Origin of the sequence: Leptolyngbya boryana PCC 6306, from assembly GCF_000353285.1 — a bacterium.
Taxonomy (GTDB): domain Bacteria; phylum Cyanobacteriota; class Cyanobacteriia; order Leptolyngbyales; family Leptolyngbyaceae; genus Leptolyngbya; species Leptolyngbya boryana.
Map to the genome: position 1 here is coordinate 3,327,019 of NZ_KB731324.1, position 57,671 is coordinate 3,384,689.

At 47.3% G+C, this 57,671-nt stretch carries 50 protein-coding genes (2 of these 50 only partly in view); 26 read left to right on the forward strand and 24 right to left on the reverse strand.

All coding sequences use genetic code 11. The annotated features are described in order from the left end of the window. Positions 1–33: the end of a glutathione S-transferase family protein gene (locus tag LEPBO_RS0116805; protein WP_017288722.1), read on the forward strand. 933 nt of this gene lie to the left of the window's left edge; the window shows 33 of its 966 coding nt (coding positions 934–966); its start codon lies beyond the left edge, outside the window; its stop codon occupies positions 31–33. Positions 34–162: 129 nt separating this feature from the next. Here the strand turns inward: LEPBO_RS0116805 and LEPBO_RS0116810 are convergent, their stop codons facing one another. From LEPBO_RS0116810 to LEPBO_RS0116825, 4 genes are all read right to left on the reverse strand, one after another. Further along, positions 163–858, reverse strand: a complete 696-nt coding sequence (locus LEPBO_RS0116810; RefSeq protein WP_017288723.1) for a hypothetical protein — start codon at positions 856–858, stop codon at positions 163–165. A 99-nt stretch (positions 859–957) separates the two neighbouring features. Then, entirely contained in the window at positions 958–1,746 is a 789-nt protein-coding gene (locus LEPBO_RS0116815) for an alpha/beta fold hydrolase (RefSeq protein WP_017288724.1), read from the reverse strand. A gap of 206 nt (positions 1,747–1,952) precedes the next feature. Next, positions 1,953–3,119 (reverse strand): sensor histidine kinase, encoded by a 1,167-nt coding sequence (locus LEPBO_RS0116820; RefSeq protein WP_017288726.1) that lies wholly within the window; start codon positions 3,117–3,119, stop codon positions 1,953–1,955. Beyond that, positions 3,116–3,820 (reverse strand): response regulator transcription factor, encoded by a 705-nt coding sequence (locus LEPBO_RS0116825; protein ID WP_017288727.1) that lies wholly within the window; start codon positions 3,818–3,820, stop codon positions 3,116–3,118. Before LEPBO_RS0116825 ends, LEPBO_RS0116820 begins: the two co-directional genes overlap by 4 nt. Before the next feature lie 184 nt (positions 3,821–4,004). On the opposite strand from LEPBO_RS0116825, the gene psb30 reads away from it, so the two are divergent. Beyond that, positions 4,005–4,133, forward strand: coding sequence for a photosystem II reaction center protein Ycf12/Psb30 (psb30, locus tag LEPBO_RS0116830; protein WP_017288728.1), 129 nt, complete (start codon positions 4,005–4,007; stop codon positions 4,131–4,133). Positions 4,134–4,297: 164 nt separating this feature from the next. On the opposite strand, the gene LEPBO_RS0116835 is transcribed toward psb30, so the two are convergent. The 3 genes from LEPBO_RS0116835 to LEPBO_RS37355 form a co-directional block, all read right to left on the reverse strand. Beyond that, positions 4,298–5,608 (reverse strand): cytochrome P450, encoded by a 1,311-nt coding sequence (locus tag LEPBO_RS0116835; RefSeq protein WP_017288729.1) that lies wholly within the window; start codon positions 5,606–5,608, stop codon positions 4,298–4,300. Between the two features lie 112 nt (positions 5,609–5,720). Continuing rightward, a complete protein-coding gene (locus LEPBO_RS37350; RefSeq protein ID WP_017288730.1) occupies positions 5,721–6,614 on the reverse strand; it encodes a hypothetical protein in 894 nt (297 codons plus the stop codon). Positions 6,615–6,625: 11 nt separating this feature from the next. Further along, a complete protein-coding gene (locus LEPBO_RS37355) occupies positions 6,626–8,323 on the reverse strand; it encodes an iron uptake porin (protein ID WP_017288731.1) in 1,698 nt (565 codons plus the stop codon). Positions 8,324–8,447: 124 nt separating this feature from the next. On the opposite strand from LEPBO_RS37355, the gene LEPBO_RS0116850 reads away from it, so the two are divergent. The 3 genes from LEPBO_RS0116850 (at position 8,448) to LEPBO_RS0116860 (ending at position 13,498) form a co-directional block, all read left to right on the forward strand. Next, positions 8,448–11,294 (forward strand): glycerol-3-phosphate acyltransferase, encoded by a 2,847-nt coding sequence (locus LEPBO_RS0116850; protein ID WP_017288732.1) that lies wholly within the window; start codon positions 8,448–8,450, stop codon positions 11,292–11,294. Between the two features lie 46 nt (positions 11,295–11,340). Next, positions 11,341–13,035, forward strand: a complete 1,695-nt coding sequence (locus LEPBO_RS0116855) for a hypothetical protein (protein WP_017288733.1) — start codon at positions 11,341–11,343, stop codon at positions 13,033–13,035. A 100-nt stretch (positions 13,036–13,135) separates the two neighbouring features. Then, a complete protein-coding gene (locus LEPBO_RS0116860; protein ID WP_017288734.1) occupies positions 13,136–13,498 on the forward strand; it encodes a hypothetical protein in 363 nt (120 codons plus the stop codon). A gap of 24 nt (positions 13,499–13,522) precedes the next feature. On the opposite strand, the gene LEPBO_RS0116865 is transcribed toward LEPBO_RS0116860, so the two are convergent. Beyond that, a complete protein-coding gene (locus LEPBO_RS0116865; RefSeq protein ID WP_017288735.1) occupies positions 13,523–14,356 on the reverse strand; it encodes a class I SAM-dependent methyltransferase in 834 nt (277 codons plus the stop codon). Between the two features lie 30 nt (positions 14,357–14,386). Further along, entirely contained in the window at positions 14,387–15,151 is a 765-nt protein-coding gene (crtW, locus tag LEPBO_RS0116870) for a beta-carotene ketolase CrtW (RefSeq protein ID WP_017288736.1), read from the reverse strand. A gap of 276 nt (positions 15,152–15,427) precedes the next feature. On the opposite strand from crtW, the gene LEPBO_RS0116875 reads away from it, so the two are divergent. Continuing rightward, positions 15,428–16,249: an SDR family NAD(P)-dependent oxidoreductase gene (locus LEPBO_RS0116875; protein WP_017288737.1), complete on the forward strand. Its 822-nt coding sequence runs from the start codon at positions 15,428–15,430 to the stop codon at positions 16,247–16,249. 31 nt (positions 16,250–16,280) lie between these two features. Here LEPBO_RS0116875 and LEPBO_RS0116880 read toward each other — a convergent pair whose 3' ends face one another. After that, a complete protein-coding gene (locus tag LEPBO_RS0116880) occupies positions 16,281–16,832 on the reverse strand; it encodes a hypothetical protein (RefSeq protein WP_144056218.1) in 552 nt (183 codons plus the stop codon). After that, the gene (gene hisB, locus LEPBO_RS0116885; RefSeq protein WP_017288739.1) at positions 16,829–17,461 is read right to left on the reverse strand and encodes an imidazoleglycerol-phosphate dehydratase HisB; all 633 of its coding nucleotides are present in this window, start codon (positions 17,459–17,461) and stop codon (positions 16,829–16,831) included. The genes LEPBO_RS0116880 and hisB overlap by 4 nt, the downstream gene beginning before the upstream one ends. A 94-nt stretch (positions 17,462–17,555) precedes the next feature. Between hisB and LEPBO_RS0116890 the strand changes: the two genes are divergently transcribed. The 8 genes from LEPBO_RS0116890 to LEPBO_RS0116925 all read left to right on the forward strand — a co-directional run bounded on the left by LEPBO_RS0116890 (position 17,556) and on the right by LEPBO_RS0116925 (position 24,727). Next, a complete protein-coding gene (locus tag LEPBO_RS0116890; RefSeq protein ID WP_017288740.1) occupies positions 17,556–18,260 on the forward strand; it encodes a HEAT repeat domain-containing protein in 705 nt (234 codons plus the stop codon). Between the two features lie 192 nt (positions 18,261–18,452). Continuing rightward, complete coding sequence (locus LEPBO_RS37360; protein WP_017288741.1) at positions 18,453–20,288, forward strand: polysaccharide deacetylase family protein; 1,836 nt, start codon at positions 18,453–18,455, stop codon at positions 20,286–20,288. Between the two features lie 175 nt (positions 20,289–20,463). Further along, entirely contained in the window at positions 20,464–20,658 is a 195-nt protein-coding gene (locus tag LEPBO_RS0116900; RefSeq protein WP_017288742.1) for a heavy-metal-associated domain-containing protein, read from the forward strand. Between the two features lie 20 nt (positions 20,659–20,678). Further along, positions 20,679–22,940 (forward strand): heavy metal translocating P-type ATPase, encoded by a 2,262-nt coding sequence (locus LEPBO_RS0116905; protein ID WP_017288743.1) that lies wholly within the window; start codon positions 20,679–20,681, stop codon positions 22,938–22,940. Continuing rightward, positions 22,937–23,191: a hypothetical protein gene (locus LEPBO_RS0116910; RefSeq protein ID WP_017288744.1), complete on the forward strand. Its 255-nt coding sequence runs from the start codon at positions 22,937–22,939 to the stop codon at positions 23,189–23,191. Before LEPBO_RS0116905 ends, LEPBO_RS0116910 begins: the two co-directional genes overlap by 4 nt. Continuing rightward, complete coding sequence (locus LEPBO_RS0116915) at positions 23,191–23,601, forward strand: MerR family DNA-binding protein (protein WP_017288745.1); 411 nt, start codon at positions 23,191–23,193, stop codon at positions 23,599–23,601. Before LEPBO_RS0116910 ends, LEPBO_RS0116915 begins: the two co-directional genes overlap by 1 nt. 42 nt (positions 23,602–23,643) lie before the next feature. Continuing rightward, positions 23,644–23,994, forward strand: a complete 351-nt coding sequence (locus LEPBO_RS0116920) for a hypothetical protein (RefSeq protein ID WP_017288746.1) — start codon at positions 23,644–23,646, stop codon at positions 23,992–23,994. 82 nt (positions 23,995–24,076) lie between these two features. After that, the gene (locus tag LEPBO_RS0116925) at positions 24,077–24,727 is read left to right on the forward strand and encodes an HAD family hydrolase (RefSeq protein WP_036044666.1); all 651 of its coding nucleotides are present in this window, start codon (positions 24,077–24,079) and stop codon (positions 24,725–24,727) included. Here the strand turns inward: LEPBO_RS0116925 and LEPBO_RS0116930 are convergent. Then, entirely contained in the window at positions 24,693–24,893 is a 201-nt protein-coding gene (locus LEPBO_RS0116930; protein ID WP_017288748.1) for a hypothetical protein, read from the reverse strand. The two genes, LEPBO_RS0116925 and LEPBO_RS0116930, sit on opposite strands and share 35 nt — an antisense overlap. Positions 24,894–25,153: 260 nt before the next feature. On the opposite strand from LEPBO_RS0116930, the gene ligA reads away from it, so the two are divergent. Next, complete coding sequence (gene ligA / locus LEPBO_RS0116935; protein WP_017288749.1) at positions 25,154–27,175, forward strand: NAD-dependent DNA ligase LigA; 2,022 nt, start codon at positions 25,154–25,156, stop codon at positions 27,173–27,175. A gap of 208 nt (positions 27,176–27,383) precedes the next feature. Here the strand turns inward: ligA and LEPBO_RS0116940 are convergent, their stop codons facing one another. After that, entirely contained in the window at positions 27,384–27,746 is a 363-nt protein-coding gene (locus LEPBO_RS0116940; protein WP_239741182.1) for a hypothetical protein, read from the reverse strand. Positions 27,747–27,945: 199 nt separating this feature from the next. Here LEPBO_RS0116940 and LEPBO_RS0116945 point away from each other — a divergent pair, with 199 nt between their 5' ends. From LEPBO_RS0116945 to LEPBO_RS0116955, 3 genes are all read left to right on the forward strand, one after another. Beyond that, a complete protein-coding gene (locus tag LEPBO_RS0116945; protein WP_081614747.1) occupies positions 27,946–28,827 on the forward strand; it encodes a YwqG family protein in 882 nt (293 codons plus the stop codon). Positions 28,828–29,299: 472 nt separating this feature from the next. Beyond that, on the forward strand, positions 29,300–29,509 hold the full coding sequence (locus LEPBO_RS0116950) for a hypothetical protein (RefSeq protein ID WP_017288752.1): 210 nt from the start codon (positions 29,300–29,302) through the stop codon (positions 29,507–29,509). A gap of 152 nt (positions 29,510–29,661) precedes the next feature. Next, the gene (locus LEPBO_RS0116955) at positions 29,662–30,183 is read left to right on the forward strand and encodes a TM2 domain-containing protein (protein WP_017288753.1); all 522 of its coding nucleotides are present in this window, start codon (positions 29,662–29,664) and stop codon (positions 30,181–30,183) included. On the opposite strand, the gene recQ is transcribed toward LEPBO_RS0116955, so the two are convergent. From recQ to LEPBO_RS0116985, 6 genes are all read right to left on the reverse strand, one after another. Next, complete coding sequence (recQ, locus tag LEPBO_RS0116960; RefSeq protein WP_017288754.1) at positions 30,180–32,561, reverse strand: DNA helicase RecQ; 2,382 nt, start codon at positions 32,559–32,561, stop codon at positions 30,180–30,182. The two genes, LEPBO_RS0116955 and recQ, sit on opposite strands and share 4 nt — an antisense overlap. Before the next feature lie 148 nt (positions 32,562–32,709). Further along, positions 32,710–33,675, reverse strand: a complete 966-nt coding sequence (cysK, locus tag LEPBO_RS0116965; protein ID WP_017288755.1) for a cysteine synthase A — start codon at positions 33,673–33,675, stop codon at positions 32,710–32,712. 47 nt (positions 33,676–33,722) lie between these two features. Then, positions 33,723–34,169: an RrF2 family transcriptional regulator gene (locus tag LEPBO_RS0116970; protein ID WP_017288756.1), complete on the reverse strand. Its 447-nt coding sequence runs from the start codon at positions 34,167–34,169 to the stop codon at positions 33,723–33,725. Between the two features lie 162 nt (positions 34,170–34,331). Continuing rightward, complete coding sequence (locus tag LEPBO_RS0116975) at positions 34,332–36,074, reverse strand: iron uptake porin (RefSeq protein ID WP_017288757.1); 1,743 nt, start codon at positions 36,072–36,074, stop codon at positions 34,332–34,334. A 459-nt stretch (positions 36,075–36,533) separates the two neighbouring features. Next, positions 36,534–38,330, reverse strand: coding sequence for a translational GTPase TypA (gene typA, locus LEPBO_RS0116980; protein ID WP_026148710.1), 1,797 nt, complete (start codon positions 38,328–38,330; stop codon positions 36,534–36,536). Between the two features lie 53 nt (positions 38,331–38,383). Then, complete coding sequence (locus LEPBO_RS0116985) at positions 38,384–38,848, reverse strand: EVE domain-containing protein (protein ID WP_263970829.1); 465 nt, start codon at positions 38,846–38,848, stop codon at positions 38,384–38,386. A 185-nt stretch (positions 38,849–39,033) separates the two neighbouring features. On the opposite strand from LEPBO_RS0116985, the gene LEPBO_RS0116990 reads away from it, so the two are divergent. From LEPBO_RS0116990 to psaB, 3 genes are all read left to right on the forward strand, one after another. Beyond that, on the forward strand, positions 39,034–39,852 hold the full coding sequence (locus tag LEPBO_RS0116990; protein ID WP_017288760.1) for a squalene/phytoene synthase family protein: 819 nt from the start codon (positions 39,034–39,036) through the stop codon (positions 39,850–39,852). An 882-nt stretch (positions 39,853–40,734) separates the two neighbouring features. Then, positions 40,735–42,990 (forward strand): photosystem I core protein PsaA, encoded by a 2,256-nt coding sequence (gene psaA / locus LEPBO_RS0117000; RefSeq protein WP_017288762.1) that lies wholly within the window; start codon positions 40,735–40,737, stop codon positions 42,988–42,990. 20 nt (positions 42,991–43,010) lie between these two features. Beyond that, positions 43,011–45,224 (forward strand): photosystem I core protein PsaB, encoded by a 2,214-nt coding sequence (gene psaB / locus LEPBO_RS0117005; protein ID WP_017288763.1) that lies wholly within the window; start codon positions 43,011–43,013, stop codon positions 45,222–45,224. A gap of 138 nt (positions 45,225–45,362) precedes the next feature. On the opposite strand, the gene LEPBO_RS0117010 is transcribed toward psaB, so the two are convergent. The 3 genes from LEPBO_RS0117010 to LEPBO_RS0117020 are packed head-to-tail and all read right to left on the reverse strand — an operon-like array spanning position 45,363 to position 47,553. Next, positions 45,363–46,100, reverse strand: coding sequence for an ABC transporter ATP-binding protein (locus LEPBO_RS0117010; RefSeq protein WP_017288764.1), 738 nt, complete (start codon positions 46,098–46,100; stop codon positions 45,363–45,365). Continuing rightward, a complete protein-coding gene (locus tag LEPBO_RS0117015) occupies positions 46,100–46,639 on the reverse strand; it encodes a hypothetical protein (RefSeq protein ID WP_017288765.1) in 540 nt (179 codons plus the stop codon). Before LEPBO_RS0117015 ends, LEPBO_RS0117010 begins: the two co-directional genes overlap by 1 nt. After that, positions 46,639–47,553 (reverse strand): alpha/beta fold hydrolase, encoded by a 915-nt coding sequence (locus LEPBO_RS0117020; protein WP_017288766.1) that lies wholly within the window; start codon positions 47,551–47,553, stop codon positions 46,639–46,641. The genes LEPBO_RS0117015 and LEPBO_RS0117020 overlap by 1 nt, the downstream gene beginning before the upstream one ends. Positions 47,554–47,799: 246 nt before the next feature. On the opposite strand from LEPBO_RS0117020, the gene infC reads away from it, so the two are divergent. The 4 genes from infC (at position 47,800) to LEPBO_RS0117040 (ending at position 53,734) form a co-directional block, all read left to right on the forward strand. Continuing rightward, a complete protein-coding gene (gene infC, locus LEPBO_RS0117025) occupies positions 47,800–48,300 on the forward strand; it encodes a translation initiation factor IF-3 (RefSeq protein ID WP_017288767.1) in 501 nt (166 codons plus the stop codon). A 214-nt stretch (positions 48,301–48,514) separates the two neighbouring features. Next, complete coding sequence (locus LEPBO_RS37365; protein ID WP_017288768.1) at positions 48,515–51,541, forward strand: Npt1/Npt2 family nucleotide transporter; 3,027 nt, start codon at positions 48,515–48,517, stop codon at positions 51,539–51,541. A 35-nt stretch (positions 51,542–51,576) separates the two neighbouring features. After that, positions 51,577–52,053 carry a Crp/Fnr family transcriptional regulator gene (locus LEPBO_RS0117035; RefSeq protein ID WP_017288769.1) on the forward strand — a complete coding sequence of 159 codons (477 nt, stop codon included), beginning with the start codon at positions 51,577–51,579 and terminating at the stop codon, positions 52,051–52,053. Positions 52,054–52,255: 202 nt separating this feature from the next. Beyond that, positions 52,256–53,734: a DEAD/DEAH box helicase family protein gene (locus LEPBO_RS0117040; protein ID WP_017288770.1), complete on the forward strand. Its 1,479-nt coding sequence runs from the start codon at positions 52,256–52,258 to the stop codon at positions 53,732–53,734. A gap of 17 nt (positions 53,735–53,751) precedes the next feature. Here the strand turns inward: LEPBO_RS0117040 and LEPBO_RS37370 are convergent, their stop codons facing one another. Both LEPBO_RS37370 and LEPBO_RS0117050 read right to left on the reverse strand, forming a co-directional pair. Then, a complete protein-coding gene (locus LEPBO_RS37370) occupies positions 53,752–55,890 on the reverse strand; it encodes a PAS domain-containing sensor histidine kinase (protein ID WP_017288771.1) in 2,139 nt (712 codons plus the stop codon). A gap of 73 nt (positions 55,891–55,963) precedes the next feature. Next, positions 55,964–57,130 carry a murein hydrolase activator EnvC family protein gene (locus tag LEPBO_RS0117050; RefSeq protein ID WP_017288772.1) on the reverse strand — a complete coding sequence of 389 codons (1,167 nt, stop codon included), beginning with the start codon at positions 57,128–57,130 and terminating at the stop codon, positions 55,964–55,966. A 441-nt stretch (positions 57,131–57,571) separates the two neighbouring features. Here LEPBO_RS0117050 and LEPBO_RS42950 point away from each other — a divergent pair, with 441 nt between their 5' ends. Then, positions 57,572–57,671: the start of a cistern family PEP-CTERM protein gene (locus tag LEPBO_RS42950; protein WP_017288773.1), read on the forward strand. Its footprint extends 1,151 nt past the window's final position; only the first 100 of its 1,251 coding nucleotides appear in the window; its start codon is at positions 57,572–57,574; its stop codon lies beyond the right edge, outside the window.

Sequence of the window (57,671 nt, forward strand, 5' to 3'; positions counted from 1 at the left end):
GATGAAAAACACGATCGCGATCGGTTCAGTTAGAGAACGGTTTGGAGAATTGCTCTCTAAGCTCGCTGCATCGACTCGCTGCATTGTGCATCCGCCCCGAACTGGAATTCGGGGTGGAATAGAATCGGAGTGAGTGAACTGGAGTGGACTTATCGAAATGACTTAATCAAACCAGCCGACATCAGGATCTGAACTCTTCACGGGTGCAAAATTATTTGGGAAAACTGGATGGGCAAGCGTTACAGCTTGGCGTTTTTTCAAAATGTCCTGATGGCTTCTCAGATCTGCTTCAGCCTGAGCGGTTGCTAATGCAGATTTCTGCTCAGTGGCTTGATTTTCTTGCAAGGTTTTGTTTTCAGCAATTAGGGCTTGATTCGATTCTGCAAGCTTCAAAGCTGCTTGTTGCGCTTTTTCGAGTTCAGATTGCAGATGATCGATTTTCCCAGCACTGGTTCTCAGTTGCTTGTTCTCTTCAATCAAAGTTTGATTCGATTCTGCAAGCTTCAAAGCAGTATGTTGAGCTTCTTCGACATTTGCTTGGAGATGTTTGACGATCGCATCGTGATCTTCAACTTGCGCTTTTAATTGGGTGATCGACTCTTGTAATGATTTTTCGGTTTGCTGGGTTTGTTCTAACTGTTTGACGATCGCATCATGATCTTCGACTTGCGCTTTTAATTGGGTGATCGACTCTTGTAATGATTTTTCGGTTTGCTGGGCTTGTTCTAAAGCAGCCTTTAATTCATGAACCTCAGTCTTCTCTGAGTCTTGATTTTCGGGCTGTACAGTTTCTGCTTCAATGGTGAGGGTTTTGTGATTTGAGGTGATGTTTTTTTGCGATCGTCGTTGCGTTGCCATAGTCTCAACCCCTAAGTTCCTATCTCAACATTAAAAGAGACTCAGGCGGAGATCGATTAATCTTTGTGTCGTATTTGTTGCAGAAAGTTAGAGCTAAAGTTAGAGCCATTTGGTAATAGCATTCTGAACTACCTCTGGAGCTTCTGCCATCACCAAATGTCCAACGTTGGGAACGGTAATATGAGAGCTGTGCTCAGATTGAACATGTAAAAGATTCGCTAACCATTCATGACCCATCGCGGGCGGAAACATGGGATCATCGCCACCTGTAATCACGGTAACTGGGCAAGAAATCGGATGGTGCTGAGCGTCATAGCCCCAAAAGCCCTCGATCGCTTCAAAAGGATGAGCATCCGTCGGAATCGAATTGCGGCTGTAAAACTCTGCGAGCTGCTCATTTGAAATCGATTGCAATAAGGCTTGGACAAACTGCCAGCGATAGAGATGATGTCCGCCCAGCGCAAAAAATTTAATCACCGGAATTTCCCACCAAGGTGTAAGATTATGCGTTCCGCCGCCGATGGCGATCAGCGCTCTAGCGTGATGCCGCTTCGCCCACTCTAAACCAATGGGAACCCCATAACTATGGCAGCATAGAATCGGCTGATGAATTTTGAAGTGATGCAGCAAACGATTGAGATCCCGCTGGTGTCTCCCCACTGAGTAGCGTCGGTAGCGTCCAGACTCACCATGTCCAGCGAGATCATAAGCAAGCATTTCTTGCCCTAGCGCTTGAAAATAATCCCACTGTAAACACCAATTTGTCCGACTGCCTAAGCCTCCGTGAATAAACACGATCGCAGGAGATTTGCCAGGTGAATGAGCGACTTTCAGCGCTACTTTATTGAAGCGAATGAGAGTGCCATCTAAACTAGCAGGTGTAGCCATTAAGGTTTGCGATTCGAGTAGGAGCGATGGCTCTGAGGGAACAAGTAACGCATTGAGGCAAGCCCACCTAAGGTGATTGCTCCAATGATCAACACGACAAGAGCTACAGGAAGCATAACAAAACGATGCGGAATTGATAACCTTGTCATTGTAGTTATCCAGTTTGACAAGCTCATGTCGAAGACATGACAGCGAATTTTGAATTGTTAGAGTTTGGATTTGGGATAAGCCGATTCGGGAGATTCGCGATCGCGCAACGAAGACAAAAGTTTGGGTCGCTCCACTAAAATCGGTAACGAGAATCGGAACGTACTGCCTTGACCGACTTCGCTTTCAGCCTCGATCGTGCCTTTTTGTAATTCGACCAGTCGTCGAGAAATCGCAAGTCCAATGCCTGTTCCGCCTGAATGGCGATCGCGCGAGCGATCCGATCGCCAAAATCGCTCAAATACATGGGGCAAATCTTCCGCAGCAATGCCTTTGCCTGTATCTTCCACTGCAATCCAGACTCGCTCTTGTTCTGCCCAGGCGCGTAGCGTAATGCTGCCTTCGGGCGTGTAGCGGAGCGCATTTCCGACCAAATTGATCAGCACTTGTTCGACCCGTTCGGGATCAGCTAAAGCTTGAGGAAGCGTGTCTGGACAATCTACTTTTAACGTTGGACTCTCTTCGAGCAGTTGGTCAGAAAATTTTTGCACGATCGCCACTAAGAGCGGTCGAATTTGCACAGGTTGAAGCTGAATTGGTAAATAGCCTGCTTCTGCTTTGGACAGTTCTTGCAGATCATTGACTAATCGCCGTAATCGTACCGTTTCTTTGGCAAGACGTTGATAGATATCCGAAGAAGGCTCGATCGTGCCATCTGCCAATCCTTCTAAATAGCCTTCAATGACGGTTAAGGGTGTCCGTAATTCATGCGTCAAGTCCCCGACTAAATCTCGTCTGCGTTGTTCAACGCCTTCGAGATCGTGTGCCATCCGATTGAAGCTATCTGCCAGTCGGTTCAGCTCTGGAATTTCATTCTCTGGAACTCGTTCTTGTAAGTGTCCGGCGGCAAAGCGTTGGGTAATCTGCTCCATTTGAATCAAAGGCTGCATAATGCGCTTTGACACCCAGTAACTTAATCCGATCGCTGTCGTTCCTCCCACCACCACTGACCAAAACGCACCTCGACTCCAAGCCGACTCGAATCCATCGACCAGTTGTCGCTTGACGCGAATCACGTTAAAGCCACTGCCCTGCAATTGTTCTAAATGCAGCACAAACAATCGGGGCGTGTAAACTTTACCCACGGTTATTAAGGTGCTTAGCCCCACAACCATGACGATCATGTGCGACAAAAATAGACGGGTGCGGAGATTGGGCTTTGTCATGGGGTAGTGTCCTCAAACTTGTAGCCGACTCCGATCACCGTTTTGACAAAGGTCGGATTTGCAGGGTCCGGTTCGATTTTCTTTCTCAATCTTGCGACATGGGTATCGACGACGCGTTCATCTCCGAAGAAGTTACTGCCCCAAAGCTTGTCGATCAGTTGCGTCCGGTTCCAGACTCGACCGGGATAGCTCATAAACGTAGAGAGTAAATCAAATTCGAGCGTTGTTAGATCAAGCGGTTCGGCTTGATCATTGATCTGACGAGATGCCGATCGCTGATCCACATCTAAAACAAAATTTTGGGTGCGATAGACCTGAGATTGTCCACCTTGGCGCATGGTTCGCCGCAATAATGCCCGCACTCGCGCGACCAGTTCTTTCGGACTAAAGGGTTTGACCATGTAATCGTCTGCGCCTGTGGACAGTCCGATAATGCGATCGATTTCTTCACCCTTTGCGGTCAACATTAGGATAAAGGGATCTTTTGTACCCGGTTTCTGACGAACCCGCGCACAGACCTCCAATCCATCTAATCCAGGGATCATCAAATCTAGGATGATCAGATCAGGTTTTTGTTCTTGGAAGATTTGTAACGCGCTGAGTCCGTCGCGGCAGGTGCGACAGGAAAACCCCTCTTTTTCCAAATAAAGTTGGATCAGTTGAGCAATTTCAGCTTCGTCTTCGACAATCAGAATTTCCATATCAACCGGGCAAAAAAGGGACGAAAAGACTTGCCTTGAGTTTAGCAATGAATTTTCGTGATGCTGCCTTCGGATTTTTATTGAGTTTTGTAAAGTTCTTTAAGATTGGGGAGCGCGTACCGATAAAATAGCTCGTATTGCAGCTTTGTGACTTTCCTATATTAAAGGCTTGTTGGGGGGACAGATGGAGTTTTTGAGCTTTCTGAACGATATTAACCTTACAGGAATCGTTCAATTGGCATTGATTGCCATGATTATGCTGGCTGGGCCAGTGGTGATCTTCTTGCTAGCGCTCCGGGGTGGAGATCTGTAAGTCGATTCCTCAAGGTGACATCAAAAAGTTTTTTCAGGTTTAAGAGAGAGTAGCTCCATAGCTCGATCGTTTCGATGATCGAGCTTTTTCATGTCGTATTTGTCGATGAACAGATTAAATTCTGGCTCTCTTCAAATTGCTTCTCCTAGAGTGCAGGCAGCAAACTAGCTAGCTTTTCGTCGGAACTTCACTTGGAGTCCATCTTTCGGTTGCGGTGTTGGAATCATTTGCAAGTCAAGATTCTGTCCAGGGACTAACTCCCATTCATAATTGCGAACGAGTAGCGCTGCAAAAATTCTCATTTCTAATCGGGCAAACTCTTTCCCCAAACACTCGCGGATTCCACCACCAAAGGGCACGTGACTAAAAGGCTCAAGCTTTTGCTCTGGATTGAAGCGCTCTGGATCAAACTGTTTCGGATTCGGATAAAGGGTACTATCTTGATGGGTTTGACCAATCTCGTATAGGACTTGTGAGCCTTTAGGAATCTTATAGCCGTCAAACTCACACTCTTGAATGACTTCTCGAAATCCTCCACCTACAGGAGATACGACTCGCAGCACTTCTTTCAAGACTTGATCGAGAAAGTCCATCTGCTTTAAGTCTTCGAGTGTGAGTAAGTCGTCGTTCTTAAACTGCGATTGTTCGGCTCGAAGCCGCTCTAAGATCGCTGGATGTTGCGCCATCAACAGACAGAAAGACGCGATCGCTGAAGTCAAGGTTTCATGTCCCGCAAACAATAAGGTCAATACTTGATCTTTGAGTTCATCAATACTCAAGCGATTTCCCTCTTCGTCTTTCGCATTGAGTAAAAGACTGAGCGAATCTGATTCTATGTTTTCTTGCGATTGGCGAGCTTTGACAACGCGTTCAATCTCATCTAGCAACAACTGACGGCTTGTTAAGGCTTGACTAAACTTAGTTCCTGGCAACTTCAGAGGCACAGAAAATAACCCTTTTACCCAGATCTCAAACAATTCTCCAAACCGAGTTTGCGAACCAGATGAAATACCCACAATGAGCTGACAGGCAATGTCGAGTGTGTAATTCCGCAGTTCTGGATACCAACGGATCGTCTCTTTCTGCGCCCAACGATCGAGATAGTTTTGGGTGATGCTCGTCATTGTCGGAATATAGCTAGCTAGTGCTCTTGGCTGAAACGCTTGAACTAATAGCTTACGGCGCTGTTGATGAAGGCTCCCTTGCTGAACCGGGACTGAGGCAGATCCTAGTAATGTCTTTACGCTGGGGGGCCAACTGATAACAAAGTATTGATTCTCGTTGAGCAGCACAAAGCGAACTGCATCGACTCCTGATAGAACAATCGTCGATCGACCAAAGAGATTGGTTCTAAAAACGTTGCCAAACTGTTTGTGTCGTTTAGTAGAAAAGTCAGGATCGTTCAGAAAACCGAATGTTTCACCGATAACGGGTAATCCTGAAGAACCGGGAGGCAAAGGGAGGGAACTGGACATGCTGCTAGGGATGGTAAATGTCAACTCTTAGAGTTTAATCTCTATGTTGCCAAAAGTAAGTTCACGATCGTCCATTCCGTGGCTTAAAACACCCTCTAAAACTTACGAAAAATCAGCGAAGTAAAATCCGGCTTCTTGGACCAATCTGAACATCAGAATTTTTTGAACCTTCGAGGATAACGCGGCTAACGTCTTGCAATGGGTTATTGCTAAGCATACCTCCAAAGCTCGGGGCACTGTCGATCGTAGAGGATGCACTCGGCGTTGAAATCGGATTGCTAGTCGGATTGCTAATCGGATTGCTCGTTGGATTTGTAATTGGAGTGGGAGTTGTGCTGAGTGGAGCTAAGCCTGCGGGAATGATGACGCGCAGTTGAACTGGCATCGCAGTGATTTGGAAAGATGAAACAGTCGGACGTGGAGGAATTTGTGGATTAGCGGAAAAATTGTAGTGCGATCGAAAATCGAAAACGGTCGGGCTTGTGCCGCCATTGCGATCGCTGTAACGCGGACCTTGTCCAGTGATATCGAAGACTCCTTGATATTGCAATCCCGTATTCGGATCGGTGGCAATACCTTCGTATCTTCCTCGTACGACTAATTCGTCTTGAATTGTGCCGTGGAAGCGAGTTGGGGCGTTGTGATTACGGCGAATGGGTTGGAGTTGACCGTTTGAAAGCACCGGAGAAGTGAGTGTGCCATCGGTTGAAACGATTGGAATTCCTCGGAAGTCTACAAAGTAGCGTCCTTGACTATCGACTTGGACTAAATTTGGATCAAAGTCCTGTGCAGAATAGACCAATTGCCCATTTCGGAAATAGCGACCTTGGCTATCTGTCGTGACTCTGGTTGTGCCTTGGTTGAAATTTGGATTTTGACTCGGAGGCACGACTGTTCCAGTCACTACGCCAGTACTGCGGATGGTGATTTGAGCAGACGCAATCGTACTATGACAGCTAAGAGCCGCGATCGCAAGTGAAAAAGTAACCCAGAATTTCGAGAGCATGGTCATTGTTCCTAGAATCTAAAAGTTGCCCGAACTGCCCCGACGACAACTGGATCATTTGCTTTGTTGTGATTGGGGTTGAAAATAACAATTACGCCAGGTGTCACCTCCAAGGCTGGATTGACTCTAGCTCGGTAGAACAGTTCTAAATGTAAGGCTGTGTCTGGCTGACCGCCTTTGCTCCCTGTATCGCTAAATCGAGGAAAGTTGTACTCTTCGGGTAGATTGCTGCTCGTAATTTTAGGCGGTTGTCCGAAGAGGATGCCACCGAGATTTCCCGGCACAAACAGATCCGGCAAGGCAGAAAAGACCATCCAATTTGTCGTCTGTACTGAACCCACAACGCTGAGCGCTCTAGAAGATGTCCAACCGCCCCAACCGCCGATCGTGAATTTCCGATTCACCCGCCATGCTAAAGTCGCGCCGACGGCATGAGTCGTAAAAGCTGTGCGGGTTGGGGCAAACGGTGAAAGGAGTTGAGAATCCCCGATTCCTGTGCCCAAAAAGCCATCTGGGCTGCGAGAGAATAGGTAATGAATGCCGAGATCGATGTTGCGAGTCGGCGCGATCGTCAATTGTGCCCCTGCTGCATATCGACCGCCAATCAATCCACCGACATCCGCATTTCCAGGAAATCCAGGAATTTCCGCGCTGTAAACGCCTTGCAAACTCACGCGCCGATTAATTTGCCAATCGAAGCCGATGCCGCCTGTGCCATTGCCGATCGCTAAAATCGGATTGCGCTGTCCAAGCAGAGAAAGTGCTCCTTCTCCAGAGCCTTCGAGTGGATTGATCCCGCGAAACGTATTCGAGGGAGTTACTCCAGATGCGCCGACTAAAACACCGAAGTTTTTACTCACTGGGAAACGGTAAGAGAGATCGCTGACTACAAGTTGATTGTCTTGCTCAGACTCATAGGATAAGCGTCCCATATTCGTTAATAAATTTGGGGCAGACGATCGCAAATTTCCGGTTTGTAAGGTTGTCAGTAGTAAATCTCTACCTGTGAATGAAGTGGCGAGCGAGAGTTGAAGATTGCTAGCAAGCGTTGTTTGCAGCTTGCCTTGGCGTTCTGGAACACCATCTCTGGGAAAGAGATCAATATTGGCTCGATTGCTTGTTTGAACTGAAGCGATCGCTTGTCCGAACAATCGCGTTGTCGTGGAAAATTGCTGTTTTTCGATCGTTGTAGTTCGAGCTTCTAAGCGATCGATGCGCCCTTTGAGTGCAGCTAAGTCTGTTGCGAATTCTATTTGCAGCTTTTGAGCAATTTCTAAGTCTTGACGGGTGATGATGTTAGTCGTTTGGGAAGCAATTAGGTCTTGAATACGATCGAGACAAGCATTCAGTCCGGCTGCAAATTCAGATCGAGTCAAAGCACGATCGCCGCGAAAGGTTTGATCCGGATAGCCTGCAATACAACCGTAGCGTTCGACTAGAGTTTGAAGTGCCTGAAATGCCCAATCGGTTGGGCGAACGTCGGAGAGTTGCGAAACAGAAGTCACTTGCTCCATTCTGTCTGAGCTAGGCAGTTCACCACTGTCTGAGCTAGGCAGTTTGCTAAACTCTGGCGATCGAATTGCTTCTGGATGAGCAACTTTTGCTTTGGCTGGCAAACCAGTAGATTTCGTTTTTTGAATCGTTTTGCGCGCCACCACAAAAGACGGTGGCGTTTTCGGGGGATGAGCGATCGTATCGAGTTCAGACATCGGGGGTTGAATCTGAGTGCGGCTCCCCCCTTATACCCAATATCTTGTATAAAAACGCACTTACTTTCTCGGTGCAGAGTGAATTCGGTAGACTTTCAGAGAGAAGTTCTGGTTCGATCGCGCTATGACCTTGATGCATGTTTGGGGCGCTCTGCTGATTTTCGGACTCTGTCCGATTCTGGGCGGATTGCCATTGATTCGGTGGATAACGACCCGTCTGACCGGGAAGCGGTTGCAGCAGCTTGGAACGGGGAATGTGAGCGTCTCGGCGGCGTTTTATCACGGGGGTAAATGGGTTGGGGTGCTGGCGGTGCTCTCGGAGGCATTGAAGGGCATTGCGGCGGTTTTACTCGCGCGATCGTTCTTTCCAGATCGTCCAGAGTGGGAAATTTTTTCCCTGATTGCGCTGGTTTATGGGCGATACTTCATTGGAAAAGGAGCGGGGACGACCAATGTAGTTTGGGGATATGTCGTTCATGATCCACTCACCTCGTTTCTGGTGTTTCTGATTGGGGGAATTGGATTTACGATTTTGCGGGAGCGGCAAGCGGGAAAATTTGGGGTTTTGATTTTGTTTCCGCTGATTACCGTATTGAGACATCCACAGGAAACACCGCTGATTGTGGGGTCAGTGGGACTGGCAGCGTTTTTGTGGTGGATCTATAACCAGATTCCAGATGATTTGGATCTCAGATCTGATACGGCACAGAGAGGATCAAAAGCAATGTTTCAATTTCTTCGCGAAGATCGATCGCTGATTTCGCTCGATCAAGCGTTAAAAGCAGACAAAGTTGGACAAAAGGCAGCAACGCTCTCCGAGTTAAAGCGATCGGGTTATCCTGTGCCGGAGGGTTGGGTGCTTTTGCCAGGAGATGATCCGCAGCCGTTGATTCAGGCGATGCGGCCGAGTCGAGAGCAGCCCTTGATTGTTCGATCCTCTGCGATCGGAGAAGATTCAGAATCAGCGTCGGCAGCGGGGCAGTACGGATCGATTGCAAATGTGACCCATCGAGAGTTACTGTTGCCTGCGATTATGCGCTGTTTAGACTCGTATGAGCAAGAATCAGCAGTTCAGTATCGACGCGATCGCGCCATTCCAGATGCTTCGATGATTGTGCTCGTTCAGAATCAGATTCGAGGTGTGTTTTCGGGAGTAGCGTTTAGTCGCGATCCGATTTCGAGGCAAGGCGATGCAGTTTTGATTGAAGCTTTGCCTGGAAATGCTGATCAAGTTGTGTCAGGACAGGTGACTCCAGAGAGCTACATTGTGAATGTTCGCGAAGTGGGTCAAGATTGGGCTTTACCAAAAGAGCAGATGCTAGAAGTGTCGGGACAAGGGACAGTTCCGAACAGATTGATTCAGCAAGTTGCTTACTTAGCTCGACATTTAGAAGAATATTTTCATGGCGTGCCGCAAGATATCGAGTGGAGCTATGACGGAGAAAAGCTCTGGTTACTCCAAGCTCGATCGATTACAACATTAGCTCCAATTTGGACGAGAAAGATTGCCGCAGAAGTGATTCCAGGCGCGATTCGACCGCTAACTTGGTCAATTAATCGACCGTTGACTTGTGGAGTTTGGGGGAAGATCTTTACGATCGTACTGGGAACACGCGCTCAAGGTCTGAACTTTGAGGAAACGGCTACGCTGCATTATTCTCATGCTTATTTTAATGCGACATTACTCGGGCAGATTTTTAGACGCATGGGGCTGCCTGCTGAGAGCTTGGAATTTCTGACTAGAGGTGCGAAGTTTAGTCGTCCTCCTTTACAATCGACGATGGCAAATTCGCCTGGACTCATGCGATTACTCAAGCGAGAAATGAGATTAGAGCAGGATTTCGCGAGAGATGAGCCGCGCTTTCTAGCAGCTTTGGAGCCGAGGTATGCAGAACTGTCTGAATTGTCGATCGAGGAACTAACAGAGCAAATTCAGCAAATTCTTGAGTTACTAGAACGTGCAACTTACTACAGCATCCTCGCTCCCTTAAGTGCTGCTTTGAGAAAAGCAATGTTTCGAGTCCAAGATGACGAGGTCGATAATCAGGATACTCCAGAAGTTGCTGCGATGAGAGCCTTGTCGAATCTTGCTAGCTCTGCTCGATCGCTGTTAGAAAACTCCGAAGATGTCTTTACTCAACTTGAAAAAACGGCTCAAGGGCAAGCGATTTTGCATCAGTTTGATCAGATTCTCGATCGCTACGGCTATCTCAGCGAAGTTGGGACAGACATTGCGATTCCGACGTGGCGAGAGCAACCTGAACCGATTCGAGATTTATTTCGGCAATTCTGCTTAAATCCAACTCCCGAACCGACTTCGCCAAAGATTAAACATCAAGGCGTACAGCGTCGCATTGCTTTAAAAGGAAAAGTTACCGAAATTTATAGTCGATTCCTCGCTGAACTCCGCTGGCGCTTTCTTGCGATCGAACAACAGTGGCTTGCTTCCGGCATTCTCCATCAGCCGGGCGATATCTTTTTTCTAACGTATGCGGAGATTCGGCAGGGTAAAACCTCACAGTTTTCAGAACTTATTCAACATCGTCGCGCCCAGTTTGATCACGATCGCCAACTTTCTCCGATTCCGCAATTAGTCTACGGAGACGATCCCCCAACTCCTGCTCTTCCCACTTGGCAAGCTTCTAATCGGCTGCAAGGCATCGGAGCAAGCGCGGGACAGGTGGCGGGAACAATTCGAGTCATGCGATCGCTCAATGGATTAGGCACCGTCGATCGCGACACCATTCTCGTCGTTCCTTACACAGATTCCGGCTGGATGCCTGTTTTGGCACGAGTCGGAGGACTGATTGCAGAAGTCGGAGGACGGCTCTCTCATGGCGCGATCGTGGCACGAGAATATCGAATTCCAGCCGTCATGGACGTTCAACATGCCACTGAAATTTTGCGAGATGGGCAAAAAGTTCGGATCGACGGACAGCTCGGAATTGTTGAGATCTTAGACGAGGGCTAACAAGGTTGTGATAAAAACGCTAATCTCTAGAACACATCAATTTCTGATGGCCAAGCCAACAACAGCAAGCGATCGAACTTCAAGCAGGCTTTGGTTCGGGTTAAGTCTTGGCTTTGCTCTTTACTATGGTAGTCTCGCACTTCAGAAATCATTTCAAGCTGAATATGTGGTGCAAGACGATGCTAGAGAATATGTGTTCTGGATGCAGCGATTTCTCGACCCCACTCTTTTACCCAATGATTTGATTGCACAATATTTCAAATCGATTACTCCGCCAGGATATGCTGCTTTCTATCATGGAATGGCAATCCTCGGAGTACAGCCGCTTTGGGTCAGCAAAGTTCTGCCTGTCGGTCTAGGACTGATCACAACTTTTTACAGCTTTGCACTCTGCTTAAGGCTGTTTCCGTTTCCGATCACCGGATTTATTACAACGCTACTTCTCAATCAAAGCGTATGGTCTAGAGATGATTTAGGTTCTGCTACTCCTAGAGCTTTCGTAACGCCGTTATTTCTAGCCTTTCTATACTATCTACTTCGTCATCAGCGGCTTGGTATTCTGATCGTTCTAGTTCTACAAGCATTGATTTATCCGCCTTTAGTGTTTATCACGATCGCGCTTTTATGCTGCACGCTTTGGGATGGGAATACAAGAAGACTAAATTTCAATCAATTAAAATTTGTTGGCATCTGTGTTGGTTTTACCGCGATCGCGCTGCTTCCATATGGACTCGCTTCGAGCCAATTCGCTCCTGTGATCACGCGTGATCAAGCTTGGACAATGCCAGAACTTCATCCTGGTGGAAGACATCCCTTTTTTAATCCGAATCCCTGGGCATTCTGGCTGATTGGTGAACATAGTGGAATCATTCCACCGTTGATGCCACCCTTGATTTGGCTTGGTGTGTTGCTGCCGATTTTGATGCGATATCCGGTACGATTTCCGCTAGTCCAGCAGATCAATCACCGAATCGCAATTCTCCCGAAAATGATTTGGGTTTCTTTAGGCTTATTTGCTGCGGCTCATTTATTGTTACTAAGACTGTTCTTCCCAACGCGATATACGACTCACACGTTCCGGATTGTCTTAGCGATCGCGGCTGGAATTGTACTCACGATTCTGCTGGATACTCTACTGCGAGGCTGCAAAACTCTCGTAGCACAACGCCGCTGGATAACTTTAGGAACGAGGCTGACATTGATGACCATGACAATGCTCGTATTCTTCACTTATCCACAAGTTTCCCAGGATTTTCCCAGGATCAATGTTCGGGTGATAAAAGATCCATCCCTCTATCAATTCTTAAAAACTCAGCCGAAAGATACTTTAGTCGCAACACTATCTGATGAAGCCAATAATATTTCGACTCTTGCTCAACGCTCTGTTTTATTTAGTAAAGAACACTCGCTTCCGTTTCATTTAGGATACTATCGCCCAATTCGCCAACGTATTTTAGACGTGATGCAAGCGCAGTATAGTTCAGATCTTAGAGCCGCAAAACAAACGATCGACAAATATCAGATTAAACTTTGGTTGCTGGATCAACCCGCATTTACGCCTTTGTATCTCACGAATTCGACTTGGTTGAGCAGTTTCGAGCCTGAGTTTACGATCGCATTAACGAATCTCCAGCAAGGAAAAATTCCGGCACTCACAAAGCTTACTCATTGCTCGGTTTTTAATACACCTCAACTTATGCTTCTAGATGCAGCTTGTATCAAGACTGCTGCCGAAGGGTGATGCTTGGTACAGTTTGCTACAGTGGTTGACAGCTTGCCTTAAGGCGGGTTGTTTCGTGTGGATTGAGACAGAGAGTAGAGATTAGTCTAGGTAGACCAATATGAGTGGATCGAATGAATGGCAGAAAATCTTGCGAGGGATTCTGTTACTGATTGCATTGCATGGGATTGCCTTCGTCATCGCAGTTGCGATCGGCTTATTGATTTATGCTCTCATCACGATCGTGCCAAGTCGCTCAGACACTCAAGCGCTGTTTATCTTGCTGAATGGGTATACATCGCTTGCCTTTATGGTGATTGGGATTGGGATTTCCCAGATGTTTTATGTGATTCCAGTCATTTTTGTTTTGCTGCTCGATCGACGCTACGCAACAATTAAAGGCATCATCATTGGGGCAGTACTCACTTTACTTTTCAATATTGCTGGAGTGACCCTATTCTTCTCATGGACGCTTCCGAGATGATACAAACGAGAGCGAGAGAAAGTACTAACCCTCAATTTTCCGCGCAACTTGAACTGCTGCTAAGTTAGACAGTAGAATTTCACCGTTTAGTTTTTCCTCGATCGTCGTTCTCAATCCTGACAATAAAGCTTCTTTGACCTGTGGATCTAAAGAAACGTAGGGTGAATAGCTACTCAAAAGATCGAGATAGCGATCAACCTCATAGGTTCTTTCGCAAGGCATCAATTCTGTGACGGGAGCCTCAAATAATCCGGAATCACTCACGAGTTTCCCTAATCCGCTCAAGATTTCAACTTGCTTATCTCGCCCTTCATACGCAGGTGCGATCGCAGGTGCATGAGCCTGATAGACTTCATTCAGGATTTGATAAATTTCATAGTTCGGTTCAAGCGACATATTCCAAAGCAACACTAGAGAACCTCCAGCCCGCAATGTTTTTGCTGCTTTCACATACTTAATATCCGATGCAATCCAGTGCCACGCATTAGCAGCCAGCACAATCTGATAGGTTTCCGGCTGAACTTGCCACTCCTCAAAAGATTGAGGATAAAGCTTGACCTGCGGAAACTCGGCAAAATTTCGTTGAGCCACTCGGCAGAATTCTGGATTGGGTTCGACCGCATCGATCGCATAGCCTAACTTGGCAAAATCAACCGTTGCCGTCCCCGAACCACAGCCCACTTCAAGAATTTTCGAGTCGGGGGCAAGATTGGCAAGTTCAATCGATCGCTGAATGAGCATTTCAGGATAGCTCGGTCTTCCGCGATCGTAGGCTTCCACAACCGGAGAATACCAAATCTTCCGCTGTTCTAAATCCTTGTTTGAATACTCATTGAGAAGCTTGACCCAATCTGCCATAACATCATTCCGCAATCGTCATTCTCAAGCTTAGCCTTCTTCTTGAAGTTTGCGTTGATGTAATTCAGGAAGTTGCCACCAAGCGAGATCAGGGCGTTCATGATGTTCTAAATGATAGCCAAAGTGGTAGCAGCTAATAAATGACCAGAAGGGTGACCAGCGAGTACTGGTCGCACGATTTTCGTTTTGATAGCCGCCTGCTGGCTCACGATGCGGTAGAAATGTCCCAAAGAAGAACAATTGAACGGAGCTGAGAATCGAAGGCACGACCCAAAACCAAGTTAAATTCGCTTCAGGAACGTGAAAGAGTCGATGCACAATGTGAAAGATGGCAATCAAAGAGATAATTCGCGTCCAACTCCAATAGCGCACCATGAAGTAGGAATACCATCCTAAAAGGCTTTTATTCTTGCCGTTGTGAAAGTCTGGATCGAGATCAGAAGCTGGATGTGCATGATGCTCCCAATGCGTTTTGATCATTGATTTCAATGAAAATAAAGCATAGGCGCGCAATGCAATTGAGCCAATCAAGTCATTGAGTTTACGATTACTCGGCGAAACAGCGCCATGCATCGCATCGTGTGCGGTAATAAATAGCCCAGTGTATAGAAATGTTTGTAGTAAAAGCCCTGCAATTCTAAATGGGATTGATAATTGTGTAATATCAATACTGAGCAGTGTGAACAAGCTCACTGCCCAAATTCCTAAAATCGTGAGTGCAACCCATACACCTCGATCGATTTGAATTTTAGAATCTTGACCCAATTGAGTTGGCGCTGAACGGAAGGAAACCACAAGAAAACTCCAGGAAAGATCGAGGTTGAAAAACCATCTTTACAAACTTTAACATTCATTATTGAGATTGAGGAATGCGATCGAAAACGCTTTCTGCTTCTCAATTTCTGAGTCGAGTTTATAAATTGCCTTGGATAACGCTATCTCCCTATGGGGCGAACCTTGTCTCTGTCGTAAAGACGGTACATTGATTGCAAAATCCTCAGATCTGACAAAAGTGGGACGTATTTGTACCCATTCCCATCACACTAAAAATAGTTCTCATGTTTAAGGTTTATGGCTTCTACTGTTCTGATTACTGGCGCATCTCAAGGCATTGGTAAAGCAACTGCCCTTCAGTTTGCTCGAAATGGCTACAGCGTAATTATGGCTGCTCGAAATGTCGATCGCTTAAACGCAGCGGCTGAAGAAGTCAAGGCGATTGGTCAGAGCGTTACTGCGATTCCAACTGATACTCGCAATCCAGAACAAGTTCAGAAGCTCATTGATCAGTCGATCGCGCAGTACGGCACGATCGATGTCCTCGTCAACAATGCGGGTGTGTATAGTTCAGGTCCAGCCGATAGTTTCTCACTAGAAGATTGGCATACAGTGATTGATACAAATCTTTGGGGGTATATTCACACAATTCAAGCTCTACTGCCGCACATGCTGGCTCAAGGTCGCGGCATGATTGTGAATGTTGCATCCGTGGGTGGGAAGGTTCCTATTCCCTATCTTGTGCCTTATTCGACGAGTAAATTTGCCGTGACTGGGCTGACTCAGAGTTTACAGTCTGAGCTTTCGCCGAAAGGGATTACTGTCTGTGGCATTTATCCGAGTCTGATCAAAAGTGATCTGATGGAGCGAGCGATTTTTCGCGGCAAGGATGAGGAAGATGCGATCGCACGCCGTAAGCAGTTAGAGCAGGTTTTGAGTGTTCCTGTGGTTGAGAAGCCAGAAGACGTAGCAAAGGCGATTTGGACAGCGGTCAAACATCGGAAAACGGATGTCATGGTCGGTTCTGCAAATATGTCACTGCTCTCAAGCCGCTTGTTCCCAGGCTTTTTACAATGGGCGATGCGGCGAACCTTTAAGAACAGTGACAAAGATTACTAAAGAACAATCCTGAGCAAGAGAGATTGAAATCCTAATTCGGCTGCTTCGATGGGGGGCTAATCAGTCGAAACGAATTGAGAAAGACATCAATGCTTGTCGCCAGTCCTCGCTGCTGATTTTCCTGTGTCGTCGTGACATTGATAAAGTAAGCACGACGATCGACGAGATAAACCCGCCATTTTGCCACCATATTATCTGGCAGCTTAAAGTTCATTTCCCGTCCTGGGAACTCACCCAGTTTAATCGTGCGAAATGATAGGAGTTCGGCTTGTCCACGCGCTGCTCCTCGACGAATCCCTTCATAGACTTCGTTTTGCAGCTTTTTGTCCTCTCCGGGAGCAGCAGGTAAATTGAGAACTCCTACGGCATACCGTACCGATTCTGCATCTCGAATCAGTTCAAATTGGGTCAGTCCACTTTGTTTGCGCTCAGTCGGTGTACCGGGCATGACAATAGAAAAGCCATGACTCTTGGATGTGAATCGTTTCCAGATGCTCTCTTGAGCGCTGACCGATCGCATTTCGACGATAGGCGATCCCAACACCAGCGCCAATCCCACTCCTACTTGCCAGCCTCGCATCACAGCACACCCTTTGAACTGGGAATTTCATGTGCCCGTCGTGGATCGATTTCTACTGCCATTCGCAGCGATCTCGCAAATGCCTTAAACGTCGCTTCAATAATGTGATGCGAATTGATTCCATCAAGTTGGCGAAGGTGCAGCGTCATTTGAGCATGATTGATCACTGCCACAAAAAACTCTCGTACAAGCTGCGTATCATAGGTTCCCACCCGTTGCGTTGGAATCTCTAAGCCATAGCTCAGATGCGGACGACCTGAAAAATCAAGTGCAACTTGGATCAGTGCTTCGTCCAAAGGCGCAACGAAATGCCCAAACCGAACAATGCCTTTACGGTCGCCTAACGCTTTCGCGATCGCCATCCCCAACGTAATCCCGACATCCTCATTTGTATGGTGATCATCGATTTCGATATCGCCCGTTGCTTGCACATCGAGATCAATCAATCCATGCGATGAGATTTGGTGCAGCATATGATCGAGAAACGGAATCCCTGTTTTGGCAACGCATTTTCCGGTGCCATCGAGATTGACGGTCACTTGCACATCAGTTTCACCCGTCTTACGAGAGACAGAAGCAATCCGGGCAACCGAAAACGTTGAAGAAAGGGAGGGTCGATCGCTAGTCTGCATAGTGGCAATCCAAAACGTAAAGCAAATCCCATTATAGATTTGTTCGGGAAGCCTCCCTTCATAGAGGCGGCACAGAACTCGGAATTCTGTCACAATGAAAATGCAATTTTTAAGTTTTGTAAAAAATATGAGTCTCAGCCTCAACCAAATCGCTCAGCAACTCGACAGTGACAGTACCCGCGATCGCATGGTAGCGCTTGCCAATCTGCGAGACATTCCGGCTGAGGACGCTGTGCCCTTGATTAAAAAAGTCTTGAATGATCAGAGTTTACAAATTCGATCGATGGCTGTGTTTGCGTTAGGAATTAAGCAAACCGATGAAAGTTTTCCGATCCTCCTCAATATTCTCGAAACCGAATCGGACTACGGGATTCGCGCAGATGCGGCTGGAGCATTGGGCTATTTAGAAGACATCAGAGCCTTTGAGCCATTGGTGCGACTGTTTTATGAAGATACCGACTGGCTTGTGAGATTTAGTGCAGCCGTTGCCTTGGGGAATTTGAAAGATGCACGGGCGAAACAAGTACTAATGGAGGCATTAGACAGCGAAGAAATTGTCGTGCAGCAAGCTGCGATCGCGGCTTTGGGAGAGATTAAAGCCGTCGATGCGGTCAACGCAATTTTGCGCTTCGCTCAATCTGAAGATTGGTTGATTCGTCAACGATTGGCAGAGGCGTTGGGAAATATGCCCAGCGAGAAGAGTCTGTCTGCTTTGAAATATTTGGAAAAAGACGGTAATCCGAATGTGGCAGCAGCGGCTCGTGTCGCGCTAGAGCGTTTGAGTACTGAAAATATTTGAGTACTGAAAATATTTGCGATCGTGTCTCAGTGAATTCTATACAAGTTGTTCAAGGCAGAGATTTTTCACCGGATTGGGAGAGACTAGCAGGGAAATGATTGACAAGCATCCCTCTCGTTGTGTAATTTGCATGACTTAGGGATGCAAGTCAAATCGAGTATATAGTTCAAGTGACCTTCCCCTGACCTCACCATGAAAAAATCCCCTTGGACTCGTTTGTTGGGCTTCTCGAAACAGATCGCTCCCAAAGCTGGCTGGCAATTTCTAGCCGTTGGGAGTTTACCGCTTCTGGTTGGGGCAGGTGCGATCGTTGCTTCAGGAAATCGCTGGCTGCCAACTGAAGTGGCTCCCCAGATTTCATCGCTGACTCCCACGTTCTTAGCCAACGAGCCGCCGCAACTCAACTCTAGTTTGAGTGTCGCCATTGCTCCCGTTTGTGCCCAGGGGACGCAATTGGGATATCAAGCATCCACATCGATTCCCACTGATTTCAAACCAACGACATTCAGAGCCAAATCATCTGAATTTGCGAAAGATTGGCAAGCAAAACTCGCAGAAGCACCGTTTCCGCAAATCAATCCAAGAGCGCGATTGGCAAAAGTTCCGATCCTGATGTATCACGACATCGTGGCGGAGAAAGAAGTCTTTTTTGATGTGACTCCTCAAGAGTTTGAGGCACATCTAAAATTGATTCAACAAAATGGGTTGACTCCGATTAGCTTGGATCAACTCGTCGAACATTTGAAAACTGGGATTCCTTTGCCTGCTAAGCCAGTCGTTCTCACCTTTGATGATGGTTACTTAGGACATTATAAATATGTCTATCCTTTATTGAAGAAGTACGGGTATCCGGGTGCGTTTTCGATTTATCCTGCCAAAATTGACAAGCCTAGAGGTCGTCCGGGGATGAATTGGGCGCAGATTCAGGAGATGGCGGCTGATCCGTTAATCACGATCGCATCGCACAGTGTCAATCATCCAGCAGATTTACGCGAGATTAAGGATGATGCAAAGTTAGCGTTTGAGATGACCGAATCGAAACGGATGCTCGAAGCCAAGCTAGGAATTCCGATTCGATATTTTGTCTATCCAGAAGGCAAGAACGACGAGCGAGTTCAACAAGCTGCGATCGCGGCGGGGTATCAAGCGGCTTGGACAATGAGCGACGAGGCAAACTTGTTTGCAGCGGAGTCTGAGAACTTATTCAATATTTCACGGATTGGACAGTCCCAAACTGAGAAAGTGATCGCCGAAGCCAACGGCGGACCTGCCATGACTTTCTTCAAAAATGGTCTGAATTTCAGCGCACCTGTGGAGTTGACCAAGACCACCGTGAATAAAGTGCCCTTGATTTTGGCAGCCGGTGGAAAACCGACGACGATTCACGCGAAAACTCGGGCGCAGGTTGTAGAAATTAAGCAGGGAACGCCTGCGATCGCGGCAGTTGATGGGGGCTTTTTCTCGCTGGAATTTCTCGATTCTAATAAGATGATTGGACCTGTGATGAGTTCTGCAACTGGCGAATTCGTTGCGGCTCCTCAAGGATCACTCTCTAAGTTAGAAGGGCGACCGCTCGTGTTAATTAACGATCAAACGATTCGATATATCCCGTTTGATCCGTTGAAACACAACACGCGTGAGGGAGTCGAGGCAGAATTGCTTGGGGTGAAAGATGCATTTGTAGCAGGAGCTTGGTTAGTCAAAGATGGCAAACCTCAGTCGGCAGAGACATTTAGAGGATTGTTTGGCTTTGATGCAGAGCGCGATCGCGCGTTCTGGGGAATTGATCAAGCTGATCGTCCGGTTGTCGGAGTTTCGGGTGATTATGTCAACTCCGTGAATCTCGGTGAAGCGCTAGCAAAAGCAGGATTGCGAGAAGCCGTGATGCTCGATTCGGGAGCCAGTGCCGCGCTGGCATTCAAAGGGGAGTCGATGATGAGCTATACGCCCCGCCCAGTCCCTCATATTGTGGCATTGATGCCGCCTGTACAAACAGATTCGGCTTGTCAAACGGCTGCAAAGCCCTAGGGTTAGAAAGTAGTGCATCAAATTGAAAAGAAGGCTGTTGTTCTGAATTCCAGAATGGCAGCCTTCTTTCTCATGCTTCAGACAGAATCTAAAAAAATAACTTGACTCTCCAGCCCACTAGAGATTTCAGAATGATCATATAAAGATTCCAAATTTCAGTTCAGGAGTTTGATTCATGTCCTTACAACTTACGGTTCCGAATATGGCGTGTTCTGCTTGTAGCGATACGATTACCAGCGCGATCAAATCGATCGATCCAACTGCGATCGTGACCGCTGATCCCAAAACTAAACTTGTCCAAATCGAGACACAGGCTTCAGAAACCGCCGTAAAACAAGCGATTACGGATGCAGGTTACACGGTTGCTTAGTTCTTTTCCCAATTTGTCTTATGGAAACCACCACGCTCAAACTTCAAGGCATGAGTTGTGCCGCCTGCGCGAAGAATATTGAAGATGCGATTCGCTCAGTTGAGGGTGTCAATGAGTGCAACGTCAATTTTGGCGCAGAGCAAGCAACGATCGCTTACGATTCTCGCAAAACCAATCTAGCTGAGATTCAGCAAGCTGTTGATGACGCAGGTTATTCTGCTCAGCCGATGCAAGAGAATGTGCTAGCGGATGAAGAGGATGCAGACCAGCGAGAACGACAAGTTCAAAATCGCAAGTTGCGCCGCAAAGTCTGGGTCGCTTGCATCATCAGCGCTGTGTTGGTGATCGGGTCGCTTCCTGCCATGCTCGGACTGCCGATTCCCTGGATTCCGATGGAGTTGCATGATCCACTGACTCAGTTGATATTGACAACGCCTGTGCTGTTTTGGTGTGGTGCGTCTTTTTTTATCCATGCCTGGAAAGCTCTGAAGCGACACACTGCGACGATGGATACCTTAGTTGCGATCGGGACGGGTTCTGCTTACCTATATTCTCTATTTCCAACGTTTTTTCCACAGTGGTTTATCGCTCAAGGGCTTACTCCAGACGTTTACTTTGAAGCGGCATGTGTGATTATTGCGCTGCTTTTACTAGGTCGGTTGTTAGAACATCGTGCTAAAGGACGCACTTCTGAGGCGATTCGTAAACTGATTGGGTTGCAGGCAAGAACAGCGCGCGTGATTCGCCAAGGACAGGAGATGGATGTCCCGATCGCGGAAGTGACGGTCGGAGATCTCGTGATTGTGCGTCCTGGTGAAAAGATTCCGGTCGATGGGGAGATTATTGAAGGTCGATCGACGATCGAGGAATCGATGGTTACAGGTGAAAGTGTGCCTGTGAGTAAACAAGTTGGCGATGAGGTGATTGGAGCGACCTTAAATAAAACAGGTCGCTTTATCTTCAGAGCAACACGAGTGGGCAAAGATACCTTTCTCGCTCAGATTGTGAAACTGGTGCAACAAGCACAAGGCTCAAAAGCTCCGATTCAACGCTTGGCAGATCAAGTGACCGGATGGTTCGTCCCGGTGGTAATAGCCATTGCGATCGCAACGTTTATTCTCTGGTACAACGTCATGGGCAATGTGACGATGGCGTTGATTCCGACAGTTGGCGTGCTTATTATTGCCTGTCCCTGTGCATTAGGTTTAGCAACTCCGACCTCGATTATGGTCGGTACGGGTAAAGGTGCAGAGAATGGCATCTTAATCAAAGGAGCAGAGAGTTTAGAACTGGCGCATAAACTACAAACGATCGTTCTCGACAAAACTGGAACAATTACCCAAGGGAAACCAACGGTCACGGATTTTGTTACGGTTCGAGGGACTGCGAATCGTAATGAATTAAATCTGCTCCGTTTAGCTGCTGCGATCGAGCAAAACTCAGAACATCCCTTAGCAGAAGCAGTCGTGCACTATGCACAAGCTCAAACTGTCGAACTCACGAGCGCCCAAGACTTTGAAGCGATCGCGGGAAGTGGAGTTCAAGGTTATGTCGCGGATCAACTGATTCAGATTGGCACACATCGCTGGATGACAGAATTAGGCATTGAGACGAGCATTTTGCGATCGCAGTGGGATCGACTCGAATCACTGGGCAAAACGGTTGTCTGGATTGCGGTCGATCGCCAAGTTGAAGCAATTATGGGGATCGCAGATGCGGTTAAACCTTCGTCGATTTCTGCAATTCGTGCTTTACAAAAGCTCGGCTTAGAAGTCGTCATGCTGACGGGAGACAATCGCCGGACTGCTGATGTGATTGCACGCGAGGTGAATATTCAGCGGGTGTTTGCAGAAGTCCGCCCTGATGAAAAAGCTGCAACTGTTGAAACTTTGCAATCTGAAGGCAAAATTGTTGCGATGGTGGGTGATGGCATCAATGATGCGCCTGCTCTTGCACAAGCAGATGTGGGAATCGCGATCGGAACCGGAACCGATGTTGCGATCGCGGCGAGTGATATCACTCTAATTTCTGGGGACTTACAAGGCATTGTGACTGCCATTCAACTCAGTCGTGCCACGATTCGCAACATTCGGCAAAATCTGTTCTTCGCGTTTATCTATAACGTGGCAGGCATTCCGATCGCAGCAGGCATTCTCTATCCGTTCTTCGGTTGGTTGCTCAGCCCAATTATTGCAGGAGCAGCGATGGCATTTAGCTCTGTTTCCGTGGTTACGAACGCGCTCCGACTTCGCAATTTTCAACCCAAGCCCTTTGGAAGATGAAAAACACACTCATTGCTATTTTAGGATTACTTTTGATGAATCGTGCAGTGGCTCAAACTCCTCACAACATGGAAATGCAGCCTGCTCAAACTGGACAGTTCCATCGCATCGAACAGCCGCTTGAGAATAAAGCGATCGTCACTTTAGGCGGGATAGGATTAATCAGTCTAGAACTGTGGTGGTTCCTATCGAGCAAACCTAAACGTCGCAAGGGTTCGCCTCAAAGCGAAATTCAAACAGGAGAGAACTAATGTTGGTTCAAGAAGACGCAAAACTGATTGGTACAGTTGCAAGAGAAAGCGGAATTCCGATTAAAACAATCCGCTACTACGAGGAGCTAGGCTTACTCAAAACTGTAGGCAGAACAGAAGGCGGATTTCGATTATTTAGCGCTGATGTATTCACTCGTCTAAATTTCATCAAGCGGGCGCAACATTTGGGCATGAGTCTATCGGAGATTCATGAGTTTTTAGAAGTACACGATCAAGGAGATCTGCCATGTGAGCGGGTTCAGCAGGCGCTCAAAGGTAAATTGAGTGACATCGATCGCCAAATTCAGCAACTCCAAATACTCAAGCAGGAATTAGAAGAATTACTCGCACAGCAAGCCACAAATTCTGCTGCAACCATTTGTCCAATCATTGAAAGTGAATCGAATTGATCAACTTAAGCTAAGCTTGTTTGTAGCGCAATTTCATTTCCGATGAGCCTTCAGGAACAAATTCAACAACAGCGAGTAAAACACATCATCAGTAGCTATCAGTTAGATAGCGAAAACATTGAGCTGTGCCAAGACTGTTTGACCGAATTGTTACAACTGTATCCGCCTGCCTTGATCGAACTGGCACTGGTCGAAATTCTGGTGCAAAACTGGGTGAAAGTTCCCATGACCCGAGGAATTGAGTTTTTTCAGCAAGTTCAAGCGTTATTGCACCATTGGCAGGCGAATCAGATCGCGATTTCGTTTACGCCAACTGAATTTCAACAAGTTACTGGCTTAGATGCCACTCCAATTTTCGGTGTCCCTTCAACGCGATCGATCGCTCAGTGCTAAGCCAAAAAATATCCGCTGAATAGATGGCTAGTTGTGCCGATTCACGCTATCCTTAGCCGTGAAGTTTTGTGAAGGTACGATCGTGCAATCGCTAAAGGCTATTCTCTACGACTTGGATGGAACGATCGCAGACACTGACCCGATTCATTTTATTGCCTGGCAGGACTGTCTCAAAGAATTCGGCATTGAGATCACCGAAACCTTCTATAAGCAGGAAATGAGCGGCAGTACGAACCCGCGCCTGATCGCCAAATTCTTACCTCAGTTAAGTGCTGCTGAGGGTGAAGCCCTTTCAGAACAAAAAGAAGCCCGGTTTCGTGCGCTTGCGCAGCAATTACCGCTCACTCCCGGCTTGATGGATCTGATCGACTGGGCAAAACAGCGGCATATCCAGCAAGCAGTGGTGACGAATGCACCTCGTAAGAATGCTGAGTTTATGCTGAAGGCTTTGCAGTTAGATGATGTGTTCGATCGCGTCATTCTGGCGGAAGAAGTCGGCATCGGCAAGCCTGATCCCGCACCGTACACTTATGCATTGAAACAATTTGGACTCGAACCCGATCAAGCGATCGCGTTCGAGGACTCACCTCTGGGAATTCAATCTGCGATCGCTGCCGGAATTTTGACCATTGGCATCGCATCGACTCAAACCCCAAAGGATTTAAAACACATGGGAACCACGCTGGCGATTCAGGACTTTACTGCTCCAGAACTTTGGGCGCTGCTTGATTAGGAGGATTGGGAATTCCCCACTGATCTGCGATCGCATCTGACCACGTTACGTCAGGAGCAATCTCTTCTAAACTCACAAATGCATCAAACATGCCACCAGCTTCTGAAATAGGGGTTTCTTCGGATTCAGGTTTGGGGGCGCGTGGAATTTCGGATGGGGGGTTCATACACATTTTCCAGAACGAATCGGGACTTTAACAACGTTCTTTGCTCAATCTGGTATCACCCTTCTGTAATCGTACTGAGACAGAGTACATGCGTCAATCCTGTCTCAGTCTTATTTTTTCATCCTCAAATTTTCAGCTTGCTTGAGCTTAATCAACGAAAATAGTACTAAAATACTGAAGCTTTTGACATCATTTTCCTGGTAGAGGAGTGATTTTAGCAAGTAAACTATGCTCTGATTGAGATTGGCAGAGGAAAAGGCATGGATTCAGTCGCACAGTTGACCCCGGAAACTCAGCAGCGTGTCCAAGAACTTAGACGCTTGTTACAGCAGGCAAGTTATGACTATTACGTGCTAGATGCGCCGACGATCGAAGATTCGGTCTACGATCAGCTTTACCGTGAACTACAAACGATCGAGGCGAACTACCCAGAACTGATTACCCCGGACAGTCCGACGCAACGAGTCGGAGAACGCCCTGCTAGCCATTTCACTTCAGTCAAGCACAATATTCCACTCTACAGCTTAGAAAATGCCTTCGGAAATGCCGACTTAGCGACTTGGGAACAGCGTTGGCGGAAAGTTGCGCCCGATGTGACTGAATTTGAGTATGTCTGCGAACTGAAAATTGATGGCAATGCCTTGGCGCTGACGTATGAAAATGGGGTGCTGGTGCGGGGGGCAACTCGTGGAGATGGGACGACCGGAGAAGAAATTACTCAGAATGTGCGGGCAATTCGGTCTGTGCCGCTGCGCCTGAATTTAGACAATCCGCCGCCTGTGGTTGAAGTTCGAGGTGAGGCATTTCTTTCTCTCGACTCGTTCGAGCAGATTAACCGCGATCGCGAAAAAGCCGGAGAATCACTTTTCGCCAATCCCCGCAATGCGGCTGCCGGAACCTTACGCCAGCTTGATGCTAAAATCGTCGCCCAGCGTCGGCTCGATTTCTTTGCTTACACGCTGCATGTTCCAGGCGAATTAGAGTCGCAGTGGCAGGCTTTAGAACTCCTAAGAGAAATGGGATTCCGAGTCAATCCAGAACGAGAAAAGTGTGCTGATTTACAAGCTGTTCAGGACTATTGCGATCGCTGGTCAGTCGATCGTACTCAACTCCGCTATATGACGGATGGAGTTGTGATCAAACTCAATTCGTTTGCCCTGCAAACTCGACTTGGATTTACCCAGAAATTTCCACGTTGGGCGATCGCGCTGAAATATCCGGCAGAAGAAGCTCCGACAATTTTAGAAAATATTAGTGTCAATGTTGGACGAACAGGCGCGATTACACCCGTTGCCGAACTAAAACCTGTGCAATTAGCAGGTACAACAGTATCGCGAGCAACCTTGCATAATCGCGATCGTATTGCCGAACTCGATTGTCGCATTGGCGATACTGTGATTGTTCGCAAAGCAGGAGAAATTATTCCTGAAGTCGTGCGAGTCCTGACCGAATTGCGTCCTGAGAATGCCCGACTGTTTGAAATGCCAACTCATTGCCCGGAGTGCCATGAGCCGGTTGTGAAACCCGAAAATGAAGCGGTAACGCGATGTATTAATGCTTCTTGTCCTGCGATCTTACGCGGTGCATTAACGCACTGGGCAAGCCGTGACGCATTAGATATCAACGGCGTAGGCGAGAAATTAGTGGCTCAACTCGTGGATCAAAATCTCGTGAATTCTGTTGCGGGACTGTACGATTTAACGATCGAGAACCTTCTGACGCTAGAGCGCATGGGCAAAAAATCCGCCGAGAAGATTGTCAAAGCAATCCAAGATTCTAAATCTCAGCCCTGGTCACGAGTGTTGTACGGGTTAGGCATTCGGCATGTTGGCAGTGTGAATGCTCAAACTCTAACCCAGGCGTTTCCAAGTGTTGAAGAATTAGCAGCAGCAACACCTGAGCAGATTTCAGCCGTGCCAGGATTTGGATCTGAGATTGCCCAATCGGTCTCGCAGTGGTTTCAGAATCATGGCAACCAGGAACTCATCGATCGCTTACGCCAAGCTGAAATTCAACTCAAAGGCGAAGTTGTGCCAGTTGCTCAAGTTGAGACCGCAATTTCAGGAAAAACCTTTGTGATTACTGGAACATTGCCGACTCTGAAGCGGGATGAAGCACAAGCCTTGATTCAGAAAGCAGGCGGTAAAGTAACGGATTCTGTGAGTAAGAAGACAGATTACTTAGTTGCTGGAGAGAAGGCAGGCTCGAAACTGGAAAAGGCGCAAACGTTAGGAGTCTCAATCCTTTCGGAAGCGGATCTAGTTCAACTCATCCAGGGGTAAGGTAAAAATTAGACTGTTTTCAAAATCGATTTTTATGCGTGGGTCTGATTATGATTCGGTCATGATGTCTCCTGGGGAATCATTGTTTCCTAGCGAATGGAATTCGCGGCTAAACGAACAAAGTGTGCCTTCACTAACAGCCATTTTCCGAATCAGTCCGCGACGGCGGACTTCGTTTGTATAGCCCCGAATTTTATTCGGAAGGCATTCATTGGGGATTCAGTTTGAGATAGGCTTTTGCTTTCGCCATGCTGATGACATGCTCTAGATATTCGTATTGTTGCCAGAGGTGCTTTTCTTGAGGAGTCAGCGATTCGGCTTTATGTTTTTCAGAAAGTTGATCGATTTGAGCTTGTAGCGTTTCTGAGGGGCGCAATGCAAGAATCTCTTCGGGAGTCGGAAGATTCGCAAGAAATTCCAGAACTTCTGCAAAACCTGTAAATCCAGTCTGTGGGCTAGCAATCAGTTCATCAAGTCCCACTTCTAGAACTTGAGACAAGCTTTGCTCTTGAGCATTGAGGCGCGTTGGCAGCGCTTCAGGAAGGTCGATCGTGAATTTCATGGAAGTCATGAAATTCAACATTGTGGTAAATGAAGTCACTAAGAATTTCGTCTGCGGTTTGCGAAATCACCCACTTCGGCTAGCAGGCTCTGTACAATGGCTTCCACGGTGCATTTGTGATTATGTGCACCCTAAGCGATGGGCAGCTTTCTTGTCACAATTCTGTCCAAACTACTATTATATAGTTATATAGTGATAAACTAAAGCTATGACTATGCAATTGATGAAAGAACAAATCAAACGATTGATTGCTGAGCATAATTTAGAGAGAGTCTCTAAACGCATTGAGGAACTACTTGTCCCTGCAATTCACATTTCTAAGTTAAATAGAGGTACTGGTAGTATTGGTACTTCTCGCATCGGTGGTTTGCCAGATGTTCCTCAAGATTTTGAATATCCATATTGCCAGGGGCATCCTCTTGGTTTCTTAGCCCAAATCAATTGCTCTGATTTGATCAATTATGATTTTGGTAGCGCTCTCCCCCATCGTGGAATGCTCTACTTCTTCTACGACATGGTTGAGAAACCTTGGGGATATGATCCGAAGCATCGTGGAGGTTCAGCGGTTGTTTACATTCCTGCAGCTACATCTGAGGCACTCAGTAGATATGAGTTACCGCTGGGAAGCAACATTGAGGAGTTATGTTTTCAAGAGTACAATATCGGCTTCAAGGTGATTCCATCGCTACCAAGTCACTATGCATCCACAATTTTTGACCAGGAAGACTTCAATCCAGAAGAAATTGACAACTATTTCAATTTGCTCAATGATCTTAAGCAAGAATGTGTTCAGGATGAACCCTTACATCAGCTTTTGGGGCACTCGAATAATCTTCAGGGGGATATGCAAATAGAGTGCCAATTAGTCTTTCATGGATTATATTGCGGCAATTCTAGCGGTTATCAAGACCCCAGAGCGAAGGTTCTAAAGATTGATGCTTCTGAATGGCGGCTTCTCTTGCAAATTGACTCGGATGATGACATCGGTGCAATGTGGGGGGATGTTGGCTTAATATTTTTCTGGATTCGTAAATTTGACCTTAAAGAGAGACAGTTTAGTAAGACATGGACGATTCTGCAATGCGGATAATAAGCACATTAGAACGCTACAGAATCGGGTCGAGATATCGAGTATCAAATTGAATTCCGTTGTATCAAATTAAATGCCGTGGACAACGGAAAGCCTTAAGCATAAAGGATTTGCATTCCGAACTCAGCGATGCGTGAGGTTGATCGCAGATTAGAACGCAATCCAGATTTCCCGAAATTGGATGTCTTAATTCGACCGCTTAACGGGTAAATTCATTAACGGAAATCGCCTTAAAGGGCGAATAGCTTTCTTGTCGAGCCTCTAATTAAAACTGTCCGAAGTATTGGAAATTGTCTCTACGATTATTTTGGCATGATGATTCGGTTTAGATTAAGTGCGATTCGGAATCCTCACCCGCTATACCGAAAACGCAGAACCCAAATGGTATTTCACTGAACTTCAAACGATCGCCTAATCTGTGATCGTGCTGCCTCACCTTAAAATTAAGAGAACCGAGTTCAAACTATGGCTGATGACCATTCAAGAACTAGAACAGCAACTTCTCAGCCTTGAGCCTGCCGAAAAACTTCGTCTCATTCAGCTTCTCAGCCAGAGCTTAGCTCCTCAGAAATCTAATGCTTCGCTCGTCGATTTTTTCCGTAACTCACCGCTTTGTAAAGTCGCTGATGAAATCGATCTGAATCGCGATCTCAGCCTAATTCCCGATCAAGTTCATTTGTGAAATACTGACGATCATCAATGCTTTCTGGTAGAACGCTCAACCTCGCCATTCCGCATTTCATCCGCGTTGCAAATTCCAGTTAACTCTCAATGTAACCTCGAATAGACCTGAAATTCTCGCTATCATAGCGGCAGTGAAGTGCGATCGACGCTATGAACAAAGTCGGAACAGCCTATGTTCTATGGTTAGGCGGATTAGTGGGTCTCTCTGGACTGCACCGCCTTTACAATGGTCAGACTGCAACAGGATTTCTTTGGCTTGGCACATTTGGGCTGTTCGGCTTTGGGCAGTTATTTGATCTGCTTCTCATTCCCAAAATGGTCGAAGTTCACAATGCTCGGCTTGGAGAACAGTACAGACCGCTATTAGAGCAAAACCCGATCGCACTGAAAATCGAGCAGATCACATTGCAATCTTCCAAGTTTGCAGCGATGCGATCGCCAAAGCTGTTTGATTCGATGGAATCGATGTCTCGGCAGCAAGCGACGGTCGAGCTTTTAAAAGCAGCAGAATCCAGAGATGGTAGGCTCTCTGTGACTCAAGGCGTAATGGCAACCGGGCTAAGTTTTCAGCAGGTTGAAACTTTACTGAAAGAAATGCTAAACAGTGGTTATCTTGAAATCGGCAATGATCCAGAAACAGGAATTGTCCTCTACGAATTCAAAGAACTTTAGTGATTCTGAATATTCCACCACGATCGCATCAACCGAATTTCGTCCCAGCCATAAGTTTCGCCTAAGCGATCGCGCAGTTTAGACAGCGAGAAATCATCTGCTTGCTGAATCGCTTCGAGAATTTTTGCTTGGCGATCGCGCGCAACTAAGCGATCGAGATCCACCGGATAGTTCATCTCAATCAAATCTGCCAAATGCGTCATCACTGTACTTAAACGAATTTTGCGCTCCTCTGCAATCTCTGAAGGTTTCATACCTTGCTGGAAAAGTTCCAGCGTATAAAGCTGAGTGTAAGTTGCTTCATTTGCAGCAGGCGGAACTGGAGCAGAATCGAGCTTTGTCACATGGTTCTCTAATTTTGTAATCTTGGCTTCTGAAGTCGGCTCGATCTCGATCGGCAACCCATTATCTACTCGAAACTCTCGAATCTCTGCTAAAAAGACATCTCCATACTGTGCCAGCTTGCGCGTTCCCACCCCAGAAATATTGAGAAAATGCTGGCGCGTCTGCGGTTGTTGCTGTGCCATGAGCCGCAAACTTGCATTCGAGAAAACCACATACGGCGGCACAGATTGTTCGTCTGCTAGACGTTTGCGGAGTTTCTGCAAGCGCTCAAAGAGTTCTTCGGATTCAGGCGTATCAACTGCAACAGTTTGAGCAATTGTCAGTGCAGGTTTAGCTTTATCGATCGCGATGTGAACCTTTCTCTCCGATCGCAACACTTCCCAACTTAAATCATTGAGTTTTAGCACAGAGTAACCATCCGTTGATTCGTCTACTAGACGTTGATGAATCAGCGATCGACCTAACATCTTCCAATCATCAGCACTGATATCTTTCCCAATCCCGTAAGTGCTGAGTGTATCGTGCTTATTCTCAAGAACCCGCTTACTTTTAGAACCGCGCAGCACATCAATCGTATGTACCATGCCAAACGTGCGCCCTCGTTGAGCAAATCGTGCGATACAAGAAAGGAATTTCTGCGCTTCAACTGTCCAATCTTCAACAGGTTTCGGGAACTTACAGTTATCACAGTTATCGCACTGACCTGCAAAGGCTTCACCAAAGTAAGAAAGCTGAATCGTGCGACGACAGTCGGTTGCTTCTGCATAGTTAATGACGCGCCGCAATTGTTGAGTCGCAATGCGTTGTTCATCTTCGAGAGCTTCACCCGTGTTGGGGTCTACTTTCTGAGAAATGATGTATTCAATCGTTTTTACATCGGCATAGCTATAAAACAAGGTGCAAGTCGAAGGTTCTCCATCCCGTCCAGCTCGCCCTGATTCTTGATAGTAACCTTCAATGTTTTTGGGAATGTCGTAGTGAATTACAAATCGCACATCCGGCTTATTAATGCCCATCCCAAATGCGATCGTCGCGACCATCACTCTCACATCATCTCGAATGAAACGAGTTTGATTATCTTGGCGCGTTTCCCCATTGAGTCCAGCATGATAAGGCAGTGCTGCAATGCCATCTTGCTTTAACCGAGCTGCAATCTCTTCGACTCGTTTCCGACTTAAACAATAAATAATTCCGGCTCCGGGCGTTTCTTTGATCTGCTGAACAACCTCGGCATAAGCCGTTTTCGTCTTGGGGCGAACTTCATAGTACAAGTTACTACGATTAAAGCTCGAAACATTTACCCGAGGCTGATGTAAGTTCAACTGCTGCACAATGTCATCTCGCACTCGATGCGTTGCAGTTGCAGTTAAAGCAATGATGGGAATGTTCGGATAGCGCGATCGCAACGTACTCAGTTGCCGATACTCAGGTCGAAAGTCATGCCCCCACTCTGAAACACAGTGCGCTTCATCGATCGCAAACGCTGAAATGCCCACGCGCTCAACGATGTGCGGCATGACTCCTTGGAGAAAATCCTCACTCAACAACCGCTCGGGTGCAACATAAAGCAGTTTAATCCTGCCTTCCATTACCGCTCGACCTCGCGATCGCCGCTCCTCTGCTGACAAACTACTATTCAGAAATGTTGCTGAAATCCCATTGTCTCGTAAGAGTTCAACTTGATCCTGCATTAATGCAATCAGCGGCGAAACAACAATCATCAATCCTGGTTTGAGCAAGGCTGGCAGTTGAAAACAAATCGACTTCCCGCCGCCTGTTGGCATAATCACCAACTGATCTCGATTTGCCAAAACATGTTCAATGATCTCGCGCTGACCCGGACGAAAACTGTCATACCCAAAGTAATGTTTTAGCGCCTCTTCTAACGAAGGCGAATCGAGCGAAATCGATAAAGACGTAGACATGACTTTGAGAAGAGAGAACAGGATTGCCAAAATGCCCCAAACGCCGAAGCGCTGCAACTGCAACAGAATAGCAGTACTAATCCAGCTTAACAAGAGATACGATCGCATCTCTTCTTATCGCTAGTCGTCCACCGCATTCATCCTGCAAAGTGGGAAGATGGGGAGAACCTAGACTCAGATTGCCCCTATCTCCCTATCTCCCCACCCCCTATCAGATTGATTGTGATGAGTTAGTAGGACATCGAGCCGAAAACCCTTATCCATTCAACATGGACGGCATCGTCAACTCTGGATCTTGGAACAGCGCTGTACTTAAATATCGCTCTCCAAAACTCGGCTGAATCATCACGATCAGCTTGCCATCATTCTCCGGGCGCTTCCCGATCTCGATCGCTGCCTTTAAAGCAGCTCCACTGGAAATTCCTGACAGTAATCCTTCTTCTCTTGCCAACCGCCGACTATACGCGATCGCATCCTCATCTGACACTGAAATCACTTCATCAATCAGATTCACATTCAGCACAGGCGGAATAAACCCTGCCCCAATTCCTTGAATTTTATGCGGCCCTGGACGACCACCGGAAAGCACTGGGCTATTGGAAGGTTCAACAGCGATCGCTTTAAAGCTCGGCTTGCGTTGCTTAATCACCTCAGCAACTCCCGTGATCGTTCCGCCTGTTCCAATTCCCGCTACAACAAAATCAACCTCGCCTTCTGTGTCTTCCCAAATCTCCGAAGCCGTCGTCTCACGATGGATTTGAGGATTCGCAGGGTTGCGAAACTGCTGCAACATATAAGCATGAGGCGTCGTATCGACAATCTGCTGCGCGCGTTGGATACAACCTGCCATCCCTTCGATTCCCGGAGTCAACTCCAACTCCGCACCATAGGCTCTCAGCATGGCTCGCCGCTCCGAACTCATCGTTTCCGGCATCGTCAAAATTAGTCGATACCCTTTTGCAGCCGCAGCCATCGCCAAAGCAATTCCTGTATTTCCCGAAGTCGGCTCGACTAAAACTGTTTTGCCTGGCGAAATCAATCCTTCTCGTTCCGCCGCCAAAATCATATTAATTCCGATCCGATCTTTGACTGAAGCCGAAGGATTCATCCCTTCAAGCTTGGCAACGATTCGCGCGACACATCCTTCGGCTTGAGGAATGCGATTCAGTTGGACAAGAGGAGTATGTCCAATCAAAGCTGTAACATTCTGAGCAATCCGCATAGAGAAAATATGGGTAAATGACGCAATCTCTTACGTCGGGGCAAAAATTAAATGTAATACATGAAGTCCAATTGACGACGCGCATCTCGCCGTTCACACAAATCTTTCAGCGTATATTTCTGAAAGACAGCATTTGCGGCTTCTTGAGCTTCGTGCCAAATTTCACAAATGACTGCTCCTTCGAGCGTTTTACCAGATTTTAGCGCCGTCTCTTGATCGATCGGCTGCGTATCAAATCCTTCTAAACATGCCAAGATCTCAAACAGCGTAATTTTCCACGGCTCTCTTGCTAACAGATAACCCCCTTTCGCACCCCGCTGCGATCGCACAATCCCACCCCGCCGCAACATCGCCAACAGTTGCTCTAAATAGCGATCGGGAATATTTTGTTGAACAGAAATTTGCCGAATTTGGAGCGGCTCTTTGCTCTCGTAAGCGATCGCGAGTTCAATCAGCGCAAGCAGGGCATATTCGCTTTTACAGGAAATCTCCACGGGCACACTCAGGTAAACAGATGATTTCAGATCGAGTTGAAGGCTCTTTCTCCTAGTATACTCCGGTTATCCACTAGGGTTTTGTAGGTTTCCAATTTTTTGATATAAAAAAAGCCTCGCAAATCGCGAGGCTTTCAAGTTTTAGCAAGGCATCAACTTAGACTAGAACGAGAAGGTCGTCCGAATTGTCCCGACATAAACTGTATCGTTTGCATTGTTGTGCTCAGGATTGAACAATACAATGATGCCCGGCGTGATCGAGATCTTGTCGTTCAATCGCAGACGGTAAAGACCTTCCAAGTGGAACGAAGTATCCTCGTCTTCCTGACGAATACCGTTCACGACCAAATCACTATCGGTCACTTTCGGCGGCATCCCGAAGATCAGACCCGCCATGTTGCCCTTTCCACCCAAGTCAGGGAATGCAAGACCCACAGCCCAGTTCAGAATTGTTGCATCTGCGTTGGTTGCTCTGTTTTCAGCATGGGCTTTGGTCAAACCGCCCCAACCTGATAAGACGAGACCCGGCGTCACTTTGAATGACCCTTGAACACCAAAGTGGTCTGCTGAAACTGCCGAACCCCGAACTCCACCTGCATTAATGAAATTACCGAATGGGTTGTTCGACAAGGCGCTGCCTGTTCCACTGGAAACACTCGCACCTGTCAAACGGTCATAAGAGCGGACGTAAGTGAAACCCAAGTCAATATTTGAAGAGGGTTTGAAAGCAAGCTGAGCCAATGCTGCATTTGAGCCATTGAACAATCCATTCTTGTCGGTCGGATCGTTGCCATTATCAGCCAAATAGCCGAGCGATACCGTGAATGCTTGGCTCAATGGATAGTTTAGAGTTACACCCGCACCGCTTCCTGAACCACTTGCACCTTGACGGTAGATTGGGTTGAAACGACCAAAGCGCGAGATCGAGCCTTGGCTATCACTTGCTAGCAGTGGGTTGAAGTTGTTGACGTTGTTGTAGAACTCACCGTTGATCGCATCAATGGTAACGGCTCCACCTTGCCCGATCGGGAAACGATAGAACAATTTATCGACGAATGCCGAGTTGTCTGCCGTCCGACCGCCTTCATAGGAGAGGTCAGCCATGTTTGTGCCTGCTGCACCCGCGAAGTCGGTGATGTTTCGTGCTTGAATCCGGGTCAACAATGTGTCTTGTCCGGTGAAGCTCGTTCTCAAGCTCAAACGAACTCGGTTGCTGAAAGTGGTATTGTCGTCAACGTCAGGTCTTGCAACGGCTGCGCCCGTTTCTGCTGCTCTTCTCTCCAACAAGGAGCTAACTGCTTTGCTGTCGCCTTGTGCGCCAGAAATTGAGAAAATTGCTTCCCCTTGCAGTTTGGTAGTGGTGGAGAATTGCTGCTTCTCTAAAGTGGTGGTGCGAGCTTCCAGTGAATCCACACGACCGCGTAAAGTTGCGAGTTCTGCTGCAAATTGTTCTTGCAGTGTTTGCAGGGTTGCCAAATCTTCTTTCTTAACGAGGTCAGCCGTGGATGCTGCGATCAATTCGTTGACGCGATCGAGACAAGCATTCAAACCAGCGGCGAATTCGTAACGAGTCAGCGCTCGGTTCCCACGGTAGGTACGATCGGGATAACCTGCGATACAACCATAGCGCTCAACCAAGGATTGCAGCGCTTGGAATGCCCAGTCGGTGGGTCTGACATCCGACAATTGTGAGACTGAAGTGACTTGACCAGCGTCATTCGCCGATACAACTCCTTCGTTGCTATATGCATTCAATTGGTCAAGCGAAGCACTCGGAGCGGTCGTATCAGCTTTAATTTCAGATGCATTAGCGGCGGTCGCAATGCCGATCGTCGCGGAGACAGTCAGGGTCGCACTCAAAAGCACTGGATTAACCAGCAGCGATTTCCACAAATTATTAGACATGGTCACTTCCGTATTCACACCATCAGATTGAAAACATTGCAACTTCGCCTTGATGGCAAAATTACAACATTCCGTAACAGTATAGCCTAGTACAATTCAGATTCCAAACTGCTTGAAATTTCAAATTATCAGCGAAATCAACGTTTCAGGCTGCTTATCAAGAGAGTTGTGATCAGGAACACCATCAGTTCTTTACTAAATCTTCATAAAGAAAAGTCTATTCAGTTCTTAACTGGATTCACTCCAAGTTAAGAAGAAGTTCATGAAATTCGCACCAAAAGTTCAGGCTCAACGGCGCTCAATCCGTCGAAGTCTGAATTTGCGGGTCGAATGCTGGGCTTGAGTACTGTCGTAGGGATCTGATACGCATGGGAAGGTTGATTCTAACGAATCGACTGAGAAGAGTGCGATCGCTCTCCAAATAAAAAGCGGGAAGTGATTAACCTCCCGCTGCTCAACCTATTTCTTCGCTAATCTCTTCGCTTTTGCCACTTTCCGTAATCGAATCGATTCGGGGGTGACTTCTAGCAGTTCGTCAGGGCCGATATACTCAAGTGCCCGTTCCAAACTCATATCAACTGGCTCTTTCAATTGAACCAGTTCTTCACCACCTGATGCACGGTGGTTTGTTAGCTGCTTCGCTTTGCAGACGTTGAGTTCGAGATCTTGTGGGCGATTGTGCTCACCCAGAATCATGCCTTTGTAGACTTTCGTTCCAGGCTTGATAAAGAAGACTCCACGATCTTCAGCGTTCTGCATGGCATAGAATGTCGCGGTTCCTTCTTCAAATGAGATCAGCACCCCATTCCGACGGGCTTCAATGTCCCCACTCATCTTGCGATATTCCAAGAAGCTGTGGTTCATGATGCCTTCCCCACGAGTCAGACGCATGAATTCACCCCGGAATCCAATCAAACCGCGAGCTGGAATCACAAATTCCAAATTCGTGCGTCCATTGGTTCCAACCTGCATATCTTGCATTTCGCCTTTGCGCTGTCCGAGACGTTCGATACAGCCTCCGACTGCTTCTTCGGGAACATCTAAGACTAGAGTTTCAAAGGGTTCGCAAGGTTGCCCGTTTACTTCACGGAAAATCACTTGTGGCTGAGAGACTTGGAACTCGTAACCTTCCCGACGCATTGTTTCGATTAAGATCCCAAGGTGCAGTTCACCCCGTCCAGACACGGCTAATTTGTCTGGTGAATCGGTTTCTTCAATTCGCAACGCCACATTTGTTTCGAGTTCGCGGAACAGTCGATCGCGGAGTTGCCGTGAGGTTACAAACGTCCCTTCTTGCCCAGCAAACGGCGAATCGTTCACAGAGAATGTCATTTGCAATGTCGGCTCATCGACTTTAATCAGAGGCAATGCTTGAGGATCATTCGGATCAGTAATTGTTTCACCGATGTTTGCACCTGCAAACCCTGCCACTGCAACTAAGTTTCCAGCCGTTGCTTCACTAATTTCAATCCGCTTTAGACCTTCAAAGCCCATTAGCTTCGAGATTTTAGATTTGACGACTTCTCCAGTTTCGGTAACGATCGCAGCTTGCTGCCCAACCCTAATCGTGCCGTTGTGAATTTTCCCGATCACAATCCGACCGAGATAATCTGAATAATCTAGTGTTGTCACTTGCAATTGAAGGGGTTTTGACGCATCGCCAACTGGCGGCGGAACGTGACGCAAAATTGCATCAAAGAGCGGCTGCATATCATCTGATTCTTCTTCCAGCGTGTTCTTCGCAAACGCGGAAAGACCAGAACCAAAGAGATAAGGGAATTCGCACTGGTCATCGTCTGCACCCAGTTCAATGAACAGATCCAGAACTTTATCAACGGCAATCATTGGATTGGCACGAGGACGATCGATTTTATTCACAAATACGATCGGGCGCAGTCCTTTCTCTAATGCCTTCTTCAACACAAAGCGAGTTTGAGGCATTGGACCTTCGTTTGCGTCCACAATGAGTAGACAGCCATCTACCATGCCTAAAACTCGCTCAACTTCACCACCGAAGTCGGCGTGTCCAGGTGTATCGACAATATTAATTAGAGTATCTTTGTATCGAACAGCGGTATTTTTAGACAAAATCGTGATGCCGCGTTCGCGCTCTAGATCGTTCGAGTCCATTACGCAGTCCGGGATCTCTTCTCCCTCGCGGAACGTTCCCGCCTGCTTAAGAAGAGCATCGACCAGTGTAGTTTTACCGTGGTCAACGTGAGCGATGATAGCAACGTTGCGAATGGGAAGAGTCATAGATAGACCGTAAGGGTTGAAAAGAATCGTAATAAGAGCTTAACAATTCTATCCTAACGGCTTCTGGTTCGGTTGGAAATTTGTTCTGAAATTAAGTTGAAAATTCGATCGCTGATTTCTTTTTCTACAGGCAATACGGAGAGGCGATTGCCTTGCCGGACGACTGCTAATTCTTCGGGTGTAAATGTTTGTCGTAAAATCTCCAACGAAATCATTGGGAATTTCTTAACAAACTCTGCTCGAACGGTATGCCATCGGGGAGCATCTGGCGAAGATTTTGCGTCGTAATAATCACTGTCCGGATCAAATTGAGTGGGATCGACGACACGAGCTTCCACAATGTGCATCAAGCCGACGATGCCAGGTGGCTTGGCATTGGAATGGTAGAAGAACGCAAGGTCTCCGACCTCCATTGACTTTAAATAATTCCGCGCTTGGTAATTGCGAACACCGTCCCAGAGAGTGATGCGATCGCGTTCGAGATCCGTAATCCCATAGACATCAGGTTCTGATTTCATCAACCAATATTTCATGTTCAATTCCGATTTCATGCTGATTCCCAAAATTCCCCAGCAGTCTACCGCACTGAGTTCCAACATCTTGTAAGGTTGCGAATAAGCAGAAATTATTGAGTGACATGTGAATAAACAGTTTTTCGAGAACGCAACCTGTTATAAAAGTTTCGAGAGAGGAGTGAAATCATATGAACTTACAAAAAACCGCCTTGGATGTTTTGAAGGAGACGAGTCGGACATTTTTCATTCCCATTAGTCGCCTGCCGACCGGACTCAAAGAAGCGGTAGCGTCGGCATATTTGTGCATGAGAGCGATCGACCAAATCGAAGACCATCCCGATTTAGAGAATGCAGTCAAGTCTCGAATGCTTCGGCAAATCAGTTTGGTGTTGCAAGCGGGCGATCGCGGTTTTACGTCTGAAGATTTCCGTCCAATTTTTGCCTCAGAACTTGAGCATCTTGAAGAAGTCACACTGCGACTGGACGAATGGCTCTCTTATGCGCCTGCGGAAATTGCTCCTCGAATTTGGGAAGCGATTTCTACCATGTCTGACCGCATGGCGCATTGGGCAGACTGTAATTGGGCAATTCATACTGAAACGGAACTTGATCAATATACGTTTAGCGTGGCAGCTTCGGTTGGATTGTTGCTATCGGATCTTTGGGCTTGGTATGACGGAACGAAGACCGATCGTATTCAAGCAGTGGGGTTCGGTCGGGGGTTACAGTCGGTGAATATTTTGCGAAATCACGGCGAGGATTTTACTCGTGGTGTAGCGTTCTACCCGAGGGGGTGGACAGATGATGAGATGCAAGCTTATTCCCGCCGCCAGCTTGAACTTGCGAGTGCTTATGTCGAGTCGCTGCCTGAAATCAGCCCGGCACGGGATTTCTGCCGCGTCATTCTAACGTTGGCTTATGCAACTTTAGAAGCGATACAGCACGGGGCAGAAAAACTCAGTCGATCGGAAGTCATGGAACTGGTTCAGCAAGTGACAGCGAGTTAGAACCGTTTGAATGAGATCAACCTTTGCGTTTCCAGTCCGTGGTGGATTGGAAACGCGATTGCAGCGAATCGCTTTAGTCTCTCTGCATGATGCAAATCGATAGCGCTTCATTGTGATTTGCACATGAACTCTCCAACAATCTTCATCTTCCCCAAAAGCTCTCGCGCAAGCCATCTCAGTCAGTTCGTGAGATCCCACAGGAACTTCCCACAATACGGCTTCAATCTTTCACAGAATGAGAAATTTGCTGTTACAGAGCGATACTAATTTGCTCTGTTAAGAAATATTAAAGAACGCGATCGCACGCTCATTGGGCTATCTAAATCTCCCTGAGCTTCCATGTTGAAAAATCTTGGGTTATGAAACCTAGCAGGATTGTCATAGCTTGAACCAGGCTGTAGCATCGCTTCCGGCCGGAAAACGTCGAGATCACGGACTCAATCCTGCTTCTAGCTCAGGACGTACAACAATTTTTATGAACAACAAGATTCAGAGACTATCAATTATGCTTAAGCGAATCAATCAAAAATCTCAATCCTTGAGTAATGTAAAGTTAATCACAAACCTCTTGACTTTTCGATTTCACCTAATGCCTCAGATCCAAGCAGAGTCAAGAAAATCCGAACTTTGAATTATTGTTAATAAGCTTCTGAAACGTTTTCATCAAAGCCCTATAATGACCCATTGAGAACCCACGAAGGCGCGATCCCAATACCTGGGAGCCAACTGGAATCTCAGACCAAGCTACTCAGCGACATCTGCGGAATCCGCAACTAGGTCTTATGCCTTGTCATCCCGTCGCGAGTTTGCTTAACAGAAGGGTTTGAGAACCAGTGCCGGATCGGGATTCCTCGTTCCTTGTCTAGAGAGAGGAGAGTCTCAATGACAATTAGCCCACCGGAGCGCGAGGCAAAGGTGCGGGTCGTCGTTGATAAAGATCCCACCCCGACTTCTTTCGAGAAATGGGGACAGCCGGGACACTTCGATCGAACCCTATCTAAGGGACCCAAAACCACCACTTGGATTTGGAACCTTCACGCTAACGCTCACGATTTCGATAGCCATACAAGCGACTTAGAAGACGTTTCTCGTAAAATTTTTAGCGCGCACTTCGGTCATTTAGCCGTTGTGTTCATTTGGTTGAGTGGAATGTACTTCCACGGCGCTAAGTTTTCAAATTATGAAGCATGGCTTGCAAACCCGACTGGTGTAAAACCCAGCGCGCAAGTGGTTTGGGACATCTTCGGTCAAGAAATTCTTAACGCGGATGTCGGCGGCGGCTTCCACGGAATTCAGATCACCTCTGGTTTATTCCAAATGTGGCGGGGTGCTGGCTTCACGAACACATTTCAGCTTTACTGCACCGCAATCGGCGGTCTCGTCATGGCTGGTTTGATGCTGTTTGCAGGCTGGTTCCACTATCACAAACGCGCTCCCAAACTGGAATGGTTCCAGAATGCGGAGTCCATGATGAATCACCACCTGGCCGGTCTGTTCGGACTCGGTTCGTTGGGTTGGGCGGGACACCAGATCCACGTCTCCCTACCTGTGAACGAGTTGCTCGATCGGGGCGTACCTGCGGATAAGATTCCTCTGCCTCATGAGTTCATCTTGAACACCCAATTGATGGCGGATATCTATCCCAGCTTCGCAAAAGGTCTTATTCCTTTCTTTACCCTCAACTGGGGTGAATATTCTGACTTCCTCACCTTCAAAGGTGGTTTGAACCCGGTCACGGGCGGTCTCTGGCTGACTGACACGGCACATCACCATTTGGCGATCGCTGTGTTGTTCATCATCGCTGGACACATGTACCGCACCAACTGGGGTATCGGTCACAGCATGAAGGAAATTCTGGAAGCACATAAAGGTCCTTTCACTGGGGAAGGTCACAAAGGCTTATACGAAGTTCTGACCACTTCTTGGCACGCTCAACTGGCAATCAACTTAGCAATGGTTGGTTCTTTGAGCATCATCGTGGCTCAGCACATGTATGCAATGCCGCCTTACCCGTATTTGGCAACTGACTATGCAACGCAGTTGTCGCTATTTACTCACCACATGTGGTTGGGTGGATTCTTTATCGTCGGTGGAGCCGCTCACGGAGCGATCTTCATGGTGCGTGACTACGATCCAGTTGTGAACCAAAACAACTTGCTCGATCGCGTATTGCGCCATCGCGATGCCATCATTTCTCACTTGAACTGGGTTTGTATCTTCTTGGGCTTCCACAGCTTCGGTCTGTACGTGCATAACGACACGATGCGTGCTTTGGGTCGTCCGCAAGATATGTTCTCGGATACCGCAATTCAATTGCAGCCTGTGTTTGCGCAGTGGGTACAAAACCTGCATACGCTTGCACCGGGCACAACTGCTCCGAATGCGCTGGCTCCTGCGAGCTTTGCATTTGGCGGTGGAACGGTCGCTGTCGCTGGCAAAGTTGCCATGATGCCGATCGCGTTGGGTACGGCGGACTTCATGGTTCACCATATTCATGCTTTCACGATTCACGTAACAGTTCTTATCCTCTTGAAGGGTGTGCTGTTTGCGCGTAGCTCACGCTTGATTCCTGATAAAGCGAATCTTGGTTTCCGCTTCCCGTGCGATGGTCCGGGTCGTGGCGGTACTTGCCAAGTGTCTGGATGGGATCACGTGTTCCTCGGTCTGTTCTGGATGTACAACTCCTTGTCGATCGTTATCTTCCACTTCAGCTGGAAAATGCAGTCTGATGTTTGGGGCACGGTTGGAGCAGATGGAACGGTAGACCATATTACGGGCGGTAACTTCGCTCAAAGTGCGATCACAATCAATGGTTGGTTGCGCGACTTCCTGTGGGCACAAGCGGCTCAGGTGATTGGATCTTACGGATCTGCGTTGTCAGCTTATGGACTCATGTTCTTGGGCGCTCACTTTGTTTGGGCATTCAGCTTGATGTTCCTGTTTAGCGGACGCGGTTACTGGCAAGAACTGATCGAATCGATCGTTTGGGCACACAACAAGCTCAAAGTTGCACCTGCAATTCAGCCTCGTGCGTTGAGCATTATTCAAGGACGGGCTGTGGGCGTTGCTCACTACCTATTAGGCGGGATTGCCACAACGTGGGCATTCTTCCTAGCTCGATCATTGTCAATCGGATGAGCGAGGATTAACAAACAGCTATGGCAACTAAGTTCCCCAAATTTAGTCAAGACCTTGCCCAAGATCCTACTACTCGTCGGATTTGGTATGGGATTGCCACCGCTCACGACTTTGAAAGCCACGACGGAATGACGGAAGAGAAGCTCTATCAAAAGCTTTTCGCAACTCACTTCGGTCACCTGGCAATCATCTTCTTGTGGGCATCTGGTAGCCTATTCCACGTTGCTTGGCAAGGCAACTTTGAGCAATGGATCAAAGATCCGCTCAACATTCGCCCGATCGCTCATGCGATTTGGGATCCTCAGTTCGGTAAGCCTGCGGTAGATGCGTTTACCCAAGGTGGAGCGAACTATCCTGTCGATATCTCTTACTCAGGTGTTTACCACTGGTGGTACACGATCGGCATGAGAACCAATGGTGATCTGTACCAAGGTTCGATCTTCTTGTTGATCTTGTCTGCTGTCCTCCTGTTCGCAGGTTGGTTACACCTTCAGCCTAAATTCCGTCCGAGCTTGGCTTGGTTTAAGAACGCTGAATCGCGTTTGAATCACCACTTGTCTGGTTTGTTCGGTGTTAGCTCTTTGGCTTGGGCAGGTCACTTGATCCATGTTGCTATCCCTGAATCTCGCGGACAGCATGTGGGTTGGGACAACTTCTTGTCCACCATGCCGCACCCTGCAGGTCTTGCACCTTTCTTTACTGGAAATTGGGGTGTGTATGCAGAAAATCCAGATACGGCTGAGCATATCTTTGGTACGGCTCAAGGTTCTGGCTCTGCGATCTTGACGTTCCTCGGTGGATTCCACCCGCAAACAGAATCGCTGTGGCTGACCGATATGGCTCACCACCACTTAGCGATCGCGGTGATCTTCATCGTGGCAGGTCACATGTACCGCACCAACTTCGGGATTGGTCACAGCATCAAGGACATCCTCAATGCTCACAAACCGCCGGCTGGTGGTTTGGGTGACGGTCACACTGGACTGTATGACACTGTCAACAACTCCTTGCACTTCCAACTTGGTCTTGCTTTGGCTGCGTTGGGAACGGTGACGTCCTTGGTTGCGCAGCACATGTACTCGATGCCGCCCTATGCCTTCATTGCGAAGGACTTCACGACTCAAGCTGCTCTGTATACTCATCACCAATACATTGCTGGCTTCTTGATGGTGGGCGCATTTGCACACGGCGCAATCTTCTGGGTTCGTGATTACGATCCAGACCAAAACAAGAACAACGTGCTTGCACGTATCTTGGGTCACAAGGAAGCGATTATCTCTCACCTGAGCTGGGTGTCGCTGTTCTTGGGCTTCCATACTCTCGGGCTGTACGTTCACAACGATGTTGTCGTTGCGTTTGGTACTCCTGAAAAGCAAATCTTGATTGAGCCTGTGTTTGCTCAATGGATTCAGTCGACTCACGGTAAGGCGCTGTATGGCTTCAATGCTCTACTGTCGAACCCTGACAGCATCGCAACAACGGCTTGGCCGAACCACGGTAACGTTTGGTTGCCGGGTTGGTTAGATGCGATTAATAGTGGTGTTAACTCACTGTTCTTGACGATTGGTCCTGGTGACTTCTTGGTTCACCACGCGATCGCGCTCGGTCTGCACACCACCACTTTGATCTTGGTCAAGGGTGCGTTGGATGCTCGTGGATCGAAGCTGATGCCGGATAAGAAAGACTTTGGCTACGCATTCCCTTGCGATGGTCCGGGTCGTGGCGGTACCTGCGATATCTCTGCATGGGACTCCTTCTATCTGGCAATGTTCTGGATGTTGAATACCATCGGTTGGGTAACGTTCTACTGGCACTGGAAGCATTTAGCGATCTGGTCGGGTAACGTGGCTCAGTTCAACGAAAGTTCGACCTACTTGATGGGTTGGCTGCGTGACTACCTGTGGCAATATTCTGCTCCATTGATCAACGGTTACAACCCGTATGGCATGAATAACTTGGCGGTTTGGGCTTGGATGTTCCTCTTGGGACACTTGGTCTGGGCAACCGGCTTCATGTTCTTGATCTCCTGGAGAGGCTACTGGCAAGAATTGATCGAAACTCTGGTTTGGGCGCATGAACGCACTCCGCTCGCGAACTTGATTCGCTGGAAAGACAAACCGGTTGCTCTCTCGATCGTTCAAGCTCGTTTGGTCGGTCTGGTTCACTTCACGGCAGGTTATGTGCTGACGTATGCAGCCTTCGTGATTGCTTCTACAGCAGGTAAGTTCGGCTAATCGAACTGAATGCAGTAGGTAAATGAAAGAAATCCCTCACCTTTGGGTGGGGGATTTTTGGTATAGAGCCTCAGGTTCAGTCGGGTTATACGTATGGCACGTCTTGAGGAAGAATCTTGCATCCAAGACGTCAAACGCTTAATCCCATTCTTCAGCTTCTTCGATTTCAATTTGCGCGATCGCTGTTCTGATGGCTTGCCAATCCGCTCGATTGGTATCAGCGACTAATTGCCCCCGCTCTAACTGCAAAACCCGTTGGCTAAACTGCTCTGCCCAATCAAACTGATGCGTTACGGCTAAAACCGTACAATCCACCTGCGCTAAAATCCGCAGCAATAACTCACTCCGATTTGCATCTAAATTTGCAGTCGGTTCATCGAGTAACAATATCGCAGGCTGACAGATTAATCCTCTCGCGATCGCAATCCACTGTCTTTCTCCGGTTGAAAGCTCTTGCTCTGTGCGATCGTACCAATCCCGAGCAATCTTTATGCGCTCAAAACATTCATCCACGCATCGGTCAACATCTTTGAGATTTCGCAAACTTAATGGATAGCTCAATGCTTCTCGAACCGTCATGCCAAACAATTTGGGTTCTTGTGCAACAAACAGAATTTGCTGGCGCAATTTTGTGACTGAGATTTCTTGAAAGCTTTTGCCTTCAAACTGGATTGACCCCTGAGTTGGTTCAGCTAATCGGTTGAGCAGTCTGAGCAACGTCGTTTTACCTGAGCCGGACGCACCGACGATCGCAATTCGTTCTCCCTGGTTCACGCCAAACGAGATATTGCGCAGCAGGGCATGATCTTCCAGAGTATTGCCTCTTTTGCTCAGCCTGAAATGAGAAAAACTCACGTTCTCTACTTGTAATTGCATCAAATCTTGCCTAACGTGAAAGCGGTCGAAATTGTCCAAGCATCAATCAGCAACAGGAAGAAGGTGAAGCCTAACAAGATCAAATACATCCACGGTTGTGACAAGGGTTTGACATCAGTCGTATCGATTCCGGTCTCTGCCTGAACGCGATCGACGAATCGCGCAAATCCAACGATACGCATTGGCAAAAGATAGCCTTCACCGGATTGGCTAAGAAAATAGTAGACTAATCCGCCCTGACCGGTCGATCGCGGTTTCAATGCCTTCACATCTGCCCAGGCAAGCTGCCAACCCCGGCGGAAAAACTTTGGAACCCACCCTGGATAAGCAACTTGAATTCCTTCTGAATCGACAATCACTCGTTCACTTAATGCAGCGAGGAGGATAAGAAATCCGATCGCAATTCCTACCCAAAGCCAACGACTCGGAACAGGCGCATCTGTCGCCTCCGCGAGAAAAGGCAGCGGAGTCGTTAACGCGATGTACAAACTGAGCAACGTAAGTCGAATTAAAGGCGAGATCCGAAAAACATCTGTCATCACACACACTCCTTAATCCAACCGAGAATCTTGCGATTCACTTCCTCCGGGCGTTCGTCGTGGGGACAATGCCCTGCATTCTCAATCTCAACTAATTCCAGTTTTGGATTGAGTTTGACACAATACTCAGCCAAACTCGGCGGCACGAATTTATCTTGCTTCCCCCAAAACAGCAACATCGGAACCCGCACTGTCGGCAAAATCGATCGCGCTCGGTATTCCGTTACTTTTGGAGTATTAACCATCGATCGCAACGCCTTGACTGCACCTGTATCTCGCGCTGGAGTCGCTAAAATTTCAATCAGTTCGTCTGTAATCCCGTCCGAACTTGCATAAGCCTGTTTTGCCCAGAGCCGAATCAAGCGCGAACTTCTCAATACTCGAAAGAACGGATTAAAAATCAATGGAAACGTAAAAATACTTTTCCCTACCACCATAATTGGACGAACGACCTTCACTGCCGAGTCAAACCATTCTGGCTGCTCCAGCACCGAAGAATCGGGTAAATTCAGCATCACGACACCTTTGACCATGTCTGGGTAAGCCTTCGCCACTGCCAGACAGACCGAAGAGCCAATCGAATTTCCAATCAGCACAACAGGTTCACGCACAAACGTCAGCCAGAAATCATGCACCTGTTCGAGCCAGAGTCTTAAGTTGTAAGGCGCGATCGCTTTCTCCGAAGCCCCAAATCCCAACAAATCCAGTGCATATACCGTATGATGCTGGCTCAGCACCGACAGATTATGTCGCCAATGCCCGATCGAAGCGCCGAACCCATGAATGAACAGCAACGGCGGCGCAATTTCTGATTTTTGCGATCGCAAATAAGTATACCGAGTTTGCCAACCGCGCCACATCCAATCGCGTTGACTGCCAATTCGTTGTCGCCAAGGTAATGCGTCTACCACCATGCACTCGACTCATGTAAACATTTATCTATTCTAATCATCAGGTTCGATATCCAATTCTTGATCCCTCCTTTAGAATTAAAGTTAAGAAATTCCCCGAAAACTCGTCAGACTGAGTAGAATGACGAGTACGATTTCTCAGCGAATTGACAATTGTTTACTGATCGACAGACAAATCGATCGCACATTGTCTCCCTTATCCACTTAATTCAACAGGTGCCTGTGATAGAAAAAAGACCCAATCGAGACATGCCCGTAATCAACGAACGGATTCGGTTTCCGAAAGTTCGTGTCATTGATGCAGATGGTTCTCAGCTTGGCATTATGACCTCACGTGAAGCTCAAACAATGGCAGACGAGAAAGAACTCGATCTCGTTCTCGTGAGCGATAAAGCTGATCCGCCTGTCGTCAAGATCATCGACTACGGTAAGCATAAGTTCGAGCAAGAAAAGAAGGCGAAAGAAGCTAAGAAGAAACAGCATACCGTAGATGTCAAGGAAGTAAAAATGCGCTACAAAATTGAGGAGCACGACTATAACGTGCGAATCAATCAAGCTGAACGCTTCCTGAAGGCAGGGGATAAAGTCAAAGCCACGATCATGTTCCGTGGACGAGAAATTCAGCACAGTGATCTTGCAGAAACTCTGCTGAAGCGGATGGCGACTGACCTCCAAGAAATTGCGGAAGTGCAACAAGCACCGAAGAAAGAAGGGCGCAATATGATGATGCTGCTCGCACCGAAGAAGTAGGGAATTAGGGGAATGGGGAGATTCAGACGATACTCTCCCTTGTGAAGCATAATATCGCCATTCCCCTATTCCTCCATTCCCCCAACCCAATTAAGGGACAGTGAGATCAATTCTTGCTGTCCCTTTTGCTTCGGTAGAAACTTGGGCATCTTAGGGAGGATTCCTCACATACATCAAGGAATCATGTGCATCGATTTAACGAGAACACCCCCACATGGTTGCGTCAAATTCGGCTCCCCAAAAATCAGGCGAAAATCGGTTCCTGCGCTGGATTAATCTCCGAAAAGGCGAAGGACAGCGCACGTTTTGGATGTTTACGGCTTATAGCGCAACTTCATCCGGTCTGATGTGGCTTGAAGCCTGTTCGGTCGATCGCTTTCTCTCAGAATTTGGCGCAGCGAATCTTCCCGTCATCTACATCACAAGTGCTGGTCTGAAGATTCTTTTAGGAATGTTGTACTCGTGGCTGCAAACATTTTTGCCGCTGCGATCGGTGATTATTTGGATTGCGCTCTTACTCGCTGCACCCCTTCCCTTCTTTTCATTGGGTCTTAGCGAATCTGCGGAAGCACAGATTGGCAGCTTTTATATTGTGCAGATTACGATCTTTGCCATGCAGCTTTGGCTAGAGGCAAGCCATGTTCTCAATGATTTGAACGCTTCGATTACCGCTAATCAGTTGTTTAATATCCGAGAAATTAAGCGTACCTATCCGTTAATCAGTAGCGGCATTCTGGTTGCAGATGTGTTTGGTGGGTTTTCGTTACCTTGGGTCCTGCGGCAATTTCCACGGGATCAAGCGGTTCCAAGCGTACTGCTTCTGGCATTTGGGCTGATGGTCTTCGGCGCGATCGTCCTGTTTGGCTTGAGTCTTGCCAATCGGCAAGCTTTTCCTACGGCTCGTCGTCGTCGAGAAGACAACAATGCCGAACATTCTCCGCCCCGACTTCAGGGACAGATGAAAAGTTATATGCAGTTGTTGCAGATCTTCTTTTCGCTGGCACAGGTTTTTCTCTTGCTGGTTGAGTTTCAATTTCTGACGCAATTAGGCAAAGATTCGGGGCTGGCTTCTCAGATTGTAGGTGGCGAAGTTGCTGGCTTTCTCGGACTGTTTAACGGGGCATTGGGGATTTGCGAATTGGCGATGCAGTGGATGTTTTCGAGCCGTGTTCTCGATCGCATGGGGGTTTTCACCTCGATTATGCTGCTGCCGATCGTCGTCATGAGTCTCACAGGCATTTCCATGACCGGGATGATTCCTGTGTTTTATGGAGTTTTAGCACTGCGGTTTCTCTATGAATTACTGCATTACACGCTGCTAAGTGGAAGTGTGCCATTTCTCTTTTATTCTGTTCCTGACCATATTCGTAACCAAGAACAAGCAAAAGTTCGGAGTATTGCAGAGCCTATTTCTACTGCTGTGACTGGATTAATTCTCATGGGATTAGTCAAACTCAGTATGAATGGCATTGGCGTTGCAGAACAGACGCTCAGTTTCAGTCTGATGATTGCAGCCGCGATTGTGTGGCTCTGGACGATTGGTGCATTAAAAAAAGAATATCTCAATCTGCTCGTTCTGAATGCGGGGCGTGGACAGTTGAGCACCTCAGAGGTCGATTTGAAAGCGCTGCGACAGAAGACGATCGATACTTTAGAAAAACCCGGAACCGAAGAAGATAAACGTGCCTGTATCGAATTCTTAAGTGAAATTGATGGCAGAAATTCAGGAGAAGTTCTGGCTCCACTGCTTTCTAGACTTTCGCCAGAATTGCAGTACAAAAGCATCGAAGTGATGCTCAAGCATCCGAATCCGGCATATTTAAATCCAGTCAAATCACTCTGCGCTCAGCGTCCCGCTCCGGAAGTAATGGCAGTTGCTTTGCGCTATATCTGGTTGACCGAAGAATCTGCTTCATTCAGTGAATTGCGGCATTACCTCAAGCCAAATCATCCTTCTATTGTGCGAGCGACCGCAGCATCGCTGATTTTGCGCCAAGGGACTATGAGCGAAAAGGCAGAAGCAACCTATGTCTTGCATTCGATGTTGACGAGCAAGCAAGTTCAAGATCGCGTGATTGGCTGTCGGGCATTGGGAGGAGCCGTACATCTACAAGGCTTACGATTGTGGCTCAAACCTTATGTCTCTAAGTTGGTCAAAGATCCATCGTTTGAGGTGAGAGCCGCAACGTTAGAAGCGATCGCGGCAACTCGATCCGAAGAATTCTACCGTTACCTGATGGTGGGTTTATATCATCGCCCCACTCGCGAAGCCGCCAAGTCAGCTCTCGTGAGCTTAGAAGATACCGCACTCAACAATCTGATTCGGCTTGTGGATGATGTGGAGCGACCGCTGTTAGTTCGGACTGAAGCGATGAGTGCGATCGGACAAATTGGCACTCCAGAAGCTTTAGATCTGCTGATTTCTCGATTGACAACTTCTTGGGGAGTTCCGCGACGTGCCCTATTACGCATCCTGCTGAAAGTGCCCAACGAGAAAGGAATTGATGCAGTCGCAGAGCAGTTAGGACGTGTAGGGATTGAACAACTGATCGAACAAGAATTGATGTTTATCGGGCAAGTGTATGCGGCTTCGATGGATTTGATTTTGGAGCGGATTCGCTGTGATGAGACGATGCTCTTGCGATCGGCATTAGAAACGTTGCCTGCCGATAGTTTGGAGCGGATCTTCTTGCTGATGAAGTTTCTCTATCCGATTGGTTCGATTCGAGTCGCAGAGTATAACTTACAGTCAGAATCGAAATCCGCGATCGCGCAAGGGTTAGAAATTCTCGATAGTACCTTGGACATTAATAGCAAACGGGCATTACTGGGAGTTTTGGATCGAGAGTTGCCGATCGATAAGCTGCAGAGTTTATCGAGTCTTGTGCCTTATACGCCGATGCAACCGAGCGAGCGACTGAACCATCTACTCGAACTGCGGCATTTTATTTCAGATTGGGCATTAGCTTGCTGTTTCCATCTCGCAAAACGGGCACATTGGAATATCAGCCCAGATGCGATTCGATCAGGCTTGCGACATCCGAGAGGCTATGTTCGAGAAGCCGCACTGAGCTATATCGCAACCCAATTTCCTCAGAAGTTAGGACTGGTGCTGCAAGGATTTCAGAACGAGCGCAATCCCATTGTGGCAGCGCAAGTTCAAGAGATGATGAAAAAGTTGGGGATGCGTCCGCCAGCACAACATCCTGAAGCGCTACCGCGCCTGAAAACCGAATCTTAGGGTGAGTCTAGTTTGTAAGTTGAAAAAAGCCAGCCATGTTGAACAGTTTTGAACGCTTATTGCTTGTTCGAGGAGTCCCTATTTTTAAGGAATTGCGGGACGATTTCCTGGTGCGGCTGGCATCGATTATGGAAGAGCGATCGTATGGGGTGCGCGATACGATTTTGATTGAGGGTCAAGAAGGACGCTCCATGTATGTCATTTCTAAAGGGGTCGTTCGGGTGCATAGTGGCAGCCGAGATTTGACGTTCTATAAACGTGGAGATTTTTTTGGAGAGATGTCGCTGTTCGATTCGGAACCGCGATCGGCATCCGTGACGGCGATCGAGCCTTGTGAGTGTTTGGTCTTGACGCAGCAGCAGCTATATGAAGCAGTCGATGAAACGCCTGGGATTGCCTTAAATTTGGTCAAGATTCTCACAGGTCGGGTGCGAGAGATGAATAAGAAGATTAAGGTGCAGGAACAGGAAATTCGGTTGCTCAAAGGTGAGCCGATTACACAGATTCAGTAATTGAAATTGAGTCATTTAACTTGAGCAATTCGTGAATTCGGAATCAGCAATTCTAGCTCTGTGCGAGATTAGATTCAGTCCGAACGAATTTGATGCATCAAGTGCTCTAAGGATCATCCGAACTGACTGGATCGAACTATAAAACATTTCTCACGAAAATCCGGTACGATCAGCAGAAGGATTAAGTGACAAATGTACTAAAATGCCACGCAAGCCTGCTCTATCTTACGATCGTGGAACGCTGATTCTTCATCCACCGCCTAAGGGCAAAGCGTGGATCGAATTTGCCGTGTGGGACGATCGCATTGAGAAGTTTCGGGTGCCTGCAAATCAATATCGAGAATTGATGTTAGCACTGCGCTCAGAAGGCATTGAAATCGACGATCGCGCAAAAGGATTTAATCAGATCGATCTCGTTCCTGCTGTGGAAATGGAGCCTTATCCTCATCAGCAAGAAGCTTTAGACGCTTGGCAAACTTCAGGACGATTAGGTGTCGTGGTCTTACCGACCGCAGCCGGGAAAACGTATCTGGCACAGTTGGCAATGCAAGCGACCCAGCGCAGTACGTTGATCATGGTTCCAACCTTGGATCTGATGCATCAATGGTATGCGAACTTATGTGCTGCATTTCCTGATACAGAGATTGGATTGTTGGGCGGAGGATCGCGCGATCGCACTCCGATTCTGGTTGCAACGTATGACAGTGCCGCGATTCATGCAGAAACATTAGGCAATCAATATGCGCTGCTAGTCTTTGATGAATGTCATCATTTGCCCAGCGACTTTAATCGAGTGATTGCAGAATATGCGATCGCGCCTTATCGCTTAGGGTTGACGGCAACGCCAGAGCGCACCGATGGCAAACATGAAGATCTCAAGACGTTAATCGGACAAGAAGTTTATCGGAGAACGCCAGAAGAATTATCCGGTTCAGCCCTTGCGAAACACGAAGCAATTCAGATTAGAGTCACACTTTCTCAACAGGAGCGAGAACGCTACGATCAACTGATTCAAATTCGCAATGCCTTTCTCAAACAATCGAATCTCTATCTAAGTAGCGCTCAAGGTTGGCAGCGATTTGTGCAAGCAAGCGCGAGATCCAAAGCCGGACGCAGAGCGATGTTAGCGCATCGAGAAGCAAAAGCGATCGCATTTGGAACCGAGGGAAAACTGAGAGTTCTTGCTGATTTACTCGCGCGTCATTATCCTGAACGCACGCTCATTTTCACAGATGATAACGCTACGGTTTATCGAATTTCTCAGGATCTATTGATCCCCGCCATTACCCATCAAACGCCTGTGAAAGAACGGCATGAGATTCTGACCAAATTTAAGCAAGGAGAGTATCGATCGCTCGTTGCTTCTCGTGTGTTAAATGAAGGGGTAGATGTTCCCGATGCAAGTATTGCGATCGTGCTTTCGGGCACGGGTTCTGCACGCGAGTACATTCAACGGATGGGACGAATTCTGCGCAAAAGCAAAGATCCAGGAAAATTAGCCATTCTGTATGAAGTCGTGGCAGAAGATACTAACGAAGAAGGCGTTTCCCGACGACGGAATCCGAATCAGAAGAAAAAACCGCGATCGGCTTCACGCCAGTTAGAACTGGTCTCTTATACAACTCCTCCAAATGTGGTGCCACGCGCTGCAGAAGGTGAGTCCAGCTATGACGATTGGTAAGTCATAGCCAAAATTCCCTAACTCCACTGCAACTGCCGCACTGGAATCTCAATCACAAACGTGGCTCCCCGCTCTGCCTGATGGTCACACCACAACCGTCCCCCATGTTGCTCGGTGACAATCTGATAACTAATCGACAATCCTAATCCTGAACCTTGACCAATCGGTTTAGTCGTAAAAAATGGGTCAAACAACCGCTGATGCGTCGCAACTGACATGCCAATTCCGTTATCTGTGATCTGAATTCGTACCCATTGCGTCGGTTGTCCGTCTACCTCTTCAGTAAAGAGCACCGCTTCAATCGTGATCTCCGGGATAAAATCAATTTCTTCTAGCAGCCACCGCTCATCAATTGCCTCGATCGCATTCGAGATCAAATTCATAAATACCTGATTGAGCAGTCCTGCAAAGCATTGAACTTTCGGCAAACGATCAGAGTTCTGTGTGACCTGAATGGCAGGGCGCATCATTGAAGTTCCCGAAGCTCGGTTGGCTTTCAACAAATGCTGCAACAGCATTAAAGTACTTTCGAGTCCTTCACGTAAATCCACTGCCTTCAGTTCAGCTTCATCATGGCGTGAGAAATTTCGCAGCGATCGCACAATATCCCGAATGCGTTCGGCTCCGGTTCCCATTGAATCTAGAAGTTTGAATACATCATGCTGCATAAACTCTAGATCGAGGGCTTCTAGTTCTTCGGCAATCTTCTGAGGCGGAACGGGATACGCCTCATGATAAAGCCAGATTACGCTCAGCAAATCTTCAACATACTGCTTTGCGGGTTCTAAATTGCCATAGATAAAGCTCACAGGATTATTGATTTCATGAGCAATTCCTGCCACTAATTGCCCTAAACTCGACATTTTCTCAGTCTGAATCAATTGCGTTTGTGTTTTTTGCAATTGCCGAAATGCTTGTTCAAGTTCCTGTGCTTTTTGACGAAGCTGCTGTTCTGAATTTTGCAACGCGATCGCAGTTTGTTCGCGCTCTGTTTCTAATCGGATACGCTCTGTAATATCAAGTACTGTCGAAACAATACTTACAATATTTCCATCTGCGTCTAAGACAGTATTGTTATGCCATTCGCAAGTAATAATTTCTCCATTGTCGCGGATGTTCTCATTAATGTTGCGCTTTCCTCCTGTCTGTTCTATCAATCGCGTGATTACTTTGCTGACCTCAGGCTGCACGTTACTGGGAATCCAGTAATCGCAAGGTTTCCCAAGCGCTTCATCTCTCGATGTGCCAAACATAAACTCTGCGGCTGGATTCCACTCTTTGACCGTGAGTTGGGGTGTCCATTCAATAATCGCGAGGGGCGCATGTTGAACTAAAAGCGCTAATCGCTGCTCAGACTGAGATCGCGCAAGTTCTGCTTGTCTACGTTCTGCTTCGCTATTCACACGATCGGTAATGTTAATTCCCATTGAAACAATGCTCATCACACTACCATTCGGAGCGAGTAACGGATAGTGAAACCATTCACAAATAATCGTTTCACCGCTCAAAGTCAAATGTTTCTGGATCTGTTGTGTTGTTCCTGATTGGGTCAGTAATGGGGCAATGACGGTTAAAAAGTCTGCTTTGAGAAACTCTGGCAAAATTTTCTCAAGCGACTGCCCGACAGCTTCTTTTCGGGAGTAGCCAAATGTTCGTTGTGCAGCAAAGTTCCAGGTTTGGATTTTATAGTCTGCTCCCCATTCGACAAAAACAAATGGGGATTGTTGAATGAGTAAGGTCAGCCGCTGCTGCGATCGCATTAATGCAACTTCTGCGGCTTTCCGTTCTTGAATCGCTTGATCCAGTTGATCTGAATTTGCGGATTCTGTCTCTTTGATCGTTGCAACGATCAGGGGCATTCCTTGAACAGCGGATTTTACAACCGAAATCTCTTGAGTCCCGCCATTGGCATCATACAGATATCCCGTTTGAGTTCCGGCTGTCAGTCCTGTTGTGAGGTCAGGTGAGAGAATACGATCGACATTGCGAAGAAATTCAGCCGCGCTATAGTGTGCGAGCGTGCATAAAGCTTGATTGGCAAAAACGATTTGCTGATGATGATTCTGAACAAAAATTGGCGTTGCAACTTGATCGAGAACTCGCCAAAGATATCCTGTCGCATCTGATGTTGCTTCAAACTGATCTTCCCCGATCATTACCCGCTTCCTAACCTGAAATACGTTCTTGTTAGCGTTCCCAAAAAGGAATCGGTCGATTGAGCATGAGACCCTACAAATATCCAGCAGGATCAACAGGCTCACCGTCTTTCCTGACTTCAAAGTGTAAATGTGGTCCTGTGGATAATCCGGTCGAACCTGTCGCCGCGATCGCTTTTCCTCGCTCCACCGTTTGCCCTTCACTCACATACAATTCCTGCGCGTGAGCATACATCGTTGTGATTCCATTCCCATGATCCAGAATGACCGAATTTCCATATCCGCCATACCATCCGGCAAAAATGACAACGCCTCGATCGGCTGCCATAATCGGGCTACCGTAATCTGCCCCAAAATCGATTCCAGCATGGAATCGCTGATATCCCAAAATTGGGTGCATTCGATATCCGAATCCACTGGTGATCGGGCCTGCACTCGGTAAGTTGAATTGACCCGTTCCCAAAATCACAATTCCGTTGCGAGCACGTTCTTCCGCAATCCGCTTTTGAATCAATTCGCCAATGCTTTTGGAATCTTTCTCTAATTGTGCTTCTGCGGCTTCTAATGCCCGACGATTGGTTCTGAGACGCTCGACAATTTCTTTCTGATACTCTGCCTGCTGCTCAAATTGCGCCTTCTGTGCCATTAACTGTTGAGCAATCAGGGCAATATTATTCTTTTGCTGTTCAACTTGCTGCCGTTGGCGATCGACTTTCGCCGCTTCTATTTTTAAGTCTGTTAGCGTTTTACGATCGTTTTTATAGATCTGTTTGAGCCGGAACCGTCGATCGAGAAAATCATTCAAGTCTTGACTTTGTAATAAAACTGCCCAGCCATTACTGCCCTGCTGACGTTGCAAAAATCTCAGACGAGAAACGGTGGAAGATTGCCGTTGCTGATAAGTTCTCTCGGTTGCGGCTAAATCTTTCTCCAAATTCTTCAAGACTTGATTAGCATTCATCAAGTTTGCTTCAGTTGCCTTGATCTGGCTAGTCGTTACCTGGATATTACGTCGAATTCCGGTGAGATCTTTTTGTGCTAATCGTTCTTGGCGTTGCACTTTTTCTCGCTCTTTCTGTACGAGTTCTCGCTGTTGATCAACTTGCTGCTGCTTCTGTTTGAGTTGATCGACTTCTTGAGCAAAGGCAGGCAACGTCAAACTCAGATAAAGCAAACTCGCGCAGAACCAAATTAGCCAAACTCGTTTCATCAACGCGAAAAATTGTGCGATCGCCAGCATGTTATCGACTCAGTGCACTGTCAAAACAGGAACCATTATGTCGGAATCTAAAATTTCGGCACTGCTGAAATCACGGGAAAGCGCCACAAATGACTCAAACAAAGTCTGACGTGTGGATGCCATGAAAACAACCTCGGTAAAAACTCAGAATTTCAAATTTCACATCAAGCTCTTTCTCTATCTGCTAGAAACTTTTTGAATCCGTCATACCACTGATATGAATTGTATAAATTAATCAATTTCTAAATATGATACACAGACGGTTCAGACTGAATTGATTGGAATTTTGATAGGAAACGTTCAACGCTACAAGATGAATGTGACCGTATGACCACTGAATAATGTAACTTTTGTGAAGTGATTCTAAAGTCAGCAAAATTATCAGGAACGACTCATCGATCAATGTAATAAGTTGTACATAGACTTTCAAATATTACTCAGATGTCAAAACCCTTGTCACCTAATAAGCTGCTAATCTACTCAGGGATTCTGAGTTTAAGCTTACTCTCTATTGCGAACCCAGCATTTGCGAATAATGGCA

Excerpts from the sequence above, each read along its gene's own strand:
- LEPBO_RS0116810 (WP_017288723.1), bottom strand. The coding sequence starts at position 858 with ATGGCAACGCAACGACGATCGCAAAAAAACATCACCTCAAATCACAAA.
- LEPBO_RS0116815 (WP_017288724.1), bottom strand. The coding sequence starts at position 1,746 with ATGGCTACACCTGCTAGTTTAGATGGCACTCTCATTCGCTTCAATAAA.
- LEPBO_RS0116820 (WP_017288726.1), bottom strand. The coding sequence starts at position 3,119 with ATGACAAAGCCCAATCTCCGCACCCGTCTATTTTTGTCGCACATGATC.
- LEPBO_RS0116825 (WP_017288727.1), bottom strand. The coding sequence starts at position 3,820 with ATGGAAATTCTGATTGTCGAAGACGAAGCTGAAATTGCTCAACTGATC.
- psb30 (WP_017288728.1), top strand. The coding sequence starts at position 4,005 with ATGGAGTTTTTGAGCTTTCTGAACGATATTAACCTTACAGGAATCGTT.
- LEPBO_RS0116835 (WP_017288729.1), bottom strand. The coding sequence starts at position 5,608 with ATGTCCAGTTCCCTCCCTTTGCCTCCCGGTTCTTCAGGATTACCCGTT.
- LEPBO_RS37350 (WP_017288730.1), bottom strand. The coding sequence starts at position 6,614 with ATGCTCTCGAAATTCTGGGTTACTTTTTCACTTGCGATCGCGGCTCTT.
- LEPBO_RS37355 (WP_017288731.1), bottom strand. The coding sequence starts at position 8,323 with ATGTCTGAACTCGATACGATCGCTCATCCCCCGAAAACGCCACCGTCT.
- LEPBO_RS0116850 (WP_017288732.1), top strand. The coding sequence starts at position 8,448 with ATGACCTTGATGCATGTTTGGGGCGCTCTGCTGATTTTCGGACTCTGT.
- LEPBO_RS0116855 (WP_017288733.1), top strand. The coding sequence starts at position 11,341 with ATGGCCAAGCCAACAACAGCAAGCGATCGAACTTCAAGCAGGCTTTGG.
- LEPBO_RS0116860 (WP_017288734.1), top strand. The coding sequence starts at position 13,136 with ATGAGTGGATCGAATGAATGGCAGAAAATCTTGCGAGGGATTCTGTTA.
- LEPBO_RS0116865 (WP_017288735.1), bottom strand. The coding sequence starts at position 14,356 with ATGGCAGATTGGGTCAAGCTTCTCAATGAGTATTCAAACAAGGATTTA.
- LEPBO_RS0116875 (WP_017288737.1), top strand. The coding sequence starts at position 15,428 with ATGGCTTCTACTGTTCTGATTACTGGCGCATCTCAAGGCATTGGTAAA.
- hisB (WP_017288739.1), bottom strand. The coding sequence starts at position 17,461 with ATGCAGACTAGCGATCGACCCTCCCTTTCTTCAACGTTTTCGGTTGCC.
- LEPBO_RS0116890 (WP_017288740.1), top strand. The coding sequence starts at position 17,556 with ATGAAAATGCAATTTTTAAGTTTTGTAAAAAATATGAGTCTCAGCCTC.
- LEPBO_RS37360 (WP_017288741.1), top strand. The coding sequence starts at position 18,453 with ATGAAAAAATCCCCTTGGACTCGTTTGTTGGGCTTCTCGAAACAGATC.
- LEPBO_RS0116900 (WP_017288742.1), top strand. The coding sequence starts at position 20,464 with ATGTCCTTACAACTTACGGTTCCGAATATGGCGTGTTCTGCTTGTAGC.
- LEPBO_RS0116905 (WP_017288743.1), top strand. The coding sequence starts at position 20,679 with ATGGAAACCACCACGCTCAAACTTCAAGGCATGAGTTGTGCCGCCTGC.
- LEPBO_RS0116910 (WP_017288744.1), top strand. The coding sequence starts at position 22,937 with ATGAAAAACACACTCATTGCTATTTTAGGATTACTTTTGATGAATCGT.
- LEPBO_RS0116915 (WP_017288745.1), top strand. The coding sequence starts at position 23,191 with ATGTTGGTTCAAGAAGACGCAAAACTGATTGGTACAGTTGCAAGAGAA.
- LEPBO_RS0116920 (WP_017288746.1), top strand. The coding sequence starts at position 23,644 with ATGAGCCTTCAGGAACAAATTCAACAACAGCGAGTAAAACACATCATC.
- LEPBO_RS0116930 (WP_017288748.1), bottom strand. The coding sequence starts at position 24,893 with ATGAACCCCCCATCCGAAATTCCACGCGCCCCCAAACCTGAATCCGAA.
- ligA (WP_017288749.1), top strand. The coding sequence starts at position 25,154 with ATGGATTCAGTCGCACAGTTGACCCCGGAAACTCAGCAGCGTGTCCAA.
- LEPBO_RS0116940 (WP_239741182.1), bottom strand. The coding sequence starts at position 27,746 with ATGACTTCCATGAAATTCACGATCGACCTTCCTGAAGCGCTGCCAACG.
- LEPBO_RS0116945 (WP_081614747.1), top strand. The coding sequence starts at position 27,946 with ATGACTATGCAATTGATGAAAGAACAAATCAAACGATTGATTGCTGAG.
- LEPBO_RS0116950 (WP_017288752.1), top strand. The coding sequence starts at position 29,300 with ATGACCATTCAAGAACTAGAACAGCAACTTCTCAGCCTTGAGCCTGCC.
- LEPBO_RS0116955 (WP_017288753.1), top strand. The coding sequence starts at position 29,662 with ATGAACAAAGTCGGAACAGCCTATGTTCTATGGTTAGGCGGATTAGTG.
- recQ (WP_017288754.1), bottom strand. The coding sequence starts at position 32,561 with ATGCGATCGTATCTCTTGTTAAGCTGGATTAGTACTGCTATTCTGTTG.
- cysK (WP_017288755.1), bottom strand. The coding sequence starts at position 33,675 with ATGCGGATTGCTCAGAATGTTACAGCTTTGATTGGACATACTCCTCTT.
- LEPBO_RS0116975 (WP_017288757.1), bottom strand. The coding sequence starts at position 36,074 with ATGTCTAATAATTTGTGGAAATCGCTGCTGGTTAATCCAGTGCTTTTG.
- typA (WP_026148710.1), bottom strand. The coding sequence starts at position 38,330 with ATGACTCTTCCCATTCGCAACGTTGCTATCATCGCTCACGTTGACCAC.
- LEPBO_RS0116985 (WP_263970829.1), bottom strand. The coding sequence starts at position 38,848 with ATGAAATCAGAACCTGATGTCTATGGGATTACGGATCTCGAACGCGAT.
- LEPBO_RS0116990 (WP_017288760.1), top strand. The coding sequence starts at position 39,034 with ATGAACTTACAAAAAACCGCCTTGGATGTTTTGAAGGAGACGAGTCGG.
- psaA (WP_017288762.1), top strand. The coding sequence starts at position 40,735 with ATGACAATTAGCCCACCGGAGCGCGAGGCAAAGGTGCGGGTCGTCGTT.
- psaB (WP_017288763.1), top strand. The coding sequence starts at position 43,011 with ATGGCAACTAAGTTCCCCAAATTTAGTCAAGACCTTGCCCAAGATCCT.
- LEPBO_RS0117010 (WP_017288764.1), bottom strand. The coding sequence starts at position 46,100 with ATGCAATTACAAGTAGAGAACGTGAGTTTTTCTCATTTCAGGCTGAGC.
- LEPBO_RS0117015 (WP_017288765.1), bottom strand. The coding sequence starts at position 46,639 with ATGACAGATGTTTTTCGGATCTCGCCTTTAATTCGACTTACGTTGCTC.
- LEPBO_RS0117020 (WP_017288766.1), bottom strand. The coding sequence starts at position 47,553 with ATGGTGGTAGACGCATTACCTTGGCGACAACGAATTGGCAGTCAACGC.
- infC (WP_017288767.1), top strand. The coding sequence starts at position 47,800 with ATGCCCGTAATCAACGAACGGATTCGGTTTCCGAAAGTTCGTGTCATT.
- LEPBO_RS37365 (WP_017288768.1), top strand. The coding sequence starts at position 48,515 with ATGGTTGCGTCAAATTCGGCTCCCCAAAAATCAGGCGAAAATCGGTTC.
- LEPBO_RS0117035 (WP_017288769.1), top strand. The coding sequence starts at position 51,577 with ATGTTGAACAGTTTTGAACGCTTATTGCTTGTTCGAGGAGTCCCTATT.
- LEPBO_RS0117040 (WP_017288770.1), top strand. The coding sequence starts at position 52,256 with ATGCCACGCAAGCCTGCTCTATCTTACGATCGTGGAACGCTGATTCTT.
- LEPBO_RS37370 (WP_017288771.1), bottom strand. The coding sequence starts at position 55,890 with ATGATCGGGGAAGATCAGTTTGAAGCAACATCAGATGCGACAGGATAT.
- LEPBO_RS0117050 (WP_017288772.1), bottom strand. The coding sequence starts at position 57,130 with ATGCTGGCGATCGCACAATTTTTCGCGTTGATGAAACGAGTTTGGCTA.